The sequence below is a fragment of the Bradyrhizobium sp. JR4.1 genome (genome assembly GCF_040548605.1).
Lineage (GTDB): Bacteria > Pseudomonadota > Alphaproteobacteria > Rhizobiales > Xanthobacteraceae > Bradyrhizobium > Bradyrhizobium canariense.
Genome location: NZ_JBEPRY010000027.1, coordinates 1 through 57302 on the forward strand (window position 1 = coordinate 1; position 57302 = coordinate 57302).

The window sequence follows — 57302 nt, forward strand, 5'->3', positions numbered from 1 at the left end:
CGTTAATTGATTGTTAGGCCGATATTCGTGAGGGCCGAGATGTGTGAACCAGCGCCCGCTGGCCTTGCCGAACGCGTCTGCGGCTATCCGATCAACGCTTCAGTGCGCACACGTGGTCACGAGCAGCATGGTCCGGCTGCATTGCCAATCGGACCCCAACATTGGTTCATGGACTCCACGAGGAGTACCGACCGCCATGCTGGTACCAGCCGCCACCAGAACAGCGGCCGTCAGCGCGAGCATTCGATACGATGCCAAGTTCCACTTCATCCTTCATTGCGCTTCCCTCCAGTGGAAGGGCGCACGCTAGGCTCAGGAATACCTCCCGCTTGCAGGGTATTTCCTAACAGTCATCACAGTCGCGTGCAGCAAGCACGCTGCGTCAACCGGCGGCCCCTCGAGGCGGTAGGCCCCCGAGGCGCAGTCATACGTGATGCTGCAGTCCCCAGAAGGCGATCAGCGGAAGGGCTGCGGCCCCAATTCCCAGCAATAGGAGAATGGCTTCCAGCATGTCGAAACAAGCCCCGCCCAAGGGAATCATACACATGGGTGAAACTTAGTCATCGTGGACTGGCCTGCCCCGGTCCGATCTGATCAAAGAAAAACTCGCCGGCCTCCCCTATCGTGAGCACCGCATCATCAACCGGCAATTAAGGGATCTGGAACTATCTTACACATAAGTTCTTCCGTTCTGAATGGCCACTGGAGGCTAACAGATGACGGATGAACAGCTAGCTCTTCAAGCTGTTAGTGACGCCCAGCGCATTTTGGAAGAATACTTAGAACCGAGGCCCCGCAATAACGAGCGCATCATCTTGGACAAGCTGGTGGAAGTGCTCGAGCGGCCAGATCTTCTGGTCGCCGTTCATCGGATGCAGCGCGGCTCGTAAGCGCTCCGTTGTCGCGCCGTTGCTGGTCGGCTCGTGCGAATTCGAGCCAGTCCTCAGCAAGCTTTAGCCACGGCTCCGCATCGACGGACTGACGGGCTTGCGCCGCCCGTTCCCTGCACACCTCAGCTAACTGGTAGAAGCGAAGTACATCTTCCGACATGCAAAATGACGCAACTAGGCCCATCATCCCGCCTCAAGAGTATCGCCTCTTCCGACACTCTCTGTCGAATATCTCACATATCATCCCTGATTGGGGTGAATCCTCGCCACTGTGCTAAATGGGCAACCCCACCGGCCCGCAGACGCTTTCAGGTGCCGGCTTTGCCGGTTGCCAGCACCATAGAGGCAGACGCCGCGTGATAACTCAGCAGGTGGCGTACCAACCATCAGGGAACGGCAGCAGAGGCCATTCGCCCGCGGTGTCATTCGCGGCCTCCGGCTCGGCGACGATTGGCCCACTTGCCGAAGGACACCACGCAGGACGCGCCCCCGGCGCGCGATCATAGGGGTGCTGGTCGGAAGGCCCTGTGCTGCTGAAGTGCATAGACTCGATCGAGGGCATAAGTGCACCCCGCTCATAATATCTCAACAATTAAATTGTTAATGTAGCTATTAAATATTAACTATTTGACTTGTTCAATCACGAAATGGTTGAATAGGTTTCTCCTACCGCCGCCCCTGCGCGGTATTAAGGCCAGCGACCATGTCCTTGGCATTTCCGCACTGGCTGATGATCGCAGGGGCCCTACTGGTGGGTGCCGGCTATATTGGTGTCCTCGTCAGCGGAAAGAAAGCGAACAGAGTTGATCGACCTCCAGGCGAGCCGATCGATCTGCCGGCTTTGCCGCTCCTCAACTCTCATGACCCGCAGTAGCTCACGCGCCTTCCCCTACGACGAGGGTTAGCAATGGCTGTCAGAATTGAATGGGGTCCGCTTGAGGCGATAACGAACGTCCGCAACGAAGCGTGCAAGGCCCGAGACTTCATCATCCACTCCCATGATGGACACGTGCAGGGGCAGATTGTCGTGCCTGACGACGCCGATCAGTTCGTCATGGGGGCATGTGAAATCCGGCTTCTCGAACTGCTAAAGGATGCCGTCAAGGAACTGGAGCGGTGAAAGCGCCGAAGATCGCAGCACCAAAGCGTGTACTCAATTTCGATACACGTGATCAAAGCGCCCTCCCCGCCGGCGCGAGCCAGCGGGCCCTGTCCCAGCCACGCCTACAGTCTCAGATTACCTGCGGACTGCTTGCCCCGATCGCTCACGATCTCGTAGCTCACCTTTGCACCTTCTGCCAAACCACTGAAGCCAGCCTTCTCCACTGCTGATATGTGGACAAAGACGTCCTTCCCGCCGTCGTCGGGCTGAATGAAGCCATAGCCTTTGGTCGCGTTGAACCACTTCACAATACCTGTTGCCACGCGCGTCTCTCCTGAAAAATGACCGTGGCAACATGACAGAAGCTGATAAAAACGAAAAGCCCGCCAACTTAGGACTTAGTTTAAAATGCGAGTTGGATGCATGACCGCTTATACTGGGACAGGCGTCATGTTGCCCACATGAGGAAGGCAGCCAACGTGAACCGGCGCCTCCTGTGAATTTCCAACGATGGACCAGCAGGGAACGAACACCTCAATAGGGAGCTTGAGAATCTTGCCGGCTCCCCGCGGAGCTGGCGGAGCGGCTCCGGCCACCCAAAAGTCCCCCTTGAAGCCGGGGCAATCTCACTGCTGGGCGCGTACACAGTCGGGACGAACTCGTCGGCTTGGAAATGGCCGTCAGTGTGAACCGGCGAATTTTGTTGCAATCAAATGCGACGCGCTAACGCACTGAGCGCAGATAATGGTCTTGTCGGTTGGCGCGGTTCATCTCAGCGAAGGCCTTCCCCAACTCTTCCGCCGTATGCTTCGCCTTGAAATTCCCCCATGCGACCATGAATCGCCGCTTCGCTTCATCGAGCGAGCCAGCTTCCCCGAACGGCGGACCGGGAAGCGTCACGATGCACGTCCACAACCAGAACCCCGGGGAGCGTTCGTTGGCGTAGCGGATGCGCCCGACTAGCTGCCGGTCCTCGTGAACCGTGTAATCATCCAGGCCGATCATCCGCAGTGTCAGAGGCATTGTGGCTTGCCGCAGGGTAGAAACGAAAATAAAGCGCGGCGGATTACATTGTGCCAATTAAACCTCGCCTGATCTGCGCGGCGAGGAACCCGTGTCCTCACGGCGCCGTTGCTGTCTCGCTAGCTTGCCCAAGCTGGCGGTGCGGCCCCGGCGTACCTCAAGAGCCAACCCTGAAGCCGGGGCCGTCTCTCCCCCATCGGTCTTTTCGGAGCATATGTTGTTGCGCGGCGCACAACGCAGGTCCTGCCGCCGTAACTCCAGCTTGCGTCACGACCGCGTGCACGAAACCGTTTCGAGCCTCACACGGAATGACGCTGAAACAACGCCCTCCAAAACTGAACGGCATTGACGTCCTCTCGAGGAGGGTAATATGCGGAAACTATTTTCGGTGCGGCCTTCCTGGCGATCGCATTCGTGGGGTGTTCAACGATTATCTCGGCGGCCCTTTCTGCAGCCCGGGATGGCAAGGCCGCAACATTCTCCGAACGCTTTGCACCCGCGCTGAAGTCCGCCTCGAGCGGCTAAATGCACTCACAGCCCTTGTGAACCTGATCTGGCGACGGCTTGCTTACATGAAACTGGCGGGCACCGGGGCGCGGCGGTGGCAAGGGCACAAAGTCAGCAAGCCTCGCCTGCAGCTCTAGCTCCCCAAACGGCGTGGTGAGGACGGGAAGCATATGCAGGCCGAGTTGGACTCCGAGCGTCGCCAATGCCAGCAACGCTTGCGAATGAGGAGGCCCGAACAAGAGCACCCGGCCACCAAAGCGCTCGCCCGCGAGTCGCTCCAAAACACGGACCGCTTCCATGCCCTCGCCAGCAAACCCGAGCAGAAGCAGATCAGGAATGTCGGCGTTGATTACTCCGGTTACTTCGGCTGAATGAGCGCATTCACAGATGGCGAATCCGAGTTCTTGAAGCGCTTCACAAAGAAAAGATCGAATGTGTTTCTTCGAGTCAGCCACGCAGATGCGAGGCACGACTTTTCGTTGGCCAAACCTGATCGGTTTGACTGCGTTGTCTTTTTCCAAAGCCCGTTCCCCGCCCCAAAAGGTGTCACACGGCCTGTTCAATACCGCGAGAACGAAGTGGTTTCCGTCTCTGTTTTGAGATTGAACCGTTAGGCTTAATCGCCACAATGAAAGTCAATTTGGATGTGCCGTCTACCCCACTACTTCTAGTGATCTGCGTCTCTCCGGCCAATGTTTGGCCACCTCTCTGAACCAATTGAACATCTCGTTCAAACTTCCAGCGGTCTGAAGCGCCACGAGCATCCATCGCGGTCCCTTCCGCCTGAGGCCGCGCAAATCCGCTCGCAGCAGCAGCGCCAGCGCGGCTGGAAGCTTTACTCCTTCCATGCCCCGGCATTGGGGCTTAACCCAGTTTGGAGTTTGGCGATCTGGTCTTCGGTCTGTCCGTTGGACCAGGACGTCGGTAATCGCTGCGCTGACGGGGGCCTTGTCCTTGACGACGCCGTTGGCGAAAGACACGACTAGGCTTGCGCATGCTGGTTCCAACGATGATTCAAGCTCTCCGTGAGCCTTCTTGCGGATCATCGCACGGAAACCGGCTATGATTTCTCGAGCTTCCACCAGGAGAGGAATGCCTTGCTCAATTGCCGCAATAGTGACGGTCTCTGACTTTGATAGCGTATCGCGGCCATTGGTCATCAGCGCGCGATAGGTCTCGCGGACGGTACGCGCTGCAGGCTCTGAGCATTGGACATTTCGGCACGCCAACGGCGTGTCCCCATTCGGCAACGACTCGCACCGGGCTAAATCCCTGCGCCTTGAGGCAACCCCACAGGTCGGCGCCATTATAGTGACCAGCGGACCACTGAACATCGAGCCATGGCAGGCAACGCACGGAGCGTCTTAGGTGACTCGCGGCCTCTCGCCCCACCAAACTGTGGCGGTCCGTTCAATGTCCTCCTCGTGTCTATAATCAGGGCGAAGACATTCACGCCACTGATTGAATCCCTGCACGTACAGGCGGTGTTGACGCTCGCTTCGCCAGAGAGCTCTAGAACTGATGCCGTTAACGTGGTGCGTTGCAGCGAGCTATCTGCTTGCTGCGCTGCGTCTACGTTCCGCCATGGGTAGTACATCACCTTTCTACATATGAATCGGGGATGTGCCGGAACGTGCGTTATGAGTTTGCATTGTTTCTCTGTTTTGTGATTTGTAGCGAGGTCGATCATGCGCCCGCTTTCTGGAATGATAATGATTGCAGCGGTCTCAACTTGGACGGGGCTTCACGCGACCCCTGCTGTCGGGCAAACATTCAATGACAGATGGTCCGTCGTTCCAAAGGCTCACGCGGAGCCCGCTCCTGAAGTACTCGATCAGGCAAAGAAGGAGGAGCCGCAAGCGCAGTCTCCGAACGGACAAGAGCCTTTGAAAGATCGTTCAGGGGCTCAATCTTTCAATCGATTCATTTCCGGAAAAGCCTCTTACTATTCGTATTCCAAAGGCAAGACAGCGAGCGGTTCATCGTTTGATCGGAATCTACTAACCGCGGCGCACCGCCGTCTGCCGTTCGGCACGAGAGTCCGCGTCACTGATCTTGAGACGAATAAGTCGGTGGTCGTTCGTATCACCGACCGCGGACCATGGGTCCGTGGCCGCGTCCTCGACCTCTCGCTGGCGGCCGCGCGCAGCTTGGGGATTACAAATCGTGGCGTTGCTCAAGTCCGTGCTGAGGTGTTGTAGCAGACGTGCATTGCCGTGCGAAAGGACGCAACCGCCGCCCACGCGCCCCTACGTCAATAGTCCGGCTTTTGGCCTGAAACGAATTTGCCGTGTCTCTAAAGAACCCTGACGCTATCGCGGCCCTCGTATCGGCCCTTAGGCTCGTCCACGGAGACGAAGTCGCGCGAACCATGCTCCAGGAAGGTATGAGCCTCGCCACGCTGATCGACACGATGTTCTCCGCGCCGATAGCACATCGCGATGCCGTTCGATACGTCGCGAGTGCCTTAGATGACTTCGCCATTACACCAGAACTTGGCCCGGTCTGGCATCTTCGTTACCTGTATGATGATCAGCCCGGCTCATTTCGCATCGTCGATTTGGAGATAGCCACGCCGGCCGGTACGCTGTCTAGCAACGACCTTTGGCTTCGGCTGCCCGTCTAACTAGCTCCCAAGCTCTGCAAGGCCGAACCGTGCTTCTACGATTAGCCGGAACCCCCTGCCCTACGTGCCGGCCTTGTAGGTCTTGATCGTGCCGGCCCGGTATGTCACAGCATGAGAGGACGCCGCTGCAGCTCATCGATGCCCTTTCTCCGCAGGGCTGCGTCTTTACATGCCATGGCCTGAGCCCAGTTGGCCGCGATGATCTAACTGCTCCCCCGCCCGTTCACGTCGGCGAAATTGCGAGATCGGTGACGCCGAGCGAGGCCTGAACTCTTGATCGCACTTGCATCCTGCGTGCAGGATGGCAGCTCTCTTAAATCCGCGAGGGATCGACCTTCCGAGCACGAACGCGACGAAGAGCGACTGCAAGGACGATTTTAGAAGCTAGCAATTGAAACCGGCGTGTACAGAAAGTATTCGCAGTTGAGCGGCGCGAGGCGTGCGAAAAGGACACTATGCCTGTCGAAGTCGCGAGAGCCCAGCAGGACGAAGAGGTTCACATCCTTGCGGGCGGATGCCCATAGTGGCATCACGTATTGCGATTTGGCCGAGTTACCGTAGTTCATTACCGTAGCTTATTTCTAGAACCGACCAAGGCTTGCGAAAAATGAACATCTTCGCGAGGGTTTAGCGCCCACAGTTTGGAGGAGTGGATATCCTCTAACTTCCGAAGTTTGGGGATTATTGACAGAAGCACTCGAGAACGCTCCGCGAGCCTCCTCCTGGGCGCAACAAAGCGTCCGCCACGTCCAGGTTAAATGTGCTCCATGCCGCGAGTTCCTCGAAGTCGCTAATGTGGTGTGCCGCGCGACAAGTTCGTTGCTCGCTTGATGCTTGCATCTGGAGGGAACGTTGGATGTTGCACCCGCATTAAGAGGCGTCGGCACTCTTGCCGGCATACAAGAGGAGATTCCATCAATGAGGAGATTTATCTAGGAGTGCCGATCAGCGCCGCATTGTTGGCTATCGGTGCATTCGCAAACGCTCAAGGAACTTCGACGGGTGGGTCGAGTGGTCACGATCTCAAACAATGCTGGGACGTGGCTAATAAGGTGGTTCGGGACGTAAGCGGCGCCACCGCAACTGGACCATCCGGAAATACCACGGTCGGCTCAACAACATCACCTGGGTCAAGCTCTGGCACTTCTTCCGCTGCTTCTTCCGGTACGAGCGCCAACGCCAATGCTTCCTCGCGCCCAGCAGGAATGCCCGACTGCTAGCGATCCGATCGCGCCGGTAAAAGTGCTGACCTGGTACTCCCCCGCTCAACGGGGGTTTTTTTCGCCGAGGTGGCTCCCCAGCCGCAAGACAGGGTAGACTTCGGTAAGAGGCGCTGACATTCACTAGCCGTGCCGCGTGGGAATTCCATCGTTGCACAAGACGTGATCCCGCGTACTCTGCGAGTGGGTTGGTGCACCAGAGCCAGTCCGGTCAGCGTAGCTACTTGTGAGAAGAGCGAGAGGAAGTGTGCGGCACCTGATATGTGGTGGCGAAGAAGCGCCGCATTGAACGGCGAAACTCCTCGGAGGCGGCTACTCAGTCCACAAATGTTAAAAAGCGGGAGGAACTCTACATGAAGAAGCAGTGGCGTTATTCTTGTTTCCCTGTTGTTATTGGTGTGACGCTTATGGCGTCAGGGGCGTTTGCGCAATCCGTGGACACGGCCCGGATTGAATCCGCCGGTCAGAACGATTGGCTGACCTATCATGGCTCATACAAGTCGTATCACTACAGCCCGCTAGCACAGATCAATCCCAGTAACGTAAGCAATCTGGGCGTTGCCTGGATCCATATTCCGGGACGTTCCACGCGAGGGCTGCAATCGATGCCTCTCGCGGCCGACGGGGTACTCTACTACACTGGGTCCTACAGCCGCACGTTTGCACTGAACGGCGCTACCGGTGAGGTGATCTGGTCTTACTTCCCCGAGTTGGACGAGGCCCTGATCGCGCGGCAGACCCACTCCCCCTATAATCGCGGTGCCGCCATCGGCGAAGGGAAGGTCTATGTCGGAACCATGGATGGCCGCCTCATCGCGCTCGACATGAAGACCGGAAAGGTCATGTGGGACACCAAGCTGATCGATTCCCAAAAGCTGACCGTTGGTTTCACCGGAGCGCCGCTTTACGCCAAGGGCACAGTGGTGATCGGCGCGCAAGGCGGCGAATGGCCGGGCCGGGGTCCGATCTTCGGTGTTGATGCAGCAACCGGCAAGAAGAAATGGGAATTCCTGACGGTTGCCGGCACCGACGACGCCATAAAGACCTGGGGCAATGACTCGTGGCGGACCGGCGGCGGCGGCGGCTGGATGCCTGGCACCTACGACGGCGAGACAAACACAATTCTGTGGGGGACTGCAAACCCGGCTCCGCTCTACGACTGGTCGGGAGCCGATTACAAGACGCAAGGGGCGCGCCCCGGAGACAATCTCTACACCACCTCAGTGCTTGCGCTCGATATCGACACCGGCAAGCTGAAGTCATATCATCAGGAGCTACCTCACGACGCCTGGGACTTTGATAGCGCGGTCGGCGAGTTTGTGATGCTCGATCGCGATGGCCAGAAGTACATCGTCCATCCGAACAAGAGCGGATATATCTTCGTTTACGACCGCAACCTCGCCGTCAAAAACGTATGGCGGATCACGCAGAACAGCAATTTCGTCAAGGATATCGATCCCAAGACGGGTGAGCTAATCGGTCGCCGCGACTTCTCCGCCGGGAAGGCTTCCGAACCATTGTGCCCTCACATATCTGGTGGGGTGAGCTGGAATTCCGGATCGTATAACCCGAAGACAGGCCTCTATTACAAGCTCGGCCAGGAATGGTGCATGACGCTCGAAGTTCAGAAGACGACTCCGATCGTTGCTCCTCAGGCCCAACTCAACATCGGAGCCGACTTCAAGATCGCTCCGCCGCCCGGCGGTGAGATCTATGGCCATCTGGATGCGCGCGATCCCATCACCGGCGCCAAGAAGTGGGAAGTGCGCTTCCCCGAGCCGCCGCTCGGAAGCGTATTGTCCACTGGAGGCAATCTGGTATTCGTCCCGGACTCGCGCGGCACGGTCCATGCTTACGATGCCGATTCCGGTGCCGAATTGTGGAGCCACGGCGACGGCACCGGCCACCAAGGCGGCATCATCAGCTACGCCGTCAATGGTAAGCAGTACATCGCGGTCGTCGCCGGCTTCGGCGGCATGGCGTCGGATGACTACGCGCCGACCTTCGGCGGCGTCTACAAGAGCATGCCTCGCGACGACGGCGCGCTCATCGTTTACAGTCTGAAATAATGCTCGTGACGCCGGGAGGGAGCGGCGTGACGCCGCTCCCTTTGTCAAAGCGGAGCTAACGAAGCTCGGCGCAAATTGGATCCCTGAGAGGTAGGGTTGGCCGGTATGCGATTGGCTTGGAAGATCATGACGTTGTCGACCTCGACACTGGCCGCGCTCCTTACGATTGCCAGCTTGCCCTCTCGCGCGCAGCAACCTACTCCGGGCGCTCCGGATAACCAACAACTCGATGTCGGGCAGTTGTTCGCGACGACCTGTGGTTGGTGTCACTCCGACGGCGGTCGCGCTGCCGGCAAGGGGCCGCAGCTCATGGATAGCAAGCGAGATGACGACTTCATCCGCAACCGCATCAAGAACGGCAAGGAAGGCGCGATGCCGGCTTTCGGCGTGACGTTCAGCGATGCGCAAATCGACGAAATCATGAAATACATCCGCGCCCTGAAGCCACATGAAGGCTAGGCGACATTGATCTACACAGGGGTTTCATGAAAACTTATTTAGCCCTCGTGGTCGGCGCCCTGCTGGAACTAACCAGTATTGCGCAGGCTCGTTCTCTCGACGCGATCCGCAACTCCGGTGTGCTTGGACTATGCGCCCACCCCAACTCGCTTCCTTTCGCCAACAAGGCCGGTGACCCTCCCGGATTTCAGATCGAGTTGGGCAACGCGTTCGCGCGCGAGCTTGGTGTCTCACTGAGGTCAGACTGGATCATCACTCAATACCAGATGCGGAGCGCGGGCTGCGACATCGTGCTCGACATCATCGCCGACCGCGAGGCGCAGGGCGAGACCAATCTGAGGATATCGAAGGCGTATTACCGCACAGGTGTTGCGCTGGCAGTTCCTCATGGAAGCAAACTCACCTCCTTCAAGAGTCTCGATGAGCACTCGAAAGTTGGTGTCCTGGTCGGATCTATGGCGGCCATGACCCTCGGTCGGCGCCACGTGCCCACGTCGACGTTTGGTTTCGAGGTCGACAGCCTAGAGGCTCTTGCCAATCATGAGATTGATGCGGCAGCGGTCACCCCGACGACCGCCAGCTATTTCAATGTGACGCATCCGGACAAGGCGGTACGCATTCTCGAACTCGACGAGAACGAGGCGAACCTTAACTGGAATGTTGCTGTTGGCATGGTGCGCCCGGATGACCAGTTGCGTGAAGCTATCGACGGAGCCCTGGACCGGCTGCGAACCGACGGTACGATCAATCGGATATACGAGCGCTACGGTGTCGTCCTACAAGCGCCAAGATAGCCCAGTATGCCGGCGGAACTCAGCAGGCGAGCTGTTTTAGGATTCATCGCGGCTGGGGCGATGATGACAATCGATTCGACATTCGGTGGAGAGGTGCGGAAAATTGGCCTGCAGCTCTACACGGTTCGTGACCTGCTGAAGGTCGATTTGAGGGGACCCTGAGGAGAGTTGCCATTCTCGGCTACAGCGAGGTGGAGTTTGCCGGCATTCTCGGCTCAGACGTCAGCCACACCCGTAAGCTCCTGCTAGGCCTGGGTCTCACTGCCCCATCACTGCATATCGACTACCCCAGTCTGCGGGACAATGCCCAACCATCGTTCGAGATCGCTCATTTGCTCGGCAGTCGGTTTGTCGTTTGTCCATGGTTGGATCCGTCGGTACGGAAGACCACCGATGATTGGAAGCGGATCTGCGATAATCTGAACACGATTGGTCAATTAGCGTCGCGGTCGAACTTGACCTCGCCTATCATAATCACGACTTCGAGTTTGCTGCCCTGCCCGGTGGCATCCAGCCGTATGATGTTTTGCTGAGGCGCACGGACGAGCGCTTGGTCAAGTTCGAGCTCGATGTTTATTGGGCAACCAAAGGAAATCTCGATTCTGCGCGCGTCTTGAGGGCAAATCCATTGCGGTTTCCACTGGTTCATCTCAAGGACATGGCAAAAGATGGTTCGACCACCGAACTAGGTCGCGGCACGATCGACTTTGCCAGCATACTCGAAGCTGCGCGCCAGAGCGGCGTGAGACATGTTCTCGTCGAACAGGATGTTTCAACTGATCCGCTGCGGAGCATAGAGACAAGCATCGCATTTCTTCGGAACCAGCCATATCTTTCGCGCGGGTTCATTCGGCCACGCACACCGTAATGCTTGTGATCAACCACACCTGATCGTGACTCCCCTGGAGCCCCTGGAGGAACTAGCATGTCGGTGCCGGCGGTCCCCTTGCCGGCCGAAGCGAGAGGCTAGACCCCAGTTTCCCCGACCCGGGAGCTGGGGCTTTTTTTGAACCCGTTTGGCTCATCTCATCCCTACGCGATCGACCTCGGGGCGGGTGCGCACAGCGAGATGCGCCCCATTCGCCAAGGATTGCCTTCTTCACGCTCAGCGCACTGCTCGACTTCTTGGCCCATCTTTCTCGTGCTACAATTTACGATGTCCGAACGACAGCACTGCTTGGCAAGCAGTTCGGATCGCCGATCAGCGTCTCGCAAAAATTGTCAATGCAACAGGGAGGTGATGATGAACAGACGCGCGTTTCTCACCACAACAGCAGCCGCGACAATGGCAGCAACCGTGAAAATGGCTTCGGCTGCGAGCGTAGCGCCATTCGGTCAAACGGGCGCTCCAACCAGGTCGACCGAGCCGTTGCCATTGGGGCCGCTATCGGGAAGTCGCTACCCGGATGCTCACCTGGAATCCATGAAGAAGAGCAAGGCCACGTTCGGGTCGGCTGACTTTCCGGCGTTCGCCGGAACGATGGCGGTAGAACGCGTCGCAACGGGATTTCGATGGGCCGAGGGGCCGGTCTACTTCCCGGCTGGCCGCTATGTCCTGTTCAGCGATATTCCAAACCGCATCATGCGCTTCTCGGAAGACGACGGTCACGTCAGCGTGTTCCGCCAGCCATCCATGAACTCGAACGGTAACACCATCGATCGCGAGGGCCGTTTGATCACCTGCGAGCATTCTGGCCGACGCGTTACCAGGACTGAATTGGACGGTTCGATCACAATCATTGCTGACAAGTACAATGGCAATAGGTTGAACTCGCCAAACAACGCGGTTGTCACGTCCGATGGTGCGATCTGGTTCACCGATCCGGCCTACGGCATCGGCGGCTTCTATGAGGGCATCAAGGCCGAGCCCGAGCAGGAAAAGCACAACGTTTACCGCGTCGATCCTAAATCACGGGACATCAAGGTGATCGCCGATGATTTCGTCGAGCCGAACGGGACTACCGTTCGCGCCCGACGAGAAGAAGCTCTATGTGATCGACACCGGTTTCACCGACGGGCCCGACAATCCCTCTCACATCCGGGTGTTCGACCTTGATGTCGCCGCTGGAAAGGCGTCGAACAGCAAGGTCTTTGCGGAAATGCCCAAGCCCAGCATTACCGACGGCTTACGCTGTGACACCGAGGGTCGTGTCTGGTGCTCCGTGGGTTGGGGCGATCCGACCGAGGACGGGGTGCGCTGCTATACGCCAGGGGGCGAACTGCTAGGTAAGATCCACATTCCGGAAACCGTCGCCAATCTTTGCTTCGGCGGCCAGCAACGAAATAGACTTTACATCTGCGGTTCGACCTCTCTGTACGCAGTCTACACAAGCGCGCAGGGCGCAATGAAGCCATGACGGTCCGACGATCAGCATGACTTGATCCGGTAAAAAGGCGGCCTTTCGGAATCTGACGCGGGCTGCGCCTCACGCGGCCCGCGTGAGTGGACCTGTCTGCGATGTCAGGTTCGGCGCGCTCTTCAACACGCCTCATTGGGCAGCCAGCGCCGCCACGGCATCCGCTATTCCCGCAGCATCTGCATAGGTAACCATGTGACCGGCATCCTCGACCAGATGTAGCACCGAGCTAGGCAACACCTCGTGCAGGCGGCGCGACTGGTCGGCCTCGATGAGCCGGTCACCCTTTCCATGCAGGATCCTAACGGGAGACCGGATGCCCTGATACTGAAGCTGCAACTGCGCGGCCGCTGGAATAAGGAACGCGCTCTCCTCGGCGGCCGCCCTCAACTGCTTGGGCCGGAGAGCCAACGAGATCGGAAATTCATTCTTGAATTTCGGCGGAATGGCACGCGGCGCGAACAGCGTGCGCATCAGCTTCGGCGTAATAGCCCACGATATGATCGGCGAGATAGTGTAGCGCATCAGATCCCCGAGCAGCGGCAGTGCCGGACCTGACATGAGCCAAAAATCCATCCGAAAGGTTGGAAAATAGTAGCCGGACACAAGCACGAGCCCACCCACGGCATAACCGCTTCGCAGCGCCAGCGCGATTGCCACCAGCGTTCCCCAGGAGTGGCCGAGCACCACGGGATTGCGCACTCCAAGCTGATCAAGAGCCTTCGCGAACAAGGAAGCTTGCGTTGTGGCCGTCCAGATGCGCGTGCGCGGACGGTCGCTGTAGCCAAATCCTGGCCGGTCGAAGCAAACGACGCGATAGTCTTGGGCCAGGCGGTCGACCAAACCGCTTAGGACGAGATCCTGAATCATGGTGCCGTTCCCGTGAAACAGGACCACGCAAGGGGCGGCGGTATCGCCCCGTTCAATATAGTGAAGGCGCACTCCGTCGCACTCGGTAAAGACGCCGATCGGGGGATTCTTTCGCTCCGCTGCCACCTGAAACGCGATGTTGCCGAGGATCAAAACGACAAGTCCTGCCAAAACGATCATCAGCACGGCTTCTGTTGTGGACATGGTGTCAACCTATATGCGCGATGGCGGGTACCTCGGATTGGGCGCACCGAGGCCGCTTAGGGCCGATGCTGATTCGGCTCCCTCGTTGTGAGCCGCGCGCCCCAGCCGAAAGCAAGCAACCGCGCGTGCGTGATCCGCGTTCGCTTCCATCCTTTGCCGCAGCGGATACGGCTTGCAGTTATCGTCCCGACAGAGCGGTGAGCTCTTGGGGCGGATTGATGCGCCAGACCGGATAAGCCGCCAGTTCTTTCGAATGCTGCCCGACCATATCGAGCCGTCTGTTTGTAAACTCCGTAATGACGCCAAAAAATTCAGTCGGTGACTTGATCGTCGCAAGTCTGAGGCCGAATTCAAAAGCAAATTGCGCGTTGGCCGCGGCTATCTCAAGAAGCTTCGCTTGATACGCCTGCATGTTTGCCGTCGCTAAAGCAACGCCTTTCGTTGGATCGCTATCCGTGATTCTCGGACTGAGGTCATCCGGTAAGGCATCCACCCGAGGCTCAATGAGAGGAACCTCGTGTTTAGAGTCATCATAAAGCCCAAGGGGCGGTTCAATCGAGACTGCCGCAACAGAGCGAAGTAAATCCTGTTTCGGGCTTCGAACAATGGCCTGCTTGTTCTGTTGGGGCCGCGCGGCCATTTTCGGATTGCGGGCGCGCTTCGGCGCTGTCGCCGGCTTGCGTTTGCTCATCTGACACTCCAAGAAAATGGGGGGCGACCACAACGGTCATTTCTGAAAGGACAACAGGCTTTGTGACGTGGCGTTCCAAGCCCTTGCATTGTTGGAGTCCCGCATGAACTGAGATCAATCGGACGTTCTGCGCTGTCGAGGATGATTTTAGGTAGCAACTCCAACCAACAAACGTCTAGCTGGCGATCTTCCAGACCTATGCTCAACGGCGTCAGGCTGAGAACGATCGGGCCTCCGCGCGTTGCGCTCTCCAAAGGACCGCTTTCTCGCCGACGTTCTCATCACGGTCGTCAAGCCGCCGGGAGACATCGACGGATGGCACATACCGAACGTTGCCGAGAGGATTATTCCAAAGTCCCGGTGATCTATGCGACCTGTTTCTCGCCCGTCGCGCCCAGCGCTGACGGATAAAGGCCGGCTTCGGCGACGCCAAGCGGTCCGGACGCTCGGCGACGTGCTCGAGGACAACCTGAGCGCCCTGTGAAGCCAGACTACCCACCGAGCGAATGCTCGAGGAAGAAGCGCAGCATTTCCCTCGTCGCATCCGGCCCTTGCGGATCAGTGTAGGACCCGGCGGGGCTACCTCCTGACCACGCGTGTCCGGCGCCATCGATGTTCCAGTGTTCGGAAATCGTCCGACCGGCCCCGTCGATCAGGACGGTGCGAGTATAGGCATGGCCGTGGGGTACGCGTCCGCGAAGTACCGTCGTCGTCGGCCTCGTTGCCCTGGCGGACTGCTCGATAATCTGGTCGCCATTCTTTGGATGCACCGTAGTGTCGCGATCGCCATGGAAAACGATGGTCGGCACGGATATTTTGCTATCCGCAATTGCCTTGAAGCCGCCTCCCTGCCGCATGGCTACGAACGCGGAGGGAAGATCGCTCGCGGCGCCGCACGCGAGGCCTGAATGAATTCCGACGGCCGCGTACAGGTCGCTATACGTTGCGCCCATGATCGCGGCGGCGGCCCCGCCGGCGGACAGCCCCCCGACGTATACGCGTTTCGGATCGATCGCATGGTCGCGCATGATCTCGCGGGTAATGCCGGCGATGATCGAGGGCTCGCCCCCGCTGCGGCGCTGGTCGCCGGTGCGAAACCAGTTCCAGCACTTCGACTGGTTGGCTCCGCTCGGCTGCTCAGGATAGACCACGAAGCAATTCTGCTCTTCCGCCAGAAAGTTCATCCGGGTGCCGGCCGCGAAATCGTCCGGCGACTGGGTGCAGCCGTGAAGCATTACGATCAGGGGAAGCTGTTGTCCCTGACATCGGCTTGGGATGAATAGCTTGTAGGTCCGGCTTCCCGCGGCGTTACTGAAGGTACCGGCGATAAATCGTGTGTTCTCGGGCACGATGTCCGATGGGGACAGAGGAACGCGCGTGATCGGACTTCGCAGGCCGAGCCCGGAAAAATCCCGCATGCCGTCGACCGGTATGGAGCGTCTGCGTCCCTGAGCAGAGCGGGTCGGCGCAATCTGCGGAGCTTCCCGCTCCTCGACAACTTCGGCGGTGGCGTCGATGGTGAGCGGATCGAGCCGCGGGAGCCGAGCCTGAGAGGCGCCGCGAGACTCCGGTCTTGGAGCGCTATCGCCCTGGAGCATGCGCTGCAGCAGCGCGGTGGCCTCGACCAATTGGCCGGCACGCGTGAGGCGGGTTGCTTCGCGGACTATGTCTTGATTCAGCATCGTTCACCTCGTTCTGTCGGCGAGAGCGGCCTTGACCGCGGGAGTGGCGTGAAGGGCACCCAGCACCGAGACCGACGCGATTGTGGCGCGAGCCAACTCGGGAGTGACGTCCTGGGCGATGGTGGCTAAGCCCAAAACATTGATCTGCAGCATCTCGCCGGTGCGCCGCGCCGCTTCGAGATCTTCGCGAGTGTAGTTGCGCAGCCCAAGGTCCAGGTTCTTCCGGGCCGTGGATTGTCTGACGACTTCTACGTGGCGCTCGAGCTGGTTCCGGATTGCTGTCCGGATGAAATCGGTCCGGTTCGAATAGAACCCTTCCTGCACCATAAGATCGACATGACCGAGGTCGACGTAGCCAAGGTTGATCGTGATCTTCTCAGTGTCGGGGGCTTTGGGTCGCAACTCGCGCACATTGTCGGCCATAGCGCTAAACACCTCAATCACCATCCCACTGGATGGCGTGTGGCTGATATTTAGATGTCCCTAGGGGACTTTCAAGGGATGAGCGGATATACCGCGCCCAAGAGCGCGAGATCTGAGAATGGGAGCGTCACCCGTTTGGACTTTGGCGTCCATCCGGCGAGCACGCCGCTTGCGCTCCCCGGCCACTGGGAATGCATCCAATGACCTTCGAACAATTCGCAGGCGCGCCGTCACGTCGAGAGCGGTCGCCGCATCGTCGCGCGCCAGGCAAATTCCTGGCGAAACTCATCACCGCAAGCCCAAGGGCCAGCTCGTTCAAGGGCTTCAAGCGGAAACAGGTTCGGCGTGCTCCCACGCCGGGCGCACACCAAAATCGAGAACACCGTCCGGTACCTGGCAATTGAAGTCGACGATGCACTCGCAATAGCAGGGCAGGTCGACGTCTGAATTGCCTGCGCAGAGCGGACCTGCTCTGCCCCTCATTACCCGCGACGGCGGACATCACGGCGGCTGAACCGCTCTTCGGCTTAGGGCCAGACTCGGTCCTGCAGGGCTTTCCTTGCTGCAGCCCGGTCTTCACTCAGAAGCTGTTGTTCGGTCCGATCAAGGAGCCGCGCCGCCCCGTCATTTTCGAGAGGCGAGGCCCCTTGATCTCACGCAGCGGATGCGAGTCGGCTTCCGTGGCCGAAAGACCCACGTTTCAGTTGCTGCCTCCGCCCGTTTGGGCGCGAAAGCCGGTTACGACGAACTACTCTCGGGTGGGCACTATTTTCCACTCGGCGCGTTCCCCGTTGTAGTCGCCGTGGCCCCCGCTTGCTGCGGCTGCGGCGGCGCTGCCTTAGGAGCCGACGTCAGCATACGAATCTTCCATTGCCCATTCTCACGAACATCAAGAGCAGTCCAAATAGCGTTTATTTCTAGGGCATCGCCTTTCTCACTCTTACCAGTAATGTGAGCTTCGCCAGCTGATAGAGCCATGTTTTCTGACAATGGCTGAACTTCGGTCACCTTCACCTCGAGGCGATCAAGTCCAGCTTTGAAACCGTCCTCGTAAAACTTGGTATTGTCGGGCTCAATTCCATTCTGAGAAACACGCAGGTAGTTCTTCGTATAGAGTGACGTAATCCCGGCAGCATCTTGTTTGTTGAAGTGCTGCTCGTATGCTGAAGCTATCTTCCCAATTTCCTCCTTGAGATCTGCCGCAGTCGCAGGAACAGCCGACAGTAATAGTGAGAAACATACAGCTCCAAATGCGCGCATGATGTTAGCTCCCTGCTGTTGATGCCTCCCTAGAATAGAGGATGGAGACGAGGCTTACCTCCGTCCTCCTAAGCAACGTCGATCGCGCGGTCGCCCGGTTTCGAGGAACAGGTCCTGTCAGTAGTATTACGGTTGGTACACCTCGGGCGCACTAGCGCCGACCTGCCACTTTCTTGCTGATTCATCGGATGATCGCGAAGTGACGTTGGCTCCTGCTCCAATATAGCTCAACACCGCGATGTCGGCCATGGGTCAAAGACTGCCTCGGCCAAGCCGAATTGCGCTGTTCGGCTCGCCTTCGAAAGCTGCCCCCCCCCCAGTTTTCTGAGCGAAGGGCAGCCACGGGCCAACAGCGGAAGTCGCGATGTTAGCAAGCATATCGCACCACGCCCTTTGGCGTAGCTGCGCGTCACGTTGGAGAACTCCCCTTCGAAGGTTGCGGCCGTCGGCCAGCCGTTGATCCATTTCATTTCGGCGGACCGGTCCGCAACCGTCTGCCGTGCGCCGTTGACCACAAAGCTCGTCCCCCGCAGCGTCTGAAACTGGCGTTTATGGCGCTCTGCTCGCGGCGTCGCAATACTTGGCTGAAGCACCGACCGGCCAGTTTCTAATCAGATCCTGCTTCACGCCTGCTGGGACGAAACTGTGGCTCATCGTCACGCCGCGGGCAGATGATTGAAATCGCCTAACAACTGGTCGGGCGTTCGCAATAGGGCGATTCCCCATCAACCTGTTGATGACGTCCCTGGCGGCTGTCCACGACGGCCTCTTGACGTGGCTCTGCTCTTCTGGTGCAAATCCGAAAGATCTTTGTTTGTCAGCTTGCACCTAAACCGACGAGCCTGAATGGGCAATTGGCGCTTAGCGAGCTCCCTTAAGCGTGCACGAGGTACTGCACGTGGTCGTCGTGCCGTTGTTGCAGTTGATGCACGCCTGCACGCACTGCTGGAGCACCTTAGCGTTGTAGTTCGAGAAAAGCTGCGATTCGCATTTGTTAGTCGAGCTAGTAACCTCGGCGTCCGAACAGCTCCCGACCACCAAGGCAAGAAAGGATACGAGAATAAGATTGTGCACCACCGCAAATCTCCGGTGAGAATCAGAAGAACATGGTCGGCGGGCCCATTCTATCAAGCTGACCGTCCAGCCCAAGAGAGCCGCCGGTCCGTTAAACTATGGCTCAAGCAGAGCGCCCGGGGCTCGACCGTCTGATCCAAGGCTTTATGCCCTTTGCGGGACCGAGCATCCCGTGCATCTGGTCGAACAGCGTGTCACGCGGAGAAGTCGTTATTGAAGATACACCATGCGCTCGACGAAGCTCGCGCAGTTGCAGCCAATTGGCCCATTCGCGAACGCTTCGAACAGCCAGAATGGCGCTGGCGGAGCTGTTCCTCGTGCTGGAGGCCGGACCTGCTAAGGCCACACGCAGAATCGCTCTGGTCGATTCGGAAGCGACTCTCGCCGGTCTGGTTGCTGTGGAGATAGGCCCCTCGCGAATCTTGCTCGATCGAGCCAAGGAGGCAGGCCGAGAACTGAGCCAAGAGTCAGCCTCAGAACGTGCCAACTTTTATCGGAGAGACCCCTGGCGCATGGCGGCAGCCCTGGTCGCCAAGAAAGGAGACTTCCGCCTGATCGCGGAACAGTGCAGCGACGTGGTGATGCGCATCGGGCTCGACGAGCGCATTCTCTACGCGTCCCCGTCATGTGCCCGCATCCTCGGTTGGGACCCCGCCAGGCTGCTCGGGACCTCCGCTCTCGCGGGCGTCAATCCCGAGGACCGGCCGCGCATGGAGCAGGTCGTCGCGGCATTGAAGGCCGGAGAGGCCGAGGAGGCCCGCATCATCTATCGCGCCAATCGCCGCCAGCAGCAGGATATCTGGGTCGAGACGGCGCTGCGGGTCACCAGGTCCTCGGAAACCCGTGAGATCGACGGCCTGGTGGCGATCTCGCGCGACATGACCGAGCAGAATGACCTGCAGAGCAAGCTCGCCGCCCTCGCCACGTCCGAGGGCCTGACCGGGATCGCCAATCGCCTCCATTTCGACGAGCGGCTCCTCGAGGAATGGGCGCGGGCCAAGCGCGACGGCACCCCTCTGTCGCTGCTAGTGGTCGAGGTCGATCTATTCAGACCGCTTTGCCACTTCGGCTGCGGGCAAATCCCGCTCTTGCAAATGAGCCTTCTGGGTCTCAATCAGGGCATCGAGGATGGAAAACGCGAGAGCGAGATCGCGTCCCTCGCGCTTGAGGTGGGCGATGACCCACTCTTGCTGACTGATGAGTTGCTCGCCTTCGCGAAGATAGCGTTCGGCGACGATCAAACGCGCGCCCAAACGCGATAGCCGCCGCTCCTGCCTCCGCTCCGGCTCAAAGCGGGCGAGACGCCGCGGACCGCACCAAACCTCGACTGGGTCGTTCGCCACCGCGGCAGAGCCTAGCTGTAGAGCCTCTTCGGCGCTATTGCAGTCGATTTCGTGCGCGTTCAGCGTGCTACCGCAGTCGTCGAGGGTGAAGATATAGCAGCGCATCGAAGTTTCGCAGCTCTTGTTCAGCACGAATTCCGACGAAGACCCAGACGTTCCTTCGTTGGGCATTCACTGGCTCAGTACCTTCAGACCTTCCGTCGCGGCTTCTCGGTTCCCTAATTAACTTCCAGCGAGGGCATCAAGCTTAATCCGCGGTTTCGATTGCACCGGGGCTGCTGAGCGCTAGCCTCTCTGCACCGGACATTGCGCCGTCCGGGTCCACCATGGTGAGGCCGTCGCGCCAAGATACTCGACGCGGCGGCTTCGTTTATCCGTTGCAACGCTATGAGCTTCATTTGGCGAACAAGCCCGACGATGACCGGTCCGATCTCGTTGAGATGCGACGACAGATCACAAACTTGCGCTCGCAACATTCTGACAATCTTCTCGTCACATCGCGATTGAACCGCTTTCTCGTGAAGATTGCTTTTCTCTCGGAGCCAAAAGATGCGGCGCACGCTCGACATCTTCGGTCTGAATTCGCTCGGACGCTGCGAATTGTTGACGAAATCGTCTCACGAGGCCGATCCACGAAGCGGCCAAACGTAGTTAGGCCGCGGCCCCAGTAACACTAACGCACGGACGTTCTTGCGCCGATCCGGCCCAGCGCAGATGCTGGATGCAGTCGCGAAGTCGTCCTCGTTTCGCGTATCGGCGCATTCGCGGCGAGGATTCGCCGTCCCCTCGGTCGGCGGCCCCGCCCATGGGCGACCTAGTAAGCACGCCGCACTACTCGGGGCAGAGACGGCAGTCTCAGAGAAAACCGGTGGGCAAGCGTGAGCACTGCGGCTTCGTCGGTTTCGAGCGCGATCTTCTGGGCGAGCATCACATCGCCAGCCGCCAGAGGACGTTCGGGAACGAAACACCAGCCGATCGCGGGCTGCCCTGCTGATGTGGCAGTTCCTGGCATCCGCGGCGCTGGCGCTCGGTGCCTTGGTCGTCGCGCTATTGGCCGCCGTGAGGCACCTCACGAAAGGACTTTCAGCGCTCGCCAAGACCGCCCAGGAAATCGCGGGTGGCAATCTCGACGTTCAATTCCGCGCAACGGGCCTCGGCGAGGTCCGCGGCCTTGGCCTCGCATTCGAGCAAATGCTGACGCATTTGCGGGCCAGCACGCGAAGAATTCGTCAGCTCGCTTTCTACGACACGGTGAGCCGCATTCCCAATCGGGAGAAGATGCGCATCGATGCGCCTGCGCTCATCGACGCGGAAGAGGGCGCAGCGCTGTTCTTCCTAGACCTGGATGGCTTCAAATCCATCAACGACACTTTCGGGCACAAGGCTGGCGACGAACTGCTCAGGATGGTGGCCGAGCGCTTGAGCAATTTGCTGACGTCCAAAGGCGCTGCCGGCAAATGTCTGCTCGCCCGGGTCGGGGGCGACGAGTTCGTCGCCATCATCGCTGGTATGAAGACGGTCGCAGCCGCGAGCCTCAGTGCCCGCGAGATGATCGAGACGCTGCAGGTTTCCTTCAAGCTCCAGAGCAACCATGCGACCATCGGAGTCAGCATCGGCATTGCGATCTGCCCTACCCACGGCACAACCTATGACGATCTCCTGATCCGCGCCGACCTTGCGATGTACGTCGCGAAGAGTTCGGGACGCAATACCTGCGCGTTCTTCACGCCGGATCTCGCAGAGATCGCGCGTGCGCGCCATGCGCTCGAAACCGACCTCGCTTTGGCGATCCGCAATGACGAGCTCGTCGTCCATTACCAGCCCAAGGTGTCCTGCAGGGATGGACGCATTCTAGGCGTGGAGGCGCTGGCGCGCTGGCATCACCCGAAGGAGGGCGACATTCCTCCTGCGCGCTTCATCAAGATCGCGGAAGAGATCGGCCTCATCATGGAGATCGACCGCTTCGTGCTGAGGCGCGCGCTCGCCGAAATCGGGGGCTTGATCCGAGCCGGATCGAATCTCGTGCTCGCCGTAAATGTCGCAGCGACGGAAATAGAAGACCCGCTGTTCATCAGGGATATCATCACGGCCGTTCGCGAGGCCGACTTCCCGCCGCCAAAGCTCGAGATCGAGATCACAGAGTCGGTCGCGATGCCCAATCCTGACGTCGTGCGCGAGAGAATAAGCCTGCTCAGGCAATTGGGCATACGGTTCGCAATGGACGATTTCGGAGCCGGCTATTCGAATCTTTCGACGATGGCGAGGCTCCCCTTCGACGCCGTGAAGCTCGATCGTACGCTCGTAACGGGTGTCGCGGACGACCGCGAAAAGCAGACGATCCTTCGTCTGGCGCTCGGACTTGCGGACGAATTGGGGTTCGAAACGGTCGTCGAAGGCGTTGAAACGGCCGAAGACCTTCAGTTCGCGGCCGAAAACGGCGCGACCATGGCGCAAGCTTATCTTTTTTCTCGGCCCTTACCGCTCGAAGAGTTCGCTGTCCTGCTCCAGCCGCGCCGTTTGGCTTCGGCGTTCGAAGTGGTACCCAGGCGAGACGGAGCGGAGCGGAAGACCATGATCCGCTGAGGCGTCGGCGAGCCGAAGACACAAGAATTGAAAGAAGGCCGCCGCACGGGCGGCCTTCTCTTTTCCACACCCACGACACTCAGTAGCTCTCGCGGGCGTGGAGCTACTAGGAATCGATATTTTGCGCGCTACTTACGATGCCGTTTTGATGGCGGCATGCGCACTCGCCGATTTATGAAATGGGCCGGTCATTATCCGCCCCGCAGCCCCGCTGAATGGCTGGCTGAGGGCCACGTGACCTGCAACATCCAATGCCTGAACGGCCGTTGCGATCGCAGGGTTGACGTGCGGCTCGAGACACTCCCGCAGGATCAACCGTGGTCGAGCGTCGGGTTGCGCATGGTCTGCTCGGCATGCGGCGCCGCAGGATCTGTGCATAACGTCGGCGCCTATGCATCCTTTGCAGTCGACACGGAGTTGTATTCAGAACTCGGCTATGGAGAGCTAACACTTTCTTTGATCAATATGGGAACGCGCAACTACTACCTTTCGGCCCGTGTCGATAAGCAGAAGGCGAGCTCAAATATCGTCGCGATGGTTGGATAACTGCGCGGCTTGCGAATTGCGCGCTGACCAAGCGCACCGCTGGCGCGCTCCGTCACAAGGCTCTCGTTTTGATGTTTGGCTTAGGCCTTCAGCCCTGATGAAGACAGTTGTCGGGAAGTCGGGAAAACCGGATCGTCAAATTTCCATATTAGTTTGGACATTAATCTGACGCGTTCTAGCGCAGACTATCGGTCTTGCGATGAGGCAGCCGGGGGGCGGCCTCGCACACGAGGTTGAGGGCTCGCTTTAGCCAGCCCCGGCGAGCCCTCCCTCAGTCAGCAAGGCTGACGTTTAAGTTTTCCATAAGTGTGACATCGACGACATTGCGGACTTGAGCCGTCGCTGTAGGCTTGTCTTGCCGGGGCTGGAATCAATATTTCACGTCTTCATTTTAACCCGGCTGGCCGCAGTGGTTTGCCGCTGCGGCCTTTTCGTGGAGCGCTCCTAGCGGTGAGGCCCTCCTGCTGGGACAGTGATAACACTGCCGATCCGGCGTGCGCCTGTACGACTGCCCAACCTGTAAGCGGTTGTTTTTGGGATGCCAGCCGCCATAATTTGCCTGATCGCGGTCCTGCTTTTGTCTGATCGAAAAAATTGGCAGCAGGGTGGAAATGGTCCGATCCGGGGCTCCTAAAAGTTCGGCGATTTGGTCCGCAGAGGACGACAAAATACTTTTTCAGATGCGCGCGACCGGAGCGTCATTCAGCGACATTGCAGCATACCTCGGCCGGAGTCAGGCCTCGGTCGAGGCTCGCTATTCCAAGCTAAAGAAGCAGATCAAACTGCGTGGTCGTTCCTAAACGCTTAAGCCCTGCCTCCAGCGGGATAGGACCTGGTGAACACGCCTTGTTGCTCAATGCGGTTGTAATGAAAGGTGCAGCCATGAGCGCGGGCGAAGACTTCGGCCTCTGCAAGAAAGCGAGCGCGTCATTCCCGCCGAACGCGTACTCGATGTACCGATCGCGAATTATCACCTGCTGGTCCGCCCCGACATCGTCTAAAACGCTCGCCAGCCGGAGCAGGTAGTTGTCGCGCGTCTCCATGAAGGCTGGCCATCCTGAAGTTTGTCTTGCCGCGATCCTGCCGAAAGCCAGCCAGCGCGAACCGGCGGTTTGTACCGAAGCGCGGTCAGCTAGCCAGCTCTAGGTTTTTGCCTCGGTTTTCCCTTTTCGGTGTCCTGACGGCGCGGCCCGTCAGTTATGGGAAGCAACCAGCTGCGCACACCGAGGACACACGCCGTCGGCCGCATCCGTGAGTTGGCGCACAATCTCTTCCATGAGACCTTCACGCTCCCAGCACGTGCCATCACTCCTTGTGATGCTTCTGGCGCGGTAATAAGCATGCGTTTCGGCGTCGCAGTCTCCGACGCGGATCATGACCTCTGGATGGAAAGGACAGACGACTATAGCCCGCGTTGTCAGCAATGCATAGCGCATGGTCGATTCGAGATTGTCGGTGTCCTTATTCGCCCCGTACAGAAGAGCTGGCGAATGCATTTGAGGAAGCCGATCGCCTTGCCAAAGCTGCACGTCGTGCTCGCCATATTTGCTAACGTCTCGCCGCTTGCTCGTCAATACAGTCAAGCTTTGCTGCGCAGATCACTTGCCGCAGTCCACCACGAACACTTTGTACCCGCATGATGGCAGTCCCATCCAAAAAGGGGATCGTCAGGTTAATCGAATGTCCGTCTAAGGCAGCGCCGAACTGAGTGCAGGCGCGCGGAACCTTTGTACGCGTGGCAATTCGGCTATAACGGCGTGAACTCATCGATCGCGGGGCTGCGTCAACTAACCCGCTCAGTGTACGCGCATCGGTGGCGTAGCTTTACCGTCTGCCGAACCGTGCGGTTCGAGCTTAAAATCGAAAAGCCCCCCAGCGTCATCAGCAGCACACCTAACGAGGTTACCGTCCAGCTGCGCGGCTCGTCGCGCACCTCTTCATTGTGCGCGGCCATCGGGATAGCTGGAGGTGAGTCGGCTCGCGCGGCCGCGGCAAGCTTCTCCACGTCAACTTGGGGCGGCACGGAGTGCTCGGGCGTGAGCTGGGTGATAGGAAGATCCGCGACGGGTCGCGCCGGCATGGGGGCCGGCGTGCCCGCATCGAAAACAGAAGCGGCATCGGCCACCTTGAGTTCGCGTGCCGGCGGCGTCGGCTGAGCCCCCTCGGCCGCCGATGAGCTTGGCAACTCCGCGCGCGCATCGATCACGGGGCTCGCCCTTTGCTGCTCGGCCTCGTTCTCGACGGAGCTGGCGGCGCGGTTGGCCACACGACCATGAGCCGGTTGTCGCACCGTCACGGTGCCTTCGGCTAGGAACCAGCATTTGCGGTGGCCGTCCCGCCGATAGACCCAGTGCTGGCGTGGGCCATGCGAGTTGCCGGGCCGCGGTAAGCATTCCGGCTGCACCAATGAGGTTGCAGCGGGCTCGCGCGGAGCAATATTGAACAAGTTAGTAATAGGGTCGGAGCACGCTGGTGTCGCCGGAAGACCTCCGACAAGGACTAAACCGGCGAAGTAAAATCGCAAATGACGGGACATCGAAAACTTCCCGGTGCTGCGCCCCCTACTCGGCACGAGCCTTCGCGGCGACATGGGCTCCGATGCGGCTTAAATCTGGCAACGTGATGGATTAATTGTGCTCCTGGCCATCCGAGTTAACAGGCCATCCAACACTCTTCGGTTGCAAAACGGGCAGCGCGTTCAATTAAGTCGAGCCACATGCGTTACGTGGGGCGTCGATCCCGCTCGCGATCCGCGACGCGGCCGCCCGGTTGATCACTCGCTGCGGTGTTTGCGCTCACCTTCGCAATGGCAATGTGGAAGCGCAACTGGTCGAGCGGTAGGTTGTGGATAATACGATGCCGGTGTGCGGGCCGGGGTGAGGATTCGCCTGGCACCAAATTAAATGCTCCGTCACGATATTACCGCCATCGCGTCTTTCTCCCGTTTACCTCCTCATTTAAATGTGGATTGTACGACGACTATATAACTGATGGCTTGTCTGCTCCTTCATTCCCGACTTGTCTGCCTGGGCCTTCCCCCAAGAGTTGGATCGAGCGATGAACACCGAGCATTTCAATTCGCTTTCCCTTGACGAACTTTGGATACTTCACCAACAGGTCGCCGCCACCCTCAGTCAGAAAATTTTGGTGCAAAAAGCACGGTTGGAGGAGCGGCTCCACAAAATTGGACTGGCCGAGAAAGCTGTACGGTTCGATCGTAAGCGCCGTCCATACCCGCCCGTTCGCCCCAAATATAGCAACCCAAAGAACCCGGCGGAGACATGGTCCGGCCGCGGCAGACTGCCTCGATGGCTGCGGCCGCAGCTTCGAGGTGGCCGGAAGTTGGACGATTTCCTAATCGACCAGGCTTCGGTTCAAAAGCGGCAGACAAATTGAGCGCCGCGATCACATTGGGAAGAAGGCCCACTGCAATGATTACGACGGATGTCCAAGATCAGGCCATAGCCGCGAAGATGACCGGATAATTGACTTCGAGAGGCAATCGGCCAGACTGCACGTCAATAGTGAGCAAAGCAGATTGCACCGCATCGCTGGTGCCGGACACATGATCCATCAGTCCGCGACCGCCGAGGTGATGGCAGCCGTCGACGAGGCCGCTGCATTCATGAATAGCGATCAGCCAAAGAATGCCGCCCCCGGACGATCCATAGCAGACTAAGCAAAGCCGCGCGGCGACGGAGCTTACGGGCCACCGGCAGCCACTCTTCTGCAACTGGCCTCCCGTCCCCGCCAGGCAGCTTCGGAGACTCGATCGTGTTCAATCTCTACTCCATGAAGAGAAACGTGCACGCGACCCGTCGCCTGTTCGCCCCGCTCAACAGCAGCGTTGGCAACTTGCCCAGCATGCCCGGCATCTTCCCGGACTGCCCCGCCCCCTCGTCCGCAATGTGCCTGCGGCGGTGGCCCACAAAGGGAAGCGGGATTGGGTCAGCGACGATCTGGACGCACCTGGAGGGGCACGACTGTGTCCGGGTCGCGGTGACCGGAGCGCCGGCTTTGCAGCTGCACCACCTGCTCGAGTTCGAGAGCCTCTATGGCGAGCTCATCTGCCAAGCGTTCGAAAAGTGCGCGCTTTTGCGGGTCGCTCGATCGCCTGCTCATAAGGGCCAAATCCGCGGCATCGGCACGGAGTTTGTCCAATTTTTCCCTTAGGTCCGCCATGGTATCGGCCCCGTCCTAGACCCACCTCGCCATGCGTCACGGGATGCAGGTCAGCGGCGGAACACGCTATGGGTTCTTCGTTAATTGATTGTTAGGCCGATATTCGTGAGGGCCGAGATGTGTGAACCAGCGCCCGCTGGCCTTGCCGAACGCGTCTGCGGCTATCCGATCAATGCTTCAGTGCGCACACGTGGTCACGAGCAGCATGGTCCGGCTGCATTGCCAATCGGACCCCAACATTGGTTCATGGACTCCACGAGGAGTACCGACGGCCATAGTAGTACCAGCCGCCACCAGAACAGCGGCGGTCAGCGCGAGCATTCGACAGGTTGCCAAGTTCCACTTCATTGCGCTTCCCTCCAGTGGAAGCACGCACGCTAGGCTCAGGAATACCTCCCGCTTGTGAACTACTTCACACGGCCTTTCCTAACAGTCATCACAGTCGCGTACAGCAAGCACGCTGCGTCAACCGGCGGCCCTCGAGGCGCTAGGCCCCCGAGGCGCAGTCATACGTGATGCTGCAGTCCCCAGAAGGCGATCAGCGGAAGGGCTGCCGCCCCAATTTCCAGCAATAGGAGAATGGCTTCCAGCATGACGAATCAAGCCCCGCCCAAGGGAATCATACACATGGGTGAAACTTAGTCATCGTGGACTGGCCTGCCCCGGGCCCGATCTGATCAAAGAAAAACCCGCCGGCCTAGGTCCGCCGGGCTCTCAATTCCCATTCCTATCCCAGTGCTCGTCACCAGTCCGCGATAGGACCTCTTCTAGCGCTGGGCGATTGACGGTGTGTTACTTGCGCATCGCGCACCACCGGGCAAACCTGAGCCGCTGGAGCGCCTATACGGCACGGATCAGGCGCATTCCGGCTTCAGGTGGTGCCCGGGAAGCTCCTGCCTCCTCAGGCCACCTGCCCTTCGTTGAGGATGGGACGGACCAGTCTGCTGCGTTTTTCAGGTAGGGCGCGGCGAGGCATCCAGCGCCAACTCGCGCTATGTGTTCGCCGCCAACGAGACACCACGTCGCAGTCAACGTCTTCGATAGATCACGCCTTCGGACTGTCCCATACTCCAGGCGATTCCGACCATGATTTGGATCAAACAGAGCGAGAGCTTCAATTGGTTGAACTCTCTTATGAGCAAGAGCAGCTGTAGCGATCGAGCTCGAGCTGGCATTGGCAGATTTAACTCGTAGCAAGTCGCCGTAGAAATTCATGCCGACTCCCAGGCAGTCAACTGAAATCTGTCCCATTCCAACTACTTGCCGTGGAGAATCTAGAGGAGTGGATATCCTCTGGCTTTCTATGATTGAACTTCAAAAGCCTTAACGGCGGCGAGCTTCCCCAATCTGCCGGTTGAGCGGTCGACCAATTCGGGCTCCTGATCAACATGGAGACTGCGGAGCGCTCGACATCACCGTGCCACCCTCGTCGCTCACCATGGGATCTCCTCATGAGCGATGTAGGGACAGAAACGACAGCCACAGCCGTCGGACGGAACACTTACCATGCTTCAAGAGGTATTTAGGTGCGACGAATTGCGAGGCTGTTCACATATACAGGCCAGACAGCATGCTATTGTCGGTGCGATAAGACCGAACTGCTTTGAATGGATATTCGAATGCGATGAAGTAGCCGAACCAAGGTTTGGCTCTGACATGCTGAAACTTTCGTACACACCAGGGTCCGGCCATGGAAATCAAGACTTGGCTGAGAAGGCTAGGGCTGGGACAGCATGAGTCCCTATTCATCGCGAATGCCATCGATTGCGATGTGTTGCCGCAATTGACAGAAGGCGACTTCGAAAAGATCGGCATCCCACTTGGCGACCGCAAGCGCCTGATGAATGCGATCAGTGCGCTTCCCTCCAGCCCTCCCTCGGCTGATGCGAATACTGCAGTTGCGCAGTACGCGGAACGCCGCCACCTCACGGTGATGATCTGTGACTTAGTCGGTTCGACCGCTTTGACGGCACGGCTTGATCCGGAAGATATGGGCGCCGTGATAGATGCCTATCACGCTGCTTGTGCTCGCATCACGCGCTCCTATGACGGCTTTCTCGCCGACTTTCGCGGAGACGGCATCCTTGCGTATTTCGGCTATCCCATTGCGCACGAGGACGATCCCGAACGAACGGTGCGAGCTGCACTGGATATCATTGCTGCCGTCGCACGGCTCGAAACCCGCGCAGGAGAACCTCTCGCCGTGCGTATCGGCATCGCCACCGGCATGGTGGTAGTCGGCGACCTGGGTGGCGAGGGTAAGCTTCGGGAGCATTCCGTCGTTGGGGGCGCTCCTAATATCGCGGCTCGCGTGCAAGCCTTGGTAGAGCCGAATACAGTGGTCGTCGCTGATTCGACGCGCCGTCTCCTTGGCGATATCTTTAATCTTCGCGATCTTGGGGCCCACCAGCTCAAGGGCATCAGCGCGCCCGTCTGCGCGTGGGCCGTTCAGGGCCTCTCCGCTTCCGAGAGCCGCTTTGAAGCGGTGCGTCCGGCAGAGCGCGCCCATCTCATCGGCCGCGATTCCGAGTTGGAGTTCCTGTTGGAACGTCAGCGTTTGGCTCGCACCGGCGAAGGCCAGATTGTTCTCCTCTCCGGCGAGCCGGGTATCGGGAAATCGCGCCTAGCAGCCGCTCTGGCTGAGCGTGCAGCTAAGCATCAACCACAGATGCAATTTCGTTATCAGTGCTCGCCTTATCACGCCAACAGCGCACTTCATCCCGTGGTCGAGCAGTTGGAAAGGAGCGCCGGGTTTAAGGCGGACGATTCGGCCGAGATGCGGCTTGACAAGCTGGAGGCGCTGCTCGCGCTGAGAGCGACGCAAGTTCAGACGGTGGTACCCCTTTTTGCCGCGCTGCTATCGATTCCGTGCGAGGATCGTTATCCGAAACTGCAGCTAAGCCCCGCCCAGCAGCGTCGCCGAACGCTTGCCGCGCTCCTCGATCAATTCGAGAGCCGTTCGCGCAAACAGCCGATCTTCTTGCTCCTCGAAGATGTTCAGTGGGCCGACGACACCACCCTCGAATTGCTCGACCTCGTCGTAGAGCGAGCCCGACAGTTGCCTATTCTTGCGCTGGTTACCTTTCGACCAGAGTTCGAGCCTCCCTGGACTGGTCTTGCAAATGTCGGAAGCCTGATCCTCGGACGGCTCAACCCAGATGATGTCAAAGGTGTGGCCACGCAGGTGGCTAACGGTCGCGCGCTTCCGATCGACGTGATGAAGGAGATCGTCACAAAGACTGACGGAAACCCGCTCTTTGTGGAGGAACTCACAAAGGCTGTCATCGAAGCAGGCATCCTGGTTGAATATCAGGATCGCTATCAGCTCAGGGGGCCGTTACCGCCTTTCGCCATCCCGGAAACCCTCCATGACTCCCTGATGGCGCGGCTCGACCGCCTGCACTCCGTGAAGGAGATCGCCCAGATCGGCGCCACCATCGGTCGCGAATTTTCCTATTCCTTGATGCTGGCTGTGGTAGCTCGAGAGGACCCATGGTTGCAGCATTCCCTCGCCGAACTCGAGGAGGCCGGACTTATTTTCCGCCAAGGTGAGCTGCCGGATGCAATGTACAGCTTCAAGCACGCATTGGTCAGGGATGCGGCTTACCAAAGCCTGCTGAAGAGACGGCGACGGCAACTTCATGCTCAGATAGCGCGCGCCCTAGAGAACGGATTCAAGGATGCCGTCGTGAACGACCCTGAAATCCTTGCGCACCATTTCACCGAAGCCGGCATGCTCGAGCAAGCGACGGACTATTGGCTCAAGGCTGGAAAGCGCGCGCTCGGCCGCTCTTCCAATGCCGAGGCCGTAAAACATCTCACGCGAGGAATGGAGCTAACCCAGCAACTGCCGAGCTCGCCACAACGGGACCGCAAAGAATTAGATTTTTATCTGGCCCTTGGGCCTGCAGTTGCCGCGACTGAGGGTGATGCCGCGCCTGAAACGTCGCGGGTCTTCTCACGGGCTCGCGCGCTGCTTGGCGAAAGCGCCAGCCTAGAAGAACGGATGACGATCCTGTGGGGCAACTACCTAGCCCACTTCATGCGCGCGGAGTATGGCTCAGCGCTGGAGGACGCCCGGCACTGCCTCGCGTTGGCCACAGAGTATGAGCATCCCGGCGTGTCCGTCCTAGCCACACGGTTCATTGGGCAGTCGTTGCATTTCACGGGTGCCTTCGCCGATGCACGCCAACACCTCGATCGCGCCCTCGCACTATGCGCAACCAATCCAGCCACGATCTCGACCTATCGCCGCTTCGGAGTCGATGACGCGGTGAATAGCCTGGCGTGGCTCTCGACGACGCTATTGGTCCTTGGCTATCCTAAACAGTCTACAACAATCGTCGAGCGCACAGAGACTCTTGCCCGAACGAGAGAACAAAGCTTTACGACAGCCCTGGCTCTGGGGAACATAGCCGTTTTGGGCACAATCGGCGGCGACGCAAAGCGCGCCTTGGCTCACGCCGACGAGGCGATATCGCTCAGCATCGAGCATGAATTTGCGGCAATCGAACGAAGAGCACGTTTTTTCCGTGGAGCACTGTTAGCCCAAGCAGGAGACCTTCAAGTCGGGATTGAACTGATGCGCAGCGCCTTGGCGGCAACTTACCGCAACTCTGAGCGATGCCGCCGCACTGTGTACTTGGGCCATCTCGCCTTCGCCCATGCCCAGCTCGGAGAACCTGAAGTCGGACTCCGTCTGCTGGACGAAGGCGTTCAGCTGGCCGAAGCAACAGGTGAGAGGTTCTTTGAGGCCGAGCTGCACCGTCTTAGGGGCAGCATCAACCTAATACTCGGGAGGCGTGACCAGGCAGAGGTCGAACTGAAGCGAGCAGTGGCCATTGCGCGGCAACAGCAAGCCCGCTGGTGGGAGTTGCGTGCCTCGATCTGCCTCGCGCGGCATTGGTGTAACGAAGGCAGATATTTCGAAGCTACGTCCCTCGCAAAACCAATATACTCTTGGTTTACCGACGGTCGGGATATGCCCGATCTGGAAGATGCCAGGAATCTCGTGGACGAATTAAGCTCAATTTCAGCACCGAAAGAGAAGCCAGATCACGGCAAATGCTAGCCAACGCCGCCCAACATCATGGCCGGCGCAAATTGATTAGCGCCCGATCAACGCCTGCCCTTCGACTGCTTTCGAGACTTCCGACCCGTTCGTTCAAGCTTGCTAAGGGCGCTCTCGACATCCTTGATCGCCTTTTTGAGCTGATCCTCACGCTTCCCGAGAATGGTTTTGAGTTCTCTCCGCTGCTTGGCGGTCAATGTAGTAAAATCGATCACTTTCGTAAATGCGATGAAGGCCATTGCTAACCTCACGATGATGGTGGTCGTCAGGCGGTGATCACTACGTGCAAGGCAACAAACTACAATATTCTCCAATACGACCTTTAGTCAAACGGCATTTCCACAATACTCAATTGGCTTTCTGTCCACGGAGCATCCGTCGAGCGTAGAATAGATCGTCGCGTCGCACCTCGCGAGCATAAAGTCGCTATGTCACCTCCCCTTTTTCTTCTTGAGCTGCGTCGTTCGCGGCGGGCGCTTCGTTGGGGCAGGTCGGGCGGACTTTGCAGCCGGAGATTCGTGCTGTGGCGTTGATCGTAGCAACAAGCCACGCAGCGTGGCAAACTGGTGCTGATCCAGCTGATTGGCGAAGCTGTCGAAATTAGCAGCGTCACTGCCAAGCTGGCTCAGCCAAACAAACGCATTGTCCAAGGTCCGCAGCTCAGGCGTCTGATATGACAGCAGATCGCGGTAATAATTGGCCGAGTCGTCGCAAAACAGATCACGCGCGATTCCGTTTACCAGCCGCCGCACTCCATACTTTATACCCGTGATGGCCGCTCCTGATATGCCGTGGCTCAGAAACGCTCCGAACGTGAAGTTGTGTATTCCTCTAAGGAACGGAGCGGCGCCGCGGTGCCGCTCCGTGAATTCAAAGGTGTCACCCAAATAGGGATAGCGTGCGAGTGACTCGCTTTCCTCGCCCGATGGAGGCGTGAAGCGGTCGCGCCAAAGGGCTATTTGTTCAAAAAATAGGGCGAGCTCGGGACGCGCTGAGAGATCCGGTTCGACACCGCTCGCAAAAATCATGAAGTCGAATTCGAATCTGCGATTCCTGCTTCGAACCCTTGCAGTACCGCAAGCTTCGTCGATGGAAGTCCATGCGCAGTCGGGGTGCCAGGCGAAATTCTCAAACTCGCGGCATCGCCAATAAGCGTCTTGTGTGGGGGGGACCGGAAGCTCGGCAAGAATGTGGCGCATGAACCGCCAGCGGTCCAGGTCCGTCAGCTCACCGAAGTGGCCCAACATACCGGCAAAATTCATCCAAGTGAGTGGGTTGACCCGCGGCATCTCCGAACGGCGGAAGCAAAGGTCTACTCGCGCCGCGCCCGCCTCAAGCGCGAGAGCTGCGTTGTCAAAGGCCGATGCCCCGGCACCAAGGACGCCAATGCGTTTTCCCGTAAGCTTGCGAAAATCGATATCATCGGCCGAATGTGCATAAAGATCTTCCGACAAATCAGCGACCAGAAACTTAGGAGCGGCCCACCTGCCACTTCCCTCAAAGCCTGTCGCAAGAATGATCTTTCTTGCATATACCCGCTCAATCCCTTCGGAACGACGAAGATGGGCAAGGAAGATACCATCCGCCGGTTCAATCAAGATTAGTTCGACCTCGTTCTCAACCGGGAGATCCAGAACGTCTCGGTACCAATCCAGATAAGAACGCCATACCTCCTGAGGGAGGGTATCTATGCGACCCCATGCTCGCCGCCCAAATTTTTCCTCGTACCAGGCCCGTACCGTTAGACTCGGGACGCCGAAATCAATTCCAGTCACCTCCTTCGGCGTGCGCAACCGTTCCATCCGAGCGAAACTGCGCCAAGGTCCTTCGAAACCGCGTGGGCGGCGATCGATGATCCTGAAGTTTGTTATGCGCTCAAGCCTCAAACCGAACGCGATTCCCAGTCCGCTCTGTCCAGCGCCGACAATCAGCACGTCCAGAACCGGTACTCCGTCTACAAATCGCGGGACTGTCCACTCCCGAGCCGGATAGTCCAAATAAGTCAGCTCGCGTCGAACGCGCTTCGTGAGTTGGGACACGCTCATGGGACGTTCCTGCCGATGCGCTCTTGTAGACGTGATGTTTGCATGCTTGCAGTTCGGCTTAGTTCTGTCCCTTTATAACAGGTCCGAGTGCAGAAAATCGACCGCCCGACTGCCATTGGGTTTTGCACGCACCGATTTTGGCCCGCTACACAGCGGACTACTTCTTCTGCGGTCACTCAATGCTGGTCCACGTGACATCGAGCCATCATTTGCCTCCGATCGTGAGACACGCAACATCGACATTCACCGCGCGTATCCGTGACGATCCGATCGTTAACGGACCGAAAGACTCAGGCTAGCTCGCCAGCAGGTAGCCCCCGAGCGGCGAGCTTAGTTGCGGTCCTGACGAGGTCCCTGCCCGCCAATCGACATAGTGCCGAATTACACGGGTCCATTCATAGCTCGTCACCGTAGCTTTTTGCGCGAGCTCCGCCCGGATCGTCAAAACTTGCAATGAGTTCAACGTTTTGGCTAGCGTTGAGCTCCGGGAACGGACATCATCGGCGCCGGTCAGGATGTCCAAGATGGGCCCAGAAGCCGAAGTGCATGGAAATAAGACCGCCTCCGATCAGCCTTGAGTGAGACGTGGAATATTCCTGCATAGGCTCGAGCAGAATTCATCTGCTAAGCGCGACATCCTTGAAAGAGGCGACTAGCGCCCTCTCCAGCTTTCCCCTGATGCCGCAGAGAATCTCGTACGCCGCCGCGCGTGGCATTGTCGGTTTGTACGGCCGGTGTTCGATCAGCGCCGCAAAGATATCCGAAATGGTCAGAATGCGCACGATGTCGGTGATGTTCTCGGCGCAGAGGCCGTCAGGATAGCCGCTGCCATCGAGATATTCGTGATGATGCCGGACCGCATCGAGGACTTCGGGTGAGATGTCCACGTGCCCTTTCAGCACATCGTAACCCACCGCCGGGTGAGTTTCGACCAACGTTCGCTCCTCGTCGTCGAGGCGTCCTGGCTTGTCCAGGATCGCCAAGGGCACCCTCGCCTTTCCTATGTCGTGGAACATGGCAGCAGTGGAGAGCCGTTCAAGGTCACTTTTACGGAAACCGAGGCTGAGGCCGAAATCGACCGCGACGCCGGTCACGAGCAGGCAGTGCTGGAACGTTCCCTCGTGATGGCGCCGCACCGTGGCCAGCCATTCGGATAGCCCATGCTCGGAAATCCGGTTGGTGATCTTGCGTCCGGCCTCTTTGGGACCGGCGACGTCGACCCGCTCCCCGAGGGTGATGGAGGTGAACATCGACGCAATCGCGGTTGCTGCGGCCTCAACCGCATTGTCAGGCTGCGAGATGCCGCTCGTCGACCCAGTCTCTTCGCCGGCTGGATCGGCCAAAGCGGCCAGGAGCTTGGCCGGCTCGATCTTGCCAGACAACACCAACGTTGCGCCGAGCGCATAAGCTTGCGAGATGCAAACGTGCGAGGTTTGCTCGACGAGGAAGATGCGCTTCTTTGCTATGGCGAACCGGGCAGCTCTCTTTTTCAGCGCGGCAATGTTTGCGACCGCCCGCAGGTCGGCACGGACGACGACCGCGGCAGCAGCGTGCGGAAGCTTTGCTTCTACATCGAGCCGCTCGCCGGCAACGGTGAACTGCCCTCCAAAAAGCGAGCAGAGCCCGAAGAGCTTCTCGGAAGTGTCGGCCAATACGTGCACGAGCATGACTGGTGCCTTCGTTCGTGGGGTGCCCGGCTGAATGGGCCTCGTCGGTGGTCCAAGGTCATTGGCTCACTTGGATAACACCGCTCGCTCAAGTTGGTTTGTGCGCGCCTCTGTCGCTCGCTGTCGTTTGGGCCTTCTTGCCATTTGCTTGGACAAAGTGGACGCCAGCCGTGGTTCCGTCGATCCAGACCAGCTCGCAACGTCGATAGGCCAGTCCCGTCGACGACAGCAGCATGAAGAACTCCTTGGCCGAGAGAACATCGAGCGACCCTTCGACTTCGATCTTGGCGCCGGTGTTCGAGATATCGAGCAAGACGCAGCTTCGGCGCCAGGTGCCGTCGGAGCCCATCAGGTTCATGGGCTGTCTGTTGTCCATGCGCACCCGAGACGCCTTGCGACCGTCGAATTTCATTGGTTTCCTGCCGATCTTGCAGTGCGACCGTGGGCGCCCGCGGAGATTTCTCCCCAACGAACGGACCATTGGCTGGTCGAGAGATGAAGCGTTTCAAACAGCAACTGAGCTCGTGCGCATTCGCCTAGTGAAAGCCCCGCGCCGCGAGTGTTGAGGACCGCCAGCGTGGTCTGCCAATTCAAGCGCGATGCCCGGCACGCCATAACCGGGCCTTCGTAACCGGACTCTGCCATAACCTGCTCGATGGCCTCAATCGGTGCTGCCGACAGCACCGACAAGGCCGTGAACAGGTTGGCTGTCTCACGCCGGATCGCGAACCGATTGACAGTCGAGTCGCTCAGCTTTCCGCTCCGATTGAGCGATATGATCTCCGGCCTCGCAGCGGCGTACTCAGTGTCGCAAGGTCGCTTCGCTGTCGCTAATACTTGCGAGGACGCGTTTGCGTTGGAAGCCTTAATCGCCGGCCGTGGCGATGCCGACAGCAGCTCCCGAACCACCATGTCCGGGGTGTCTGGCCTCAGTGTCAGCGCTTTCGTGATCTCGTCGTCCTCCACAGCCCTACGGATCAAGTTGGCATAGGCCGCGCCCGAGAATTCAGCGCCCGGATTGCCGATGATGGCCAGACAAGTCTTGCTGCTGCCGCGCTGCAATATTGCCTCAGTCACTGGGCTTTCGATTCTGCGCCGGCCAGCAATGGCGAGACGGTGATCCTCGCTGCCGGACGTCGCGATCGCCACGAGATCGGCCGGCGACAGGGCGGGAGATTTCATAAGGATCGGGACTGCGACCGCCGGATCGTTGCACGAGGCGAGACGTCGCAGGGTCTTCATCGGAGCAGTACCCAGCTCGGCGAGCGTCGTGCTGAGCTCGGCGAGCGTCCCCGGCGCAATCCACGGTGCTAAGCGAATTAGAACGTCGTCAAGCAGGCCGACCTGCGGCTCTTGCAATCGGTTATTACCGTCGACGAGCAGCTCGGTGGTGCGCCAGAGCATGCGCGCACAACGTTCGGATGAGCTCCTCGCGATGGTGGCATCCAACTCAGTAATGAGATCGGCCGCAGAAACTGCCCTCATTGGCTGGCCCCAAATTCATTTTAATATCGCCACGTCAAATCAAACGTATTACGCGCGGAAGTTGTTAAGATTCCTTTATATGCCAAATCGTTACATACGAGAGGCTGTTATTATTCAACTGAACGGCGGTCATGACAAAACAAAGCCCGGCCGGAGATCGAGTCCCGGCCGGGCCTTGTTGAAGACTGAGCTGTTGGAGAAGGACGGCCCAGTGTCAATACAATGGACAGGCTCGCCCGCGCCTACCTTGATCTACGTCAAGGCACCCCTATCAGAAGGCGCGCTCGATTCCACCGCATGAAGAAGCCAGACCTGGCATTGTGCGCCACGGTCCAACGCAAGGAGCAAGCCATGATAAATCTGAAAGTTCTTGGCGCGTTCGTTATTGCGGCATCCGCCCTGTCCAGCTCTGCTGCACTGGCCCAGGCGGCTCTCTCCAATCCGGACGAATGCCAAGCTGAATTCGCCAACTGCACGGGTCTTGGAACCGGGACTACCCCCGTCTATCGATATCGGCGAACGGCGCATCGCCATCCGGTGGCGGCGGCTGCAACCGTCGGCGGCTGGAGCAATTCCTACGCCATGTCCGGCGGGACGGGGTACGGCGGCGGGATGGGGTACGGCCAGAACGGCTGGTACGGCAACTGGAGTTCGTATGCTACCCGCAACGGCATCACCTGCAGGCCCGGCACCAATTTCAAGGGTGCGGACGGTCTCCAGCATCTCTGCCAATAGGTGATCCGCTAGAGGCTAAATCAGGCGGGCCCAAGTGGCCGTGTGACTCTTGGCCCCAAACCCGACACGCATCCTGTCGGGTTTGGCGTCCTAGGGCAAAGCGGACGCTATTGAGTACACATGTTAAGCCGCAGCCTGCCCATCCCCGCCTATGGCCGCGTTCAGCGCAGCGACCGCCGCACGAACCTCCTTGCCCGCCATCCTTGCCGCAAATTGGCCTGCAAAGCCGAGATATTCGCCTATCTCGCTTAAGGTGCTGTCGGACGACGACGCCATGTCGAGTACCGCTCACACCTTGTGGCGCAGCTGGCCGCGCAAGGTCTCGGTATCCAGCGCGCGAGCCAACTCCCCTTGGGCATCCGGCATCTCAGCATCCCAGCTCCCGGTGTCGGCCTTGTCGCTTGCCCGATGCCGAACCTCGCCGAACCGTTCTTCGGGGCCAACCCAGGCATGGCCGTCCCAGATCTTAACGAGCTTGTTGCCAATCCAGCGCGCCCGTTTGTTTTCGACCGCCCAAATCAGTTGCTTCGCGCTGACGTCCACCATCTCGCGGTCCATATTCGGAAGTACAGGCTGCTCGCCGCTCTCGCCTTCATCATCCCGCACCTCATTGAACTGGCGGTTGACGTGATCCAGCGGGCATGGCGCGGCCTTGTCGCTGATCGTGGTCTTAACCGGTTTGCCGCGGATAACCCCCTGCAAACCCATGTCCTGCATCAATCGCGACACCGTGGAACGAGCAACATCGAAGCCTTCTCGCTTGAGCTGCCGCCACACCTTGCGCGCGCCGTAGACGGAGAAGTTCTCATCGAAGACGCGCCGAACCTCGATCTTCAGCGCGGCGTCCTGCCTGGCTCGCGCCGACAGCTTGGCGGGATCGCGCCGCTTGGCCACATGGGCATGGTAGGTCGAGGGGGCGATCGGCAACACCTTGCAGATCGGCTCGACCCCATGCGCCCCACGATGATCGTCGATGAAGGCGATCATGGCTTGGACCGGCGGTCGAGCTCCGCCATCGCAAAATAAGCGCTTGCCTTGCGCAGGATCTCGTTGGCCTGCCGCAGCTCACGGTTCTCCCGTTCCAGGGCCTTCAGCTTCTCGGCCATCTCAGTCGGGACACCGGCCCGCTGCCCGCTGTCGATCTCGGCCTTCTTGACCCAGTCATGCAGCGTCTGCGGTGTGCAGCCGATCTTGGCCGCAATCGAGGTCACTGCCGCCCAGCGCGACGGGTGCTCGCCGGCGTGATCCAGAACCATCCGAACCGCACGGTCGCGGACTTCAGGCGAAAACTTGTTCGTGGTCTTGCTTGTCATGGCTCCATCCTCTCAGGAGTTGGAGCCTCCGGCAAACCCGGGGCGGTTCAATGGTGCATTCCGGCTCAATCGGAAGCTATGACTTGAGGGGAGCAACTGACCATGAGCTCAGCACGTACTCATGGTGCTGGGCGTTCGGCGGCGAAGCATCGCAAAAAAGTAACCTCCCAGCTTGCTTCTATAGCGGGAGCTCTACAGCATTCTGTGGCCATATCTAGCTGCGTGTTGACGAACTGCCCTCCGGCGTGATCTCGCATGGAGCGCGCTGGCGAACCGTCAGGGTTCCTTCCGTAGTTCTCCCGCCGACAACATACTTTCGCCTCCTCGGCTGCGTTAAAAGCGCCAGTATAGCTCTGAGGTGAGCTGGTAAAAACGACGACGTGACGTGCAGCTGCATGCTCATCCCCTGGGAAATGCTCAAAACCATCTGCGTCCCGTTGAAGGTTAACTCGCCGTAGCGCAGATGCGCGAATCGCTCTCCGGCGCGTGCTATTGCATTTCATATGGAGCGCCAAATGGCTTCCACGTTAGGCGACAAGCTCGCGGAAGAGCAGATCACGAAAAGCTTGGAGGAGCATTTTTCTAGCCTGGCGAGCTTGGCCCGCGAAAAGGGAGTCGGCCCTTTGGCCCGACCGACCAGGATGAAGACGTCACGCGCCCCGCCGGGCACGGGTCATCGATTGGCCGGTTGGCGCTATTTGGCTTTCATCGGTTCTCTATTTGTAGCATCGATTACTGTCGTCGGGTGGCGATGGTCATCGTCCGTTGATTCGACAATGATGGTCGCCGCAGTACCGCCCCCTCCGGTACCAACCGCGCCGAATGACGTTGCGCCGACTGCCGTTTCCGTGTCTTCAGAGATTGCGCAGCAGCTCCAACCGATGGCGCGCGATTTAGCTGCCTTGAGGCAAACGGTGGAACAGCTCGAAATGAGGCAAGAACAATTGGTCCGCGGCAATGAAAATCTCGCAAGCCAACTCAAGGCGAGCCAGGAAGAAATGGCGCGGAACCACAGTACCATCGACCAGATCAAGGCGACCCAGATCCAGATGGCGCGCGAAAGCCAGACACTCACCGAGCAACTCAACGCGAGCCAGGAACAACTCGCCCACGTCATCGCCAACGCCTCAGCGCCAAAGGCGATGCCTGAGGTGAGCTCCGGAGAACCAAAGGTGACGCCCGAAATACCATTGCCTCGTCCGCGTCAGTCGGCCAATGTCGCCCAGACGCAGAAGCCGGCGCCGCCGCAAGCCAAAAAACCGCAACCGTCATTGGCATGGCCATGGTCAGTGCACTAATGCAGCACACATCCCCTACCCTCAGATGGCGACCTGGGTTTGGTCTGAGCCCGGTTTCGTTTCCGCCTCGTCGAGGCCCAGCGGACCTGGTGAAGCGTCGCGCGACTTACGTGTGCGGCTCGAGATCCAGCCGCCCACGTAAGTGGCCCTAGAGGCTCGGCTATGCAGCGCGCTGCATCCGTTCGACGCTCTGAGCTATATGGTTGCCCGCATCGTCTGCTACCTTGAGGGACATGTCGGCCATCCGACGGCTGCTGTCCATCGCGCTGCGGATCGTGTCGCGCACTAGATCCGTCTGAACGGCTGCCAAATCGTGAGGAGTTCGACAGCGCCAGAGTTCATTCATTCTGTCCATGCTCCGCTCAATCTGTTGTCGAACGAACTCAAAGTACTCGCGCGAAACCCGGTTCATACCTTTAGCGATGGCTGTCGCGGAATACATGATGGTTTCGGCGTTGCGGGCTGAGCGTTCCGTCGCCCGCTGCGCTTGGGGACTGATCGGCCGTGCGCCCGGTGGCTGTGCCGCGGAACGCGTAAAGTTCGGCTGGTAGCTTTCAATGTACGCGAAGGTCAGGTCTGATGTCCGCGTTGCTGTCAGAGAGCCGAATGTCACATCGCCGTTCTTTAGTCGAAGACCTGCTCCCTTCGCGTGATCCTGCGGCCGTCATCCCTTCAACCGTGGTGGTCTCACAGTGGCAGCGGTGCCGGGGCCCGATACCAGCACCTTCTTTCTTTAATCGTGCCCTTGGCCTTCTCGGTGACACCTCCATGTGCTTGCGATCCATACCGCGCTCCTTCATTTTCGGTGATGCATAACGCACGAGAGAGTTCGCCGCCATCGAACCGGTTCAGGGGCCGCATCCTATCGAAAAGATAACGGGCCGTTCCTGCATCAGCTCAAGGCGACCTGCGGAGTTCAGATGGGAGCTAGCTCGGCTTCACGCGGGCTTTCGGAGCTGCCGTGAGGAAATCATCTCGGCTTCGGTCTCCTTGATTGTGCTGAGGACGTTTTTCACGGACGCTTCCAGACTCGATAAGGAATTCGGATCGGATTCGATTTGCGGTGGACACCGTAAGTTGACTGGGCGAGCATGGTCCGCTCCCGCTGCGCATCGCGGCAAAGGCTAAGACACGTTCGGCATGCCTACGGCGAAATGGCAGTGACATCATAAAGCCAAGTGCCACGAGCACCATCATCATCACTAGCGACCCGTCGAGTGATCTGGTTATCGACGTCTCGTTGTGTTCGATAATGCGCGGCGGGGTGACCTGAACAACATCTGCCAAGACATCTTCCAGTGCCGTGCCGATCGTTTGCTCGCCTTTGCGCTCGATTACGGGTGGCGGAGTGACCTGAACGATATCCGCCGCGGCATCCACCGGTGCCGTACCGATCGCTTGCACGTCTTTGCCCTCGACGGATGGTGGCGTGACTTGAACGTCATCCGGCGCGCGATTTACCGGTGGACTGGCAGCGGTCGCATCATCATTTCCCGCGCGATGCGCGCCCAATGAGGTACGCGCCCCAAGCGGCTGCACAGGTTTCTGATCCGATAGCATCTTCCGCGTTGGTTCCTGCGGTTTGAGCTTCGTCCGCTGAGCTTTGTGAACCTTGTGGAGATCAGGCGCCGGCGTCGCGTGTCTCCACATATCCCACCGAGGGCGCGGCGCGCGTTCGCGGAACGGATAAAAAGCACCGTCAGGAAGCCAGCCGTCACCAGACCACGCGACTCTTCGGCTGGCGTGCCTGGTCTTTAGCTCCGGCCCCGGTGCACTGCTCTTCGACAGCCGCCGCAGCTGCATTCTTTCAAAGGAATGGCTCCCGATTGGGAGCCATTTTTCGATTAGTCGTCCCAGTCGTGGTAATGGTGACGCCTAATCACTACCGTGCGGTCGCCATCGCGATCATACCATCCGTGATGCCAGCCTCGATCATGTGCATAAAAGTGAGCACGCGGACTGTAGTAGTGGTCGGAATAGTCCGGGCCACTTCCGATCCGGAAACCGAATTCCTCAGCGCTTGCGATGGTCGGCGCTGCCACCGCGATGGTCGCTAACGCGGCGAGAACGTAAGAAAGCTTCTTCATCTATCTCTCCATTCGTTGGTTTCCCCGCGGGGAAAAACATAGTGCGTGGCGACGTTCCGGTTTCTCTTTGGAAACTTTCTTGAACAGATATTCATTGTGATCCCAAGCGCTCGTCTGCCTCCTGAATGTGATCATCCCTGCTCACGTTGCGTTCCATCGGGCGACGTCTACCGCGGCCGTCTCGCGCGCCCAATTTGGCGACGGGGAGCTTGCATCAGCTCATTCCGAATCAGGAACGCGCGGTAAAGCAAAAGTCACGGTCGTTGCAGATTTACAAACTGCACGCCCGTTCGAGACACTAAGCTCGTCCATTGAGACAACCGAAAAATATTTCGTGCTTACTTCAATATGATTAGGCGGGGCGAAATGTATGAGTCTATCGCAATGACAAGCGCTTATAGGGCGCGGCGTGGCTCCGTCATGATAGGCCGAGAAGCGCTGTTAGAGGCACAGCATATCTAAGAATATCGAGTCAATGGAGTCATGGGCGGCGGCTTTCCGCTCGGTGATCGCGGTAGTTGCTGCTAAGTCGGACCTCCATGCGCTGCGGAGCCGACGCCATGAGGCGGTGCTGCACGCCTTCAGGCTCGGGCTGGAGGCATCGTGTCAAAGCCGCGCAAAGACGCATCAGCGGGGCTCGGACTTTGGCGGCGGCGATGCTCATCGGGTTTTTACCGCCGCGCAGAACTGTTCCGTGACCGCCGTCGTTTCCTCGGCGACGTTCCAGCCGTTCGTCTCGGCGTTTTCCTTGGCCAGCTTATGCTCAATCTCAAGCATCTTCTTGGTAAGCGCGTACGGCTTCCAGTCGGCCTTGGACAGCTTGGCGTAGGTGTTCGCTCCACAGACGTTGTAGGCAATCGCTTTCTGCGCATTAGTGCTGACGTGGCTCATGTGGTCCTCGACCACGGCGGCGACGCGCGCCTTGGCGTATTGGCTGTTGGCTGCGATGAAGTCTTTGCAGAAGGCGACCCGTTGACCTCCGTCGCGGGCCTTGATGTAGGCCGTCTGCGTTTCGTAATGGAGGCGGTAGGCGAGTTTCTCAGCATTCGGCTCAGATTTCACCGCTTCAAGCGTGGCGCGGTGGTCACCCGAGGTGGCGTCATTGATCGTGATGTCACATACTCTGGCGAGGGAGAAGACCGGAACGTAGGCCCGCAACTTGGCTTCCAAGACATCGTTGGCGTGCGCAACTGGTGCGAACAGGCTGGCGGCGATTGCGAAAGCAACGAGACAGCGTTTCATTGGTGACATGCTCCAGATCATCGGGCAGTAAACGGCGGCGGGGGTGGGGATCGTCGCGGCCCACCACACTCACCAGCGCAGCGATCCAACCGCAAAGCGTCCAGCCCAGAAAACGGGTTGAGCAACTTACTGCGCGAATTCCTTGGGCGGCAGTCAAGCGGCAGCGTTGATCTGGATCATGCCTTCCGGCCTCCCTCGAAGGGGCCTTTACCGCTGCGGCGTCAACGACTTGAGGACGCGAGCAGTAACGCCCTGTCCTCGGTCATCGAGCGGTCGATCGCCGCCGATACCGTCTTCCAACCTGCCAGAGGCAATTGTCCGGCGAAAACTCGGCAGTCGGATCGGCGCGCACGAGCAGGTGCCGCCATGACGGTTTCGGATGAACATCGCGGTAGAAAGCCCGGAAGTTGGCCCAGCGTGTAAATCGGCGTGGCGTCCCGACGCCGATCGGCGAGCTAAAGCATTGATCCAGCAAGCGGCGAAGGGGTTAATCTTGAACGCTTGTTCACACTTGTTCTTTGAGACGGCCCTTACGCTCGGCAACATTTGGCAACATCTGTTCGACCTGACCGCTGTCTGGCAAGGTTTGATCAACCGCGTCGACGGCACGCTTAAGGCGCATAAACGCGACGGTACTGTCATCAGCGGGCACTGCCAGCTGGTCGGCTGAACCTGCCCATGTCGCAGATGGGTCAAAAGCGGCGGTCCGGCGCTCGCATACGGCAAGGTCTGATCTACCCTTGATAGCGGACCTGCCTACACCCACGACGCCAACCATTCGTGCGCCGATCCGATCCCCAACAGAGTTCGCGCTAATCGGGACGCCGCACACGCCCATCTCGCGAGCGCCACGGCCGCCGCACCGCTGAGCCTCGTGGTGGGCAGACACCACCCGTAAATTTCCCAAGTGTTGGCAACAAGGCGCACTGGTTGAGTGGAGCGCCGCACCATGAAAGCACCGAAGCCAAGGCAATGGGCCGAGCGCGAGGTCAAGCTGGCCCCGGGCAGGAGCTGGCGTATCGAAGGTAGCAGCCGAGCTGGGCCGTCACGCCGGATCAGTGAGGCGAATGGCAAGAGCGATGGGGATACTGCTGAAGAAGTAGCCCCGCGCCTCCCTGCCGGTGGATCAGATCGACCGGCGATAAAAAACGCGCGCGACACATCATCCCGTTTGTGCGGTGCGGAAGGATTTGCCGCTCGCGTTGTGCGTAATCTTACGGACGTTGCACATCCGCGATCTTTGGCATCTACTTCAGATTGTTTTTATGACGGGTCTAATTTTCAGGCGAGGTCCCATGAGCGTCAAAGCCATGATGGCGACCATTCTCCAAGATCAGATGACGTTGCGCGGTGTGAGTTCGCTATCGCCCTCCGACTACGAGGATATCGTAGAACTGCTGATAGAACGGCTTCGAGAGCTGGAGCTTAGCTTGGCGGTGCGAGAACTGACGGACAAGCACGAGCCGCAGTAGCGTAATACCGAGGCTGGCAGCGGACTTTCGACGATCCGATCCTACTGCCAGATGGCTGCAAGCTGATCACCCTGCACGACGCCGCGACGTTCATCACCAAGCTGCCAAAGCGCGAGCATGACGCGCCGGAATGGCAGGCCGCGATCGAGGCGCTGATGCTGGTGGCCGACCTCGGTGGCCCGACGATGTTCGCCCGCATCGGCGTTGTGCGCGCGCTCAATCGGCATCGCGAGCCGGTCGCAAAGCCCGCAAGAAGCGAGCGAAGGCGTACCGGCTTGCGGGGTCATTTAGCGGGAGCGCTTCGGCAGTCTGGGAAGTTTGTTCGGGTTGAACGTTGGCGTCGACTCGCTCGCCTTTAGCGAAGGCGGCTCCTCCTCGGTGAGGATGAGCGTTCCCTCGAAGAGCACTCCCGGCACCTCTTCTGCCGTCCCGACATAACGACCTATCTTGCCGGAGCACGTTCCCTCAAGCTTCAGCGTGAGGTCATCGGCGCCGAAGATAGTTACATGCTCATCGGTATGCCGTTTGATCGATACGATTGCGGTGAATCGATCTCCATCGACTTCGCAGGTGCCGTTGTAGGTCATAATGCTGCTGCGGCCCCAGATTCTGCCGGTTGCAACATGGGCAATGCCGGTGCCTTGGCCGAGCGGGGTCTTGAGCCACGCCCTGTAAGTGCCGTCTTTCAGCATCTGGAGGAAGCCTCTCCCTCGGTGTTCGCGCGAGAGCCCGATGATCGGCACAACCAGCGTTAAGATTGGGTAAAGGCCGGTGGCTGTGCGAATCCAGTACACGCCAAGCGTGCCTGTAATCTCGCAGGCCCGTCTCACCCAGAGGCTCCCCACGGCGAAGGAAATGTGGGTCGATCATCCCACGTCACATATCCGCACTGCCTGCACTGGAACATTGTCACGGTCCGGCCCGTGTGCGGATTGAACATTTCAGACACGATCGGCACGCGGTCGCTGCCGACGCAGTCGCAGATCGGCAAGTTTGCCGCCGTTCGGTCGATCTCGCTCATGGCGCAGGCCGTAGTTTTCCGGGCGGCACCCGCCGTTTCCAGTTAAGTTTTATCGGATATACCCGCTCTCCGTGAGTCGGAATTTTGATCATCCAGCCGAGGCTGAAGAGGCAATGAGGCGAGCCGTAGCGGCTACGAGCGCGCTTGATCGCTTGAAGTGGCTGCGCGTTGCATTGGCATGGATTGACCTAGCAGGCGACGAGACATCGCATGGTGTGCACAAGCGGGACTCCGCCGCATGAAGTACGCCGCCGAAGGTCCATTCGTCGACCCCGACGCGGCCGCCCGCAAGCTGGTCGAGATCGCCAGCGGCATCGAGCCGCTGCAGGACGGCCGCATTTAACCTCGGCCCAATTCGAGGCGTGCATCAATGCGTTTGAGTTACTCCGGCTGTTATCCACCAGAACGAAGAAATGGATCCACGGACCCAGCTAACCGGTCCGCCAGTTGCACGGCGACCGCCGTGGACTGCTTTTCGGAAGGCAGGGAGCCGATAGAATTGACTGCCAGCCAGGTACCAGCGGAAAGAACAGCTATCACAATCGCCGCGAGATATTCGGTCCTCATGGAGATGGTCCCTTCATCACCCCCAGAAGCTAACCGGACACTCTCAGAAATGGTTCCGACCAGCCGCGCGGCTCGATGTCTTCGTCCGCAGCGGAAGTTGCTACCACGGCGCCAGCGCGCCTAGTCGCTCCTAGGTTCCCTCCTTCCGAGTGGAACATTGGCGTCGTGATTAGAAATCGGGAACGAAAGCCGTCTGCGAGCTTTAGAAATGTGAGACCGCCGCTCGCCGGTACTACACGGCGCATGTCGCGGATAGCCAAAGGTTGCTGACCCGCTTTTCTCTACAAGCGCTCGCGCAAGATAGCCAAAAGCGGCGGTCTCCGGTTCCATTCAAAATCACCAGCCGCGCCCCGATCGGTTGCGGGGAATCGCATTGGGCTGATGTCGGCGTGCCGGTGGCGTTGTTCTTACCGAGGCTCCGTCATGCCCAACCATATCGACATCGACTATGTACACAGCCCGGCCATGGTTCGAGAGATCGGCGAGAGGCTACGAGCGTCGCTGAAACCGGAGCCGGAATTACCGGCGAACCTTAGGATGCAGATTCGGCTCCGCGAACTGGAAGAGCCGTCACCATCGATCATTCCAGCGGCCAAGCGCTGAAACAAGCTGCGCGGTTGAGCCGCAAACGGCTCGGCCGAACATGGACGAGCGCTGTCACCGGTGAAGCTTCGTGCGTCAAGGATTTTGAGTGAGTACGGTGAGGCGCACTCCGAATTGATCGGCAAAGCCGTCGTCCTTAGCGACGGAAAGGCAGGCACGGTCGAGAACGTTTGGCTGGATGAATTGCACGGGCTCCGGATTTCGATTACAGGCCATGATGGAAGATGGCCGGTCTCAACCATCAAGTTCGTGGAGAGCTAGACCATTCGCATCGGCGCGCGCTGCCCAGAGCGCGCTCCTTTCAGATCATTCCAATCAAGATGAAAAGAGCGATCTCGGTCAGGAAAGTGACGCTCATAATGGCGACCGTAAGGAACGCGTCGCCCGCTGGTAGAGGGGTCATAGATGCCTCGCGCGTTGCGAAGCCCCGAAGCCAAGAGCCAAACTCCCCGACCTTGGGGAATGTTTCAGTTCCAAGCAGGGCGGCGATCGGAAATTAAAAGTCGCATGAGGCGACTTTGGTCGCGCCGCCATCCGGTGGAACGAGATGCCCTACCGCAGTTCTAGTTCCTTGATCGCCAGAGCCGAACTCTGTGCGGCGTCATGAGTGCCGGTTTGCGCGATCTTGATTATCGCCTTAGCGATCATTTCCGTTAGCGGACCCTTTTAAGCATTGGCGTAGTGGCTACTCTGCGCGAACACTCGCGCATTGCTGGGAAGCCGCAGAAGGACTGCCGCCGGAAATCGCCGGGCTGTTCGGATTGGCCACCGAGTTGCTCATCGCGATCCCAGAGCACAAGGTATCACTTCGCGATAACGGACGAGAAAGTCAGACGGACGTTTTCGCTCTGATAAAATCGAACAATCGCACCGTCGCCGTCGCGGTGGAGGGCAAGGTCAATGAGTCCTTTGGGCCGACCATAAAAGATTGGTATGTGGACCCATCCGCGAGGAAGCAACAGCGGCTGGCGTTCTTGTGTGATCTGATCGACGTTGCGTGTCCACCACCCGATGATCTCCACTACCAGTTATTTCACCGCACCGCCTCGGCAGTTCTCGAAGCCGCTCGCTTCAAGACCGACGACGCCGCGATGATCATCCATTCGTTCTCGCAAGATTACAAATGGTTTGACGCTTAGAGGAGCTGAAATAAAATGATCGAGCCCTGGAAGGGTGTTGCAACCCGACGCGCCCAGATATTCCGAGTGGTGAATCGTCGCGGCGGCTGTATCGTTTGCGCCAACAGTGATTGAGGGGTTGTTCCGGCGCTCATCAAGTGAGCCCTCCAAATCAACCCGTTCGCTGATACCGTCTGTCATGCAAAGAAGTCCATGCTCAAGACCGAGCAAGAATACAACAGTGCAATCATTGAAGGGTGCATCAAAGAAGGCATCGAGGCTGGCTTTGGAGTTGCCACCGGACGATCATTCCCAGCGACCACTTGGTTTCGTTCGCGCGGCGATCGTCGTCTCGATTTCCTGAACCATCTCTCGCACCCGTTCGGCGAGCCGTTCGAACAGCGCTCGCGTCTGCCTATCCGGTGCAGTTCTCGCCAACCGAGCACAATAGCCTGCCTCCGCTCGAAACTTCTCAAGTTGAGCAATAAGCTCTTCCATTCTCGCTCTTCTACTCGCCCACGTTCCAATAGCTGTTTAGCGGGGACCTACCGGCCGGACACCTGGGAAATTTCCCAGGGTCCCAAGGCTTACAATGGCGGTTGCGCTCCAGGGAGAAAGACGGCTCAAGGGGGCGGGAGCTTAGAGCTTCTAGCGCGACGCTCGACGACGGAGTCACGGTTGCGCTGCTTTTTGAAGCGAGACAGGCGCCAGATGCGGCGCCGTAGAACTACTGTGCCAAGTTGTTGCTGTGCTTAGCCCGCGGCTGTGTTCATCCCGAACGCCGGGTCGCGCTCCTGATCGGCACTCCGCCTATAAAAGCGTTCCCCCGCTCGCGAACCCGGTGAACGATGCCACTCTTGTCGGAGGCATGTTTGCAAAGGACCGGCGATCGCACGTCAGCTAGCAACCTCCTCGCGCGCAGATGCGGGCAGCGCCCTCTGAGACCTGTCGCCGTCACGCCGCACGCTGCGTTCCGTTTGTGACTATTATGCAGCCTGGCTTCGACCGCCGTCGATGACCATGAACAGCGCGCGCCGATCAATTGGCGAGCTACTCGGCTGATCAGGCTTTTCAGCGGACCCTACAGGTGGCGTACACTTTTCCAGCAAGCTATCCGACGTTGCCGCTTCTGCTTCGACATTAGCGACGGGAGCTCTCACCTTCTGTTCCATAAGTTCGAGTGCGGCTGCGCCCTTTGCTGTCAATCGCCAACCGAACGAATACCTTTGCACAAAGCCTAAGGAGAAGACGTCCAACGAGGGGAGCGTAGCACCCAGCCGCTTGCTGTAGCTTGCCCAATCAGCGCCGCTCGTTGCCAAAAATGCGAGGTCGCGTTTGATATCCGTAAGCGTCGCCAGCCCATTGGGGTAGCTAGCAAGTACCTTCAAAATGGATACCTGGAAATTCACGACTGCCACTCACCCGGCTATGCCGACCATTTTGTCAGCAGTTCGTGGCACAATGCAATGACTTTGAATGTACAATACGGCTTACTGATCTAGCAGAACTCCGTTAGGCGCGGCATGAGCGATGCCGGATGAGAAGGAAGTCCACGATAGCCTGGCACGAATGTGCTCTGCATACTGGAGGGTGACGAGTTGGCGCCCCTATTGCACGCACGGGAGAGGTACTCGAAGCCGCGCAACATCAGGTCATTAATGGTGACTGACTTCTTCTCTCCAAGCATACCGGCGCATCTACGTTCTCGGTCCAGCGCCGCGTGACTCGTTCAATGGACGCAGCCGTGGAGAGCCGGGCAGCAGCGAACTGGGCCGCGATTTTACGAAGATTGAGCGACGGACTTCCCGAGATGCCCCTTACCTCTGATCCATCTGGCGAGTTCGCTGCTGCGAACAATGAAGCGTTGTTCTTCGCGATGTTCGCGGGCGACGACCGCCGCGATGAAGATCAGCGTCCCGCTTCTCGACATGCGCCACATGGTGCGCCGCCTGTACGTCGATGGCCCTGCCGTGGCGAATTTGCACCAGCGCCGCCGGATCGTGAACGATCAGGACAGCGCGACCGCGCGCTGCCTGCCGCCGTCGTCAACCGCTTTCCAGTCATTGGGTCGGGACGCCGTCCGCTATCGTCTCCGGGTCGGCACGAGCATGGTCACGACCACCGCCACCAGAACAAAAACAAGGACGATGGCGAGTGCTTCAAAGGACCCCATAGCGCTGATCTCCGTCAGGCCAGCCATCTTCCCTAACGTTAACTCATCAGAAGGACGGTCCCGTGCGGCAAATCGCATCGGAGGCGACTACTGTGCGCTTCCGTCTCCGCGCACCCGCCACGTTTCGGGTCCCTCTGGGTGCATAGATAAACGCGGGGACCGCGCGACCGCGCCCCTTCGGCATATTTGCGTTTTTCGTTTTTTGTGTTTCCTTTGCTGCATCTGCCTTTGAAAGGCACGCCGAGATGCGGCGCATCGATCTGTTCGAGGCCACGATGCAGGGCTGGGCGCGGCTCGACGCGCCGCAGCGCGAGCGGTTTTTCCAAGCGGGCCTGAATGCGGCTCGACAGGCGAGAATTCCGCGCGTGGCTCCTGCGGCGCGTCAGGACCGCGCCGCTCGCGACTCCGGTCGATGCGGCGCGCTAGCAATCTGGGACGGCGACTTGGCGCTGATGCTGAAGAACTGGCCCTTAATGGCGAACGATGCCGATCGCGGGACGCAGCCGTAGGACGCTGCTGCCCGTGTTCGCCGTCCGGTCGGCGAGCGCCACAGCGGTCACCAGCGCCAGCCAACCGCCGTCGGCATGGGCTCGGCGCGTTTCAATCCAATTGCCGTACGCATCGTAACAGTTGTTGTAAGCACCGTAAGCGCCATAGGCCGCGGCACCAACGGCTGCGGCTCCCACTGCTGCCCTGCCGTATCCGCGATAATACCCTCGGCCTGCGACCGGGTAGCCCGGACGACCGGCGAGTTGTACTTGTGTACCGATTCCGACATCTGGCGTGACCCGTACACTCATTGCCACGCAGAACAACTCGAATCGGGCACCTGGTACGTGCACCGTCCCCACTACTCCCTTCAACGAGAGGCTGGAACAGCAAGATCGCGGCCCCCCAGGAGGTCCGGGATTGATATTACCTGCGGTTCAAAGCCGAGGGCCATACATGGCGGTCTCTTGGTGAGGCAGATTTGCAAGCACAAGGGACCAGGAACGGCGTTCACGAGCATTGTGCGCGCTGGGAAGCAGTTTCACTTTCAGAAATGGTCCGATGACGACAGAGAGATTATTAAGTCGATAGATGGCAAGCGAATTGATAGCGGTGACATCCGGCTAGTCGCTCTACCAAGACAAAGGGACGAAGCTATTTGGGTCGGCCCTCGGGTGGGGCTCCGAGCGCGAGAGCCGGATCCAAATAATCTCGAAGGTATTTCATTCCGAAGCGCACCTCTGAGAGCCGCAACCTGGCAGATGGATGGGCGGATGAAGGTTGTGGGTGACTAGGACCGTGCAAGACCCACGCGACGCACGTTATCCTTCCAGTCCTTCGATCGAAGGTATGGGCTCGGATATGGGCCGCCAAATAGTCCGCTTCAGGAAGCACTGAAGGATAAAGACTTTTTCGGCGTGCATGGCGGAGGGAGAGAATCTGCAAAAAAACTTGCTCGAACGCTGCAGCTCAGGTTCTCTCGGTAGGGGAGAGACGGCATTCTCCGACGGGCACGCGTTGAGGACGGACTACGGTACGCCGTAGCGCGCGAATTCCTCGGCGATGTCGCCCCGGACGGCTTTCGCGGCCGCGACATCGGCTTCTCCCGAAGCCGTCTCGCCGCGGCGGATCTTTGCCCGGCCGCGACCGTACAGCGCGGCGGCGAGCGTGGGGTCGATGCGTAGCGCGGCGTCGTAGTCGGCGATGGCCGCATCGGTCCGTCCAGCCTTGAGGTGGGCGAGCGCGCGGGAATCGTAGGTCGCAGCCGTATGCGCGCCCGACCCGATCGCCTTGTCGCAGGCTTCCACCGCGCCTTGCGGGTCGCCCGTGCTCGCCCGGATCCAGCAAAGGCCGCTCCAAGCCACTTCCATGTCGGCGTTCAGACGAGTCGCGGCGGTGTAGTCGCTTTCGGCGCGTACGAGATCGCCCTTCTTCAGCCAGGCCTCGGCGCGGTTGACGAAGGCCCCGGGGTATGCCGGCTGGAGGGCGATGGCTCGGTCGAAATCCTCCATCGCGGCGTCGTAGTCGCCCGTCCTCAGTCTCGCCGCGCCGCGGTTGTTGACGGGCTTGGCGAAGGTCGGATCGATGCCTATGGCCGCGTCGAAGTCGGCGACAGCGCGGTCGTAGTCGACCTTCGCCGCGTAGGCGATGCCGCGGTTGTTGTGGGCCATGGCCAGGGCCTGTGGCCCGCCACGGCCGGCTGCGATGAAGGCAGAGCAGGCCTCGATCCTCCGGTCGGGCGACGAGGCGGCGTTGCAGAGCTCGACGTTCCGGAATTGACCTGCCGGCTTCTGCGCCGACGCGGGGGCGGCCAGCAGCAGGATCATAACTGGCGCCGTCCCGAAGACCTTCAGCATCCCCGGCAGATGCCGAGAGCGCGGTCGGCCCTCCGCTGCCGGGGAGGCGCAACGGTCGGACCGGCCTTCCGCTTCATGACGGCATCCTTGCCCTGCTCGATCAGGGTGGCGAACTTGACCGTGCCGTCGTCCGAAATCTCGATGTGGGGCGTGGTGCCCCGGATCCCCAACGTCGCCACCGGCGTGTCCACCTTCATGCTCCCGGTCTTGGCGACGCTGCCGGCGACGAAGGTGAAGGTGCCTCTGGTCAGGCTGATCAGGGTTGAATTGTCCTTGCCGTCCGGATCGTAGACGAACTCGCTCATTTCCATGCTGGCGTTACTCGACAGGCTGAAGGAGCTGCCGTCGGCGAAATTGATACCGAGGCGCCCGTCGGCGCCCGTCCTGACGACGTCGCCCCGATAGACTGGATCGCCGACCTTCGCGCTGGCCCCGTCCTCGGACAGTCTCGCCTGCACAACCGCGGCATCGATATGCTCGATCACTGCCTTGCCAGCGACGGTCACGACCTTGCCGATTGGCTTGACGTCCTGCGCCCGAAGCGGCGCAGGCGGATACGCCACTGCAACGAGCAAAAGGCAGAGAAGTCCTGCAACCGTCCTTAGTCCGTGCATGCGTCCGCTCCCGTCCGTGAAGAGCCCGCTCCGGCGGAATGATGGCAGAGCGCGCCCGGCGCACCATACCGCATGTTGTGACCGCCTCTCTTTAGTCGCAACGGACGATGGTCCCGACCGCTCAGCGCCAACAAAAGAGCGCATTTGCGCGCACCCAGTCAACATTTCGTGAAGGAGCCTGGGGACGACAAAGCGTAGTCTGGTGTGCGGAACCGGAACGTGGGCGGGTGGACTCACACTCGATCGGTCCGGCCGCTTCGGCGGAAGCGGGCAGCATGCGAGGCGTAGGATGTCGCTCGCACGTGTCTTCGCCGGTCCTTGGCCGGCGCAGCACCAACGCAGTCCGCCGTCCGTCCGCGGCGGGCGCGCTGTGGAGTCGCCGGTCGTCGCGAGACTCGGATGGGCCGGAGGGCTGTCCTTCGTCGCATTGATTCTGACGGCGCTGAAAGAAGCGTGGGCCGCCGATCCCGATCTCGCCTTGTTCGACGACGCGTCCATCACCTACAAGGGGTTCGAGCATGGCACCTTCGAACTCATCACGAAGGAGCCGGTGCCGCGCCACATCATCGTCGACGATCCCGGGCAGACGGTCATCCTCAGCAAGACCGGATCGTCCGTCAGCTTCGCGCAGATCGCCAACAACGCGTCACGGATGGAGGACCTGCAGAGCCGGCAGCAGGACGTGCTTGACAACTACTCGAAGGACCATGGGCCGTCCGGATCCGGCACGCCTCCGGGCGAAGCGGTCGATCAGACGCTGCAGCCGATCGATTTCCAGGCGCCGGAGGGGCCCAATCCACAACATGCCCTTCCCGGGCTGGTGGTGCAGGCCAGCTTCGTGCCGGATGGGCCGTTGATCCATTCGCCACCGACACTGACGCTCGGGTCGGGCCCGGTCGAGATCGACACAGTCGCGTTCGATGAGTTCTCGGCGAGCAGCGGCAGCTTCTCGGCCACGAGCTTCGGCTCCGGCACGACCCCGACGTTCGGCATCGCGGGCGCCGCGATCGGCGCTTTCACCGTCGCGGGGGCAAGCTACGACGTCGAGAAGGCCGGCTCCTTCGGAATCCTGTACTTGAACAGCGCGACCGGCGCCTACGCCTACGTACCGAACAACGACGCTATCAACGCGCTGAAGGCGCCGAACGCCGACAGCTTCACGATCACGGCGTCCGACGGCTTTGCCTCGGCAAGCCAAACCTTCACGATCGACATCGCCGGCACCGACGACGCGGCAGCGATAAGCGGCGGGACCGGTGGATCCGTCGCCGCGGTTACAATGGACGCCGCCGCGATTGCGGCGGCGTTCATGGCGCACGACGTCCCGACCGCGACCGGCAAGCTCGCCAACACCGACGTCGACGATCCGACCAACACGTTCACTGCGGTAAGCTCTCCGCATGCTAGCGACAAAGGCTACGGCAGCTTCACGATGACGGCCGACGGGTACTGGACCTACGCGCTGGATCCCGCCAGCGCCGCGGTGCTGGCGCTTACGGCGTGCCAGAACCTGACAGACACCTTCACCGTGACCACGATCGGCGGCACGCCGCAGGTCGTCACGATGACCATCCAGGGCGCCGACGATCCGGCCGTCATCTCTGGGGACACGCATGGTCGCGTGGTCGAAGCGGGCGGAGTCCACAATTCCGCGCAGGGCGTCCCAACCGCGTGCGGCCTTCTGACCGCCACCGACGTCGACGGCCCGTCGAACGCGTTCGATCCCGTCAAATGTCCAGAGTCGAGCGGCCACGGTTACGGCAGCTTCACCATGACCGCGGACGGGCACTGGACCTTCGCGCTCGACAACGGCAATTGCGCTGTGCAGGCGCTGAACGCAGGTCAGTCGCTGATTGACGATTTCACGGTGAGGGCCGCGGACGGTACGGCACAGACGGTGACCGTCACCATCGAGGGCAGCAACGACGCCGCGGTCGTCTGCGGCGATATTTGCGGACGCGTGACCGAGCCAAGCAATTCCTGCGACGACCCCCCACGCGCGAGCGGCACCTTGTCCGACAAAGACGTCGACAATCCCGACGACACCTTCACGGCCACGACATGCCCGCAGGCGAGCGACCACGGCTACGGCAGTTTCACGATGACGACCTGCGGCACGTGGACATACGTGCTCAACTCCGAGAACCCCGAGGTCCAGGCTTTGAGGCCTTGCGACGCGCTGACCGATACCTTCACCGTGACCACGATCGACGGCACGCCGCAGATCGTGACCGTGGTCATTCAGGGCGCCGACGACGAAGGCTTTCACAACCGGGCCGAGCCCGCGTTCCATTTCGAGGCGGGTGCGGAACTGCAGCATGCCAGCTCGACGGCCCCGGCAGTCGCTTCCTCGGTACCCGTCGCCGCGCTCAATCCGGAGCACGATTCCGCCGCGGCCGCATGGCCCCATCCAGCCGATGCGACGCCGGAGAGTTGGCGTTTCGACGAGCAGGAGGCTGCTGGCCAGGGCGGACACCTACCCTTCCAACACGATCTGATCCTCTGAGAGCCGCCGACGCCTTCGTCGCGTCCAGACGGATT

49 protein-coding genes, 5 pseudogenes and 1 other annotated feature are annotated in these 57302 nt (G+C 59.5%); of the genes and pseudogenes, 25 read left to right on the plus strand and 29 right to left on the minus strand.

What is annotated here, in order from left to right; all coding sequences use genetic code 11:
• Window positions 1-716: 716 nt before the first annotated feature.
• A complete protein-coding gene (locus tag ABIB90_RS34545) occupies window positions 717-890 on the plus strand; it encodes a hypothetical protein (RefSeq protein ID WP_009859265.1) in 174 nt (57 codons plus the stop codon).
• Window positions 891-1797: 907 nt separating this feature from the next.
• The gene (locus ABIB90_RS34550; RefSeq protein WP_354171674.1) at window positions 1798-2010 is read left to right on the plus strand and encodes a hypothetical protein; all 213 of its coding nucleotides are present in this window, start codon (window positions 1798-1800) and stop codon (window positions 2008-2010) included.
• A 104-nt stretch (window positions 2011-2114) separates the two neighbouring features.
• Here the strand turns inward: ABIB90_RS34550 and ABIB90_RS34555 are convergent, their stop codons facing one another.
• The 4 genes and pseudogenes from ABIB90_RS34555 to ABIB90_RS41700 all read right to left on the minus strand — a co-directional run.
• The gene (locus ABIB90_RS34555; RefSeq protein WP_007601715.1) at window positions 2115-2315 is read right to left on the minus strand and encodes a cold-shock protein; all 201 of its coding nucleotides are present in this window, start codon (window positions 2313-2315) and stop codon (window positions 2115-2117) included.
• A 400-nt stretch (window positions 2316-2715) separates the two neighbouring features.
• Window positions 2716-3015 (minus strand): hypothetical protein, encoded by a 300-nt coding sequence (locus ABIB90_RS34560; protein ID WP_354202304.1) that lies wholly within the window; start codon window positions 3013-3015, stop codon window positions 2716-2718.
• A 521-nt stretch (window positions 3016-3536) separates the two neighbouring features.
• Window positions 3537-4043, minus strand: a complete 507-nt coding sequence (locus ABIB90_RS34565) for an ANTAR domain-containing protein (RefSeq protein WP_354202305.1) — start codon at window positions 4041-4043, stop codon at window positions 3537-3539.
• A 353-nt stretch (window positions 4044-4396) separates the two neighbouring features.
• Window positions 4397-4869: pseudogene (locus tag ABIB90_RS41700) on the minus strand (ISL3 family transposase); the annotation flags it as partial.
• A gap of 365 nt (window positions 4870-5234) precedes the next feature.
• On the opposite strand from ABIB90_RS41700, the gene ABIB90_RS34575 reads away from it, so the two are divergent.
• From ABIB90_RS34575 to ABIB90_RS34610, 8 genes and pseudogenes are all read left to right on the plus strand, one after another.
• Entirely contained in the window at window positions 5235-5723 is a 489-nt protein-coding gene (locus tag ABIB90_RS34575) for a septal ring lytic transglycosylase RlpA family protein (RefSeq protein ID WP_354202306.1), read from the plus strand.
• Between the two features lie 185 nt (window positions 5724-5908).
• A complete protein-coding gene (locus ABIB90_RS34580) occupies window positions 5909-6148 on the plus strand; it encodes a hypothetical protein (RefSeq protein WP_354202307.1) in 240 nt (79 codons plus the stop codon).
• Window positions 6149-7721: 1573 nt separating this feature from the next.
• Entirely contained in the window at window positions 7722-9437 is a 1716-nt protein-coding gene (locus tag ABIB90_RS34585; protein ID WP_354202308.1) for a pyrroloquinoline quinone-dependent dehydrogenase, read from the plus strand.
• A gap of 126 nt (window positions 9438-9563) precedes the next feature.
• Window positions 9564-9896: a c-type cytochrome gene (locus tag ABIB90_RS34590; RefSeq protein ID WP_009859258.1), complete on the plus strand. Its 333-nt coding sequence runs from the start codon at window positions 9564-9566 to the stop codon at window positions 9894-9896.
• Between the two features lie 26 nt (window positions 9897-9922).
• Window positions 9923-10690 carry a substrate-binding periplasmic protein gene (locus tag ABIB90_RS34595; RefSeq protein WP_009859257.1) on the plus strand — a complete coding sequence of 256 codons (768 nt, stop codon included), beginning with the start codon at window positions 9923-9925 and terminating at the stop codon, window positions 10688-10690.
• Between the two features lie 6 nt (window positions 10691-10696).
• Window positions 10697-10852: a hypothetical protein gene (locus ABIB90_RS34600; RefSeq protein WP_354202309.1), complete on the plus strand. Its 156-nt coding sequence runs from the start codon at window positions 10697-10699 to the stop codon at window positions 10850-10852.
• A 388-nt stretch (window positions 10853-11240) separates the two neighbouring features.
• Complete coding sequence (locus ABIB90_RS34605; RefSeq protein ID WP_354202310.1) at window positions 11241-11558, plus strand: sugar phosphate isomerase/epimerase family protein; 318 nt, start codon at window positions 11241-11243, stop codon at window positions 11556-11558.
• 555 nt (window positions 11559-12113) lie between these two features.
• Window positions 12114-13047, plus strand: a pseudogene (locus ABIB90_RS34610) (SMP-30/gluconolactonase/LRE family protein).
• A gap of 132 nt (window positions 13048-13179) precedes the next feature.
• On the opposite strand, the gene ABIB90_RS34615 reads toward ABIB90_RS34610, so the two are convergent.
• The 6 genes and pseudogenes from ABIB90_RS34615 to ABIB90_RS41705 form a co-directional block, all read right to left on the minus strand.
• Window positions 13180-14121, minus strand: a complete 942-nt coding sequence (locus ABIB90_RS34615) for an alpha/beta fold hydrolase (RefSeq protein WP_354202311.1) — start codon at window positions 14119-14121, stop codon at window positions 13180-13182.
• Between the two features lie 178 nt (window positions 14122-14299).
• The gene (locus ABIB90_RS34620) at window positions 14300-14812 is read right to left on the minus strand and encodes a phasin family protein (RefSeq protein WP_354202312.1); all 513 of its coding nucleotides are present in this window, start codon (window positions 14810-14812) and stop codon (window positions 14300-14302) included.
• A 491-nt stretch (window positions 14813-15303) separates the two neighbouring features.
• Window positions 15304-16494, minus strand: coding sequence for an extracellular catalytic domain type 1 short-chain-length polyhydroxyalkanoate depolymerase (locus ABIB90_RS34625; protein WP_354202313.1), 1191 nt, complete (start codon window positions 16492-16494; stop codon window positions 15304-15306).
• A 3-nt stretch (window positions 16495-16497) separates the two neighbouring features.
• A complete protein-coding gene (locus ABIB90_RS34630) occupies window positions 16498-16917 on the minus strand; it encodes a ribbon-helix-helix domain-containing protein (RefSeq protein WP_035992306.1) in 420 nt (139 codons plus the stop codon).
• Between the two features lie 765 nt (window positions 16918-17682).
• On the minus strand, window positions 17683-18177 hold the full coding sequence (locus tag ABIB90_RS34635; protein ID WP_009859251.1) for a YybH family protein: 495 nt from the start codon (window positions 18175-18177) through the stop codon (window positions 17683-17685).
• A 367-nt stretch (window positions 18178-18544) separates the two neighbouring features.
• Window positions 18545-18719: pseudogene (locus ABIB90_RS41705) on the minus strand (autotransporter outer membrane beta-barrel domain-containing protein); the annotation flags it as partial.
• 1044 nt (window positions 18720-19763) lie between these two features.
• On the opposite strand from ABIB90_RS41705, the gene ABIB90_RS34640 reads away from it, so the two are divergent.
• The 3 genes from ABIB90_RS34640 to ABIB90_RS34650 all read left to right on the plus strand — a co-directional run bounded on the left by ABIB90_RS34640 (window position 19764) and on the right by ABIB90_RS34650 (window position 23723).
• Complete coding sequence (locus ABIB90_RS34640) at window positions 19764-20513, plus strand: PAS domain S-box protein (protein ID WP_354202314.1); 750 nt, start codon at window positions 19764-19766, stop codon at window positions 20511-20513.
• A 1074-nt stretch (window positions 20514-21587) separates the two neighbouring features.
• The gene (locus tag ABIB90_RS34645) at window positions 21588-23177 is read left to right on the plus strand and encodes a bifunctional diguanylate cyclase/phosphodiesterase (RefSeq protein WP_354202315.1); all 1590 of its coding nucleotides are present in this window, start codon (window positions 21588-21590) and stop codon (window positions 23175-23177) included.
• 156 nt (window positions 23178-23333) lie between these two features.
• Window positions 23334-23723, plus strand: a complete 390-nt coding sequence (locus tag ABIB90_RS34650) for a hypothetical protein (protein WP_035992114.1) — start codon at window positions 23334-23336, stop codon at window positions 23721-23723.
• A 764-nt stretch (window positions 23724-24487) separates the two neighbouring features.
• On the opposite strand, the gene ABIB90_RS34655 is transcribed toward ABIB90_RS34650, so the two are convergent.
• The gene (locus ABIB90_RS34655) at window positions 24488-24766 is read right to left on the minus strand and encodes a hypothetical protein (RefSeq protein ID WP_354202316.1); all 279 of its coding nucleotides are present in this window, start codon (window positions 24764-24766) and stop codon (window positions 24488-24490) included.
• A 740-nt stretch (window positions 24767-25506) separates the two neighbouring features.
• Window positions 25507-26259 (minus strand): flagellar biosynthesis protein FlhF, encoded by a 753-nt coding sequence (locus ABIB90_RS34660; protein ID WP_009859302.1) that lies wholly within the window; start codon window positions 26257-26259, stop codon window positions 25507-25509.
• Window positions 26260-26780: 521 nt separating this feature from the next.
• On the opposite strand from ABIB90_RS34660, the gene ABIB90_RS34665 reads away from it, so the two are divergent.
• Window positions 26781-27119, plus strand: a complete 339-nt coding sequence (locus ABIB90_RS34665) for an H-NS histone family protein (RefSeq protein ID WP_009859303.1) — start codon at window positions 26781-26783, stop codon at window positions 27117-27119.
• A gap of 58 nt (window positions 27120-27177) precedes the next feature.
• Here ABIB90_RS34665 and ABIB90_RS34670 read toward each other — a convergent pair whose 3' ends face one another.
• A complete protein-coding gene (locus ABIB90_RS34670; RefSeq protein WP_354202317.1) occupies window positions 27178-27456 on the minus strand; it encodes a hypothetical protein in 279 nt (92 codons plus the stop codon).
• 41 nt (window positions 27457-27497) lie between these two features.
• Between ABIB90_RS34670 and ABIB90_RS34675 the strand changes: the two genes are divergently transcribed.
• Both ABIB90_RS34675 and ABIB90_RS34680 read left to right on the plus strand, forming a co-directional pair.
• A complete protein-coding gene (locus tag ABIB90_RS34675) occupies window positions 27498-27896 on the plus strand; it encodes a hypothetical protein (RefSeq protein ID WP_354202318.1) in 399 nt (132 codons plus the stop codon).
• A gap of 1699 nt (window positions 27897-29595) precedes the next feature.
• A complete protein-coding gene (locus tag ABIB90_RS34680; RefSeq protein WP_354202319.1) occupies window positions 29596-32976 on the plus strand; it encodes an AAA family ATPase in 3381 nt (1126 codons plus the stop codon).
• Between the two features lie 47 nt (window positions 32977-33023).
• Here the strand turns inward: ABIB90_RS34680 and ABIB90_RS34685 are convergent, their stop codons facing one another.
• The 5 genes from ABIB90_RS34685 to ABIB90_RS34705 form a co-directional block, all read right to left on the minus strand.
• On the minus strand, window positions 33024-33215 hold the full coding sequence (locus tag ABIB90_RS34685; protein ID WP_009859246.1) for a hypothetical protein: 192 nt from the start codon (window positions 33213-33215) through the stop codon (window positions 33024-33026).
• A 192-nt stretch (window positions 33216-33407) separates the two neighbouring features.
• Window positions 33408-35021: an NAD(P)-binding domain-containing protein gene (locus ABIB90_RS34690; RefSeq protein ID WP_354202320.1), complete on the minus strand. Its 1614-nt coding sequence runs from the start codon at window positions 35019-35021 to the stop codon at window positions 33408-33410.
• Window positions 35022-35638: 617 nt separating this feature from the next.
• Complete coding sequence (locus ABIB90_RS34695; protein ID WP_354202321.1) at window positions 35639-36688, minus strand: HD-GYP domain-containing protein; 1050 nt, start codon at window positions 36686-36688, stop codon at window positions 35639-35641.
• 88 nt (window positions 36689-36776) lie between these two features.
• Window positions 36777-37100, minus strand: coding sequence for a PilZ domain-containing protein (locus ABIB90_RS34700; protein WP_009859243.1), 324 nt, complete (start codon window positions 37098-37100; stop codon window positions 36777-36779).
• Window positions 37097-38173 (minus strand): DUF2336 domain-containing protein, encoded by a 1077-nt coding sequence (locus ABIB90_RS34705; RefSeq protein ID WP_354202322.1) that lies wholly within the window; start codon window positions 38171-38173, stop codon window positions 37097-37099. Before ABIB90_RS34705 ends, ABIB90_RS34700 begins: the two co-directional genes overlap by 4 nt.
• A gap of 351 nt (window positions 38174-38524) precedes the next feature.
• Between ABIB90_RS34705 and ABIB90_RS34710 the strand changes: the two genes are divergently transcribed.
• Window positions 38525-38908: a hypothetical protein gene (locus tag ABIB90_RS34710; RefSeq protein WP_009859240.1), complete on the plus strand. Its 384-nt coding sequence runs from the start codon at window positions 38525-38527 to the stop codon at window positions 38906-38908.
• Between the two features lie 612 nt (window positions 38909-39520).
• Here the strand turns inward: ABIB90_RS34710 and ABIB90_RS34715 are convergent.
• Window positions 39521-40221 (minus strand): annotated as a pseudogene (locus ABIB90_RS34715) (IS3 family transposase); the annotation flags it as partial.
• Window positions 39821-39937: a sequence feature (AL1L pseudoknot), on the minus strand. (Overlaps the previous pseudogene by 117 nt.)
• 515 nt (window positions 40222-40736) lie before the next feature.
• On the opposite strand from ABIB90_RS34715, the gene ABIB90_RS34720 reads away from it, so the two are divergent.
• A complete protein-coding gene (locus ABIB90_RS34720; protein ID WP_354202323.1) occupies window positions 40737-41519 on the plus strand; it encodes a hypothetical protein in 783 nt (260 codons plus the stop codon).
• A 160-nt stretch (window positions 41520-41679) separates the two neighbouring features.
• On the opposite strand, the gene ABIB90_RS34725 is transcribed toward ABIB90_RS34720, so the two are convergent.
• The 4 genes from ABIB90_RS34725 to ABIB90_RS34740 form a co-directional block, all read right to left on the minus strand.
• Entirely contained in the window at window positions 41680-42132 is a 453-nt protein-coding gene (locus ABIB90_RS34725; protein ID WP_083869737.1) for a phasin family protein, read from the minus strand.
• 314 nt (window positions 42133-42446) lie between these two features.
• Entirely contained in the window at window positions 42447-43079 is a 633-nt protein-coding gene (locus tag ABIB90_RS34730) for a hypothetical protein (RefSeq protein ID WP_354202324.1), read from the minus strand.
• A gap of 284 nt (window positions 43080-43363) precedes the next feature.
• The gene (locus tag ABIB90_RS34735) at window positions 43364-43606 is read right to left on the minus strand and encodes a hypothetical protein (RefSeq protein ID WP_009859233.1); all 243 of its coding nucleotides are present in this window, start codon (window positions 43604-43606) and stop codon (window positions 43364-43366) included.
• A gap of 660 nt (window positions 43607-44266) precedes the next feature.
• On the minus strand, window positions 44267-44848 hold the full coding sequence (locus ABIB90_RS34740; RefSeq protein WP_354202325.1) for a hypothetical protein: 582 nt from the start codon (window positions 44846-44848) through the stop codon (window positions 44267-44269).
• A 379-nt stretch (window positions 44849-45227) separates the two neighbouring features.
• On the opposite strand from ABIB90_RS34740, the gene ABIB90_RS34745 reads away from it, so the two are divergent.
• Together ABIB90_RS34745 and ABIB90_RS34750 are read left to right on the plus strand one after the other, a co-directional pair.
• A complete protein-coding gene (locus ABIB90_RS34745; protein ID WP_354202326.1) occupies window positions 45228-45518 on the plus strand; it encodes a hypothetical protein in 291 nt (96 codons plus the stop codon).
• Window positions 45519-46143: 625 nt separating this feature from the next.
• Window positions 46144-46320 (plus strand): hypothetical protein, encoded by a 177-nt coding sequence (locus ABIB90_RS34750; RefSeq protein WP_354202327.1) that lies wholly within the window; start codon window positions 46144-46146, stop codon window positions 46318-46320.
• A gap of 41 nt (window positions 46321-46361) precedes the next feature.
• On the opposite strand, the gene ABIB90_RS34755 is transcribed toward ABIB90_RS34750, so the two are convergent.
• Window positions 46362-46607, minus strand: coding sequence for a hypothetical protein (locus tag ABIB90_RS34755; protein ID WP_157158496.1), 246 nt, complete (start codon window positions 46605-46607; stop codon window positions 46362-46364).
• Complete coding sequence (locus tag ABIB90_RS34760) at window positions 46608-47012, minus strand: hypothetical protein (RefSeq protein WP_354202328.1); 405 nt, start codon at window positions 47010-47012, stop codon at window positions 46608-46610.
• A 1319-nt stretch (window positions 47013-48331) separates the two neighbouring features.
• Between ABIB90_RS34760 and ABIB90_RS34765 the strand changes: the two genes are divergently transcribed.
• The 3 genes and pseudogenes from ABIB90_RS34765 to ABIB90_RS34775 all read left to right on the plus strand — a co-directional run.
• Window positions 48332-48511, plus strand: coding sequence for a hypothetical protein (locus ABIB90_RS34765; protein WP_354202329.1), 180 nt, complete (start codon window positions 48332-48334; stop codon window positions 48509-48511).
• Window positions 48512-48562: 51 nt separating this feature from the next.
• Complete coding sequence (locus tag ABIB90_RS34770) at window positions 48563-48772, plus strand: PRC-barrel domain-containing protein (RefSeq protein WP_354129587.1); 210 nt, start codon at window positions 48563-48565, stop codon at window positions 48770-48772.
• A 452-nt stretch (window positions 48773-49224) separates the two neighbouring features.
• A pseudogene (locus ABIB90_RS34775) lies at window positions 49225-49650 on the plus strand (DUF6946 family protein); the annotation flags it as partial.
• Window positions 49651-49935: 285 nt separating this feature from the next.
• Here ABIB90_RS34775 and ABIB90_RS34780 read toward each other — a convergent pair.
• Both ABIB90_RS34780 and ABIB90_RS34785 read right to left on the minus strand, forming a co-directional pair.
• Window positions 49936-50127, minus strand: a complete 192-nt coding sequence (locus tag ABIB90_RS34780; RefSeq protein ID WP_157158494.1) for a hypothetical protein — start codon at window positions 50125-50127, stop codon at window positions 49936-49938.
• A 488-nt stretch (window positions 50128-50615) separates the two neighbouring features.
• Window positions 50616-51038, minus strand: a complete 423-nt coding sequence (locus ABIB90_RS34785; RefSeq protein WP_009859223.1) for a hypothetical protein — start codon at window positions 51036-51038, stop codon at window positions 50616-50618.
• 1009 nt (window positions 51039-52047) lie between these two features.
• Between ABIB90_RS34785 and ABIB90_RS34790 the strand changes: the two genes are divergently transcribed.
• Window positions 52048-52311 carry a hypothetical protein gene (locus tag ABIB90_RS34790; protein ID WP_354202331.1) on the plus strand — a complete coding sequence of 88 codons (264 nt, stop codon included), beginning with the start codon at window positions 52048-52050 and terminating at the stop codon, window positions 52309-52311.
• 1008 nt (window positions 52312-53319) lie between these two features.
• Here the strand turns inward: ABIB90_RS34790 and ABIB90_RS34795 are convergent.
• Window positions 53320-54147, minus strand: a complete 828-nt coding sequence (locus ABIB90_RS34795) for a tetratricopeptide repeat protein (protein WP_502918253.1) — start codon at window positions 54145-54147, stop codon at window positions 53320-53322.
• Complete coding sequence (locus ABIB90_RS34800; protein WP_354202333.1) at window positions 54141-54761, minus strand: FecR family protein; 621 nt, start codon at window positions 54759-54761, stop codon at window positions 54141-54143. Before ABIB90_RS34800 ends, ABIB90_RS34795 begins: the two co-directional genes overlap by 7 nt.
• 289 nt (window positions 54762-55050) lie before the next feature.
• On the opposite strand from ABIB90_RS34800, the gene ABIB90_RS34805 reads away from it, so the two are divergent.
• Window positions 55051-57267 (plus strand): VCBS domain-containing protein, encoded by a 2217-nt coding sequence (locus ABIB90_RS34805; RefSeq protein WP_354202334.1) that lies wholly within the window; start codon window positions 55051-55053, stop codon window positions 57265-57267.
• Window positions 57268-57302: the final 35 nt, after the last annotated feature.

Coding starts and splice junctions, on each gene's coding strand:
- ABIB90_RS34545 (WP_009859265.1), top strand. CDS start 717: ATGACGGATGAACAGCTAGCTCTTCAAGCTGTTAGTGACGCCCAGCGC.
- ABIB90_RS34550 (WP_354171674.1), top strand. CDS start 1,798: ATGGCTGTCAGAATTGAATGGGGTCCGCTTGAGGCGATAACGAACGTC.
- ABIB90_RS34560 (WP_354202304.1), bottom strand. CDS start 3,015: ATGCCTCTGACACTGCGGATGATCGGCCTGGATGATTACACGGTTCAC.
- ABIB90_RS34575 (WP_354202306.1), top strand. CDS start 5,235: ATGATTGCAGCGGTCTCAACTTGGACGGGGCTTCACGCGACCCCTGCT.
- ABIB90_RS34580 (WP_354202307.1), top strand. CDS start 5,909: ATGAGCCTCGCCACGCTGATCGACACGATGTTCTCCGCGCCGATAGCA.
- ABIB90_RS34585 (WP_354202308.1), top strand. CDS start 7,722: ATGAAGAAGCAGTGGCGTTATTCTTGTTTCCCTGTTGTTATTGGTGTG.
- ABIB90_RS34590 (WP_009859258.1), top strand. CDS start 9,564: ATGACGTTGTCGACCTCGACACTGGCCGCGCTCCTTACGATTGCCAGC.
- ABIB90_RS34595 (WP_009859257.1), top strand. CDS start 9,923: ATGAAAACTTATTTAGCCCTCGTGGTCGGCGCCCTGCTGGAACTAACC.
- ABIB90_RS34600 (WP_354202309.1), top strand. CDS start 10,697: ATGCCGGCGGAACTCAGCAGGCGAGCTGTTTTAGGATTCATCGCGGCT.
- ABIB90_RS34615 (WP_354202311.1), bottom strand. CDS start 14,121: ATGTCCACAACAGAAGCCGTGCTGATGATCGTTTTGGCAGGACTTGTC.
- ABIB90_RS34620 (WP_354202312.1), bottom strand. CDS start 14,812: ATGAGCAAACGCAAGCCGGCGACAGCGCCGAAGCGCGCCCGCAATCCG.
- ABIB90_RS34625 (WP_354202313.1), bottom strand. CDS start 16,494: ATGCTGAATCAAGACATAGTCCGCGAAGCAACCCGCCTCACGCGTGCC.
- ABIB90_RS34630 (WP_035992306.1), bottom strand. CDS start 16,917: ATGGCCGACAATGTGCGCGAGTTGCGACCCAAAGCCCCCGACACTGAG.
- ABIB90_RS34635 (WP_009859251.1), bottom strand. CDS start 18,177: ATGCGCGCATTTGGAGCTGTATGTTTCTCACTATTACTGTCGGCTGTT.
- ABIB90_RS34640 (WP_354202314.1), top strand. CDS start 19,764: ATGGCGGCAGCCCTGGTCGCCAAGAAAGGAGACTTCCGCCTGATCGCG.
- ABIB90_RS34645 (WP_354202315.1), top strand. CDS start 21,588: ATGTGGCAGTTCCTGGCATCCGCGGCGCTGGCGCTCGGTGCCTTGGTC.
- ABIB90_RS34650 (WP_035992114.1), top strand. CDS start 23,334: ATGCGCACTCGCCGATTTATGAAATGGGCCGGTCATTATCCGCCCCGC.
- ABIB90_RS34655 (WP_354202316.1), bottom strand. CDS start 24,766: ATGGAGACGCGCGACAACTACCTGCTCCGGCTGGCGAGCGTTTTAGAC.
- ABIB90_RS34660 (WP_009859302.1), bottom strand. CDS start 26,259: ATGTCCCGTCATTTGCGATTTTACTTCGCCGGTTTAGTCCTTGTCGGA.
- ABIB90_RS34665 (WP_009859303.1), top strand. CDS start 26,781: ATGAACACCGAGCATTTCAATTCGCTTTCCCTTGACGAACTTTGGATA.
- ABIB90_RS34680 (WP_354202319.1), top strand. CDS start 29,596: ATGGAAATCAAGACTTGGCTGAGAAGGCTAGGGCTGGGACAGCATGAG.
- ABIB90_RS34685 (WP_009859246.1), bottom strand. CDS start 33,215: ATGGCCTTCATCGCATTTACGAAAGTGATCGATTTTACTACATTGACC.
- ABIB90_RS34690 (WP_354202320.1), bottom strand. CDS start 35,021: ATGAGCGTGTCCCAACTCACGAAGCGCGTTCGACGCGAGCTGACTTAT.
- ABIB90_RS34695 (WP_354202321.1), bottom strand. CDS start 36,688: ATGCTCGTGCACGTATTGGCCGACACTTCCGAGAAGCTCTTCGGGCTC.
- ABIB90_RS34700 (WP_009859243.1), bottom strand. CDS start 37,100: ATGAAATTCGACGGTCGCAAGGCGTCTCGGGTGCGCATGGACAACAGA.
- ABIB90_RS34705 (WP_354202322.1), bottom strand. CDS start 38,173: ATGAGGGCAGTTTCTGCGGCCGATCTCATTACTGAGTTGGATGCCACC.
- ABIB90_RS34710 (WP_009859240.1), top strand. CDS start 38,525: ATGATAAATCTGAAAGTTCTTGGCGCGTTCGTTATTGCGGCATCCGCC.
- ABIB90_RS34720 (WP_354202323.1), top strand. CDS start 40,737: ATGGCTTCCACGTTAGGCGACAAGCTCGCGGAAGAGCAGATCACGAAA.
- ABIB90_RS34730 (WP_354202324.1), bottom strand. CDS start 43,079: ATGCTATCGGATCAGAAACCTGTGCAGCCGCTTGGGGCGCGTACCTCA.
- ABIB90_RS34735 (WP_009859233.1), bottom strand. CDS start 43,606: ATGAAGAAGCTTTCTTACGTTCTCGCCGCGTTAGCGACCATCGCGGTG.
- ABIB90_RS34740 (WP_354202325.1), bottom strand. CDS start 44,848: ATGAAACGCTGTCTCGTTGCTTTCGCAATCGCCGCCAGCCTGTTCGCA.
- ABIB90_RS34745 (WP_354202326.1), top strand. CDS start 45,228: ATGAACATCGCGGTAGAAAGCCCGGAAGTTGGCCCAGCGTGTAAATCG.
- ABIB90_RS34750 (WP_354202327.1), top strand. CDS start 46,144: ATGAGCGTCAAAGCCATGATGGCGACCATTCTCCAAGATCAGATGACG.
- ABIB90_RS34755 (WP_157158496.1), bottom strand. CDS start 46,607: ATGACCCCGCAAGCCGGTACGCCTTCGCTCGCTTCTTGCGGGCTTTGC.
- ABIB90_RS34760 (WP_354202328.1), bottom strand. CDS start 47,012: ATGCTGAAAGACGGCACTTACAGGGCGTGGCTCAAGACCCCGCTCGGC.
- ABIB90_RS34765 (WP_354202329.1), top strand. CDS start 48,332: ATGCCCAACCATATCGACATCGACTATGTACACAGCCCGGCCATGGTT.
- ABIB90_RS34780 (WP_157158494.1), bottom strand. CDS start 50,127: ATGGAAGAGCTTATTGCTCAACTTGAGAAGTTTCGAGCGGAGGCAGGC.
- ABIB90_RS34790 (WP_354202331.1), top strand. CDS start 52,048: ATGCGGCGCATCGATCTGTTCGAGGCCACGATGCAGGGCTGGGCGCGG.
- ABIB90_RS34795 (WP_502918253.1), bottom strand. CDS start 54,147: ATGCTGAAGGTCTTCGGGACGGCGCCAGTTATGATCCTGCTGCTGGCC.
- ABIB90_RS34800 (WP_354202333.1), bottom strand. CDS start 54,761: ATGCACGGACTAAGGACGGTTGCAGGACTTCTCTGCCTTTTGCTCGTT.
- ABIB90_RS34805 (WP_354202334.1), top strand. CDS start 55,051: ATGTCGCTCGCACGTGTCTTCGCCGGTCCTTGGCCGGCGCAGCACCAA.